Annotated in this window: 49 protein-coding genes, 8 tRNA genes, 1 pseudogene and 1 riboswitch (1 of these 59 cut by a window edge); of the genes and pseudogenes, 12 read left to right on the forward strand and 46 right to left on the reverse strand. The window is 41.4% G+C overall.

Annotation, left to right across the window (positions count from 1 at the left end; all coding sequences use genetic code 11):
* Nucleotides 1-823, reverse strand: the 5' portion of a protein-coding gene (locus tag HT725_RS05670) for a type II CAAX endopeptidase family protein (RefSeq protein WP_164226055.1). The gene continues 77 nt to the left of window position 1, outside the view; the window shows 823 of its 900 coding nt (coding positions 1-823); the start codon lies at nt 821-823; its stop codon lies off the left edge, out of view.
* A 219-nt stretch (nt 824-1,042) separates the two neighbouring features.
* Here HT725_RS05670 and HT725_RS05675 point away from each other — a divergent pair, with 219 nt between their 5' ends.
* The 4 genes from HT725_RS05675 (at nt 1,043) to HT725_RS05690 (ending at nt 4,766) form a co-directional block, all read left to right on the forward strand.
* Complete coding sequence (locus tag HT725_RS05675; protein WP_164226054.1) at nt 1,043-1,870, forward strand: exodeoxyribonuclease III; 828 nt, start codon at nt 1,043-1,045, stop codon at nt 1,868-1,870.
* A gap of 11 nt (nt 1,871-1,881) precedes the next feature.
* The gene (locus HT725_RS05680; RefSeq protein ID WP_000386216.1) at nt 1,882-2,268 is read left to right on the forward strand and encodes a VOC family protein; all 387 of its coding nucleotides are present in this window, start codon (nt 1,882-1,884) and stop codon (nt 2,266-2,268) included.
* A gap of 233 nt (nt 2,269-2,501) precedes the next feature.
* A riboswitch (purine riboswitch) is annotated at nt 2,502-2,597 on the forward strand.
* A 325-nt stretch (nt 2,598-2,922) separates the two neighbouring features.
* Nucleotides 2,923-3,504 (forward strand): xanthine phosphoribosyltransferase, encoded by a 582-nt coding sequence (locus HT725_RS05685; RefSeq protein ID WP_125419985.1) that lies wholly within the window; start codon nt 2,923-2,925, stop codon nt 3,502-3,504.
* Entirely contained in the window at nt 3,504-4,766 is a 1,263-nt protein-coding gene (locus HT725_RS05690) for a nucleobase:cation symporter-2 family protein (RefSeq protein ID WP_164226053.1), read from the forward strand. The genes HT725_RS05685 and HT725_RS05690 overlap by 1 nt, the downstream gene beginning before the upstream one ends.
* 32 nt (nt 4,767-4,798) lie before the next feature.
* Here the strand turns inward: HT725_RS05690 and HT725_RS05695 are convergent, their stop codons facing one another.
* The 3 genes from HT725_RS05695 to HT725_RS05705 all read right to left on the reverse strand — a co-directional run bounded on the left by HT725_RS05695 (nt 4,799) and on the right by HT725_RS05705 (nt 7,951).
* Nucleotides 4,799-5,203, reverse strand: coding sequence for a PaaI family thioesterase (locus HT725_RS05695; protein WP_164226052.1), 405 nt, complete (start codon nt 5,201-5,203; stop codon nt 4,799-4,801).
* A 69-nt stretch (nt 5,204-5,272) separates the two neighbouring features.
* Complete coding sequence (locus tag HT725_RS05700) at nt 5,273-6,754, reverse strand: UDP-glucose--hexose-1-phosphate uridylyltransferase (RefSeq protein WP_173253192.1); 1,482 nt, start codon at nt 6,752-6,754, stop codon at nt 5,273-5,275.
* An 18-nt stretch (nt 6,755-6,772) separates the two neighbouring features.
* Nucleotides 6,773-7,951, reverse strand: a complete 1,179-nt coding sequence (locus HT725_RS05705; RefSeq protein WP_164226050.1) for a galactokinase — start codon at nt 7,949-7,951, stop codon at nt 6,773-6,775.
* 164 nt (nt 7,952-8,115) lie between these two features.
* Between HT725_RS05705 and galR the strand changes: the two genes are divergently transcribed.
* Nucleotides 8,116-9,117, forward strand: coding sequence for a DNA-binding transcriptional regulator GalR (gene galR / locus HT725_RS05710; protein WP_164226049.1), 1,002 nt, complete (start codon nt 8,116-8,118; stop codon nt 9,115-9,117).
* A 67-nt stretch (nt 9,118-9,184) separates the two neighbouring features.
* Here galR and HT725_RS05715 read toward each other — a convergent pair whose 3' ends face one another.
* The 3 genes from HT725_RS05715 to czcD form a co-directional block, all read right to left on the reverse strand.
* Nucleotides 9,185-10,222 (reverse strand): zinc-binding dehydrogenase, encoded by a 1,038-nt coding sequence (locus HT725_RS05715; protein ID WP_164226048.1) that lies wholly within the window; start codon nt 10,220-10,222, stop codon nt 9,185-9,187.
* Entirely contained in the window at nt 10,223-10,576 is a 354-nt protein-coding gene (nmlR, locus tag HT725_RS05720) for a stress response transcriptional regulator NmlR (protein ID WP_001022629.1), read from the reverse strand.
* A 243-nt stretch (nt 10,577-10,819) separates the two neighbouring features.
* A complete protein-coding gene (gene czcD, locus HT725_RS05725) occupies nt 10,820-11,710 on the reverse strand; it encodes a cation diffusion facilitator family transporter CzcD (protein ID WP_173253193.1) in 891 nt (296 codons plus the stop codon).
* 132 nt (nt 11,711-11,842) lie between these two features.
* On the opposite strand from czcD, the gene HT725_RS05730 reads away from it, so the two are divergent.
* Nucleotides 11,843-12,379, forward strand: a complete 537-nt coding sequence (locus tag HT725_RS05730) for a TetR/AcrR family transcriptional regulator (protein WP_000181701.1) — start codon at nt 11,843-11,845, stop codon at nt 12,377-12,379.
* Nucleotides 12,380-12,544: 165 nt separating this feature from the next.
* Here HT725_RS05730 and pnuC read toward each other — a convergent pair whose 3' ends face one another.
* The 7 genes and pseudogenes from pnuC to pepA form a co-directional block, all read right to left on the reverse strand.
* Nucleotides 12,545-13,351, reverse strand: a complete 807-nt coding sequence (pnuC, locus tag HT725_RS05735; protein WP_000557779.1) for a nicotinamide riboside transporter PnuC — start codon at nt 13,349-13,351, stop codon at nt 12,545-12,547.
* Between the two features lie 331 nt (nt 13,352-13,682).
* On the reverse strand, nt 13,683-15,203 hold the full coding sequence (locus HT725_RS05740; RefSeq protein WP_164226045.1) for an ABC transporter permease/substrate-binding protein: 1,521 nt from the start codon (nt 15,201-15,203) through the stop codon (nt 13,683-13,685).
* Nucleotides 15,196-15,924: an ABC transporter ATP-binding protein gene (locus HT725_RS05745; RefSeq protein ID WP_164226044.1), complete on the reverse strand. Its 729-nt coding sequence runs from the start codon at nt 15,922-15,924 to the stop codon at nt 15,196-15,198. Before HT725_RS05745 ends, HT725_RS05740 begins: the two co-directional genes overlap by 8 nt.
* 14 nt (nt 15,925-15,938) lie before the next feature.
* Nucleotides 15,939-16,130 (reverse strand): annotated as a pseudogene (locus tag HT725_RS05750) (polyketide cyclase); the annotation flags it as partial.
* A gap of 34 nt (nt 16,131-16,164) precedes the next feature.
* On the reverse strand, nt 16,165-16,608 hold the full coding sequence (locus tag HT725_RS05755) for a MarR family transcriptional regulator (RefSeq protein ID WP_164226042.1): 444 nt from the start codon (nt 16,606-16,608) through the stop codon (nt 16,165-16,167).
* Between the two features lie 575 nt (nt 16,609-17,183).
* Nucleotides 17,184-17,480: a bacteriocin immunity protein gene (locus HT725_RS05760; RefSeq protein ID WP_173253194.1), complete on the reverse strand. Its 297-nt coding sequence runs from the start codon at nt 17,478-17,480 to the stop codon at nt 17,184-17,186.
* Between the two features lie 19 nt (nt 17,481-17,499).
* Nucleotides 17,500-18,564, reverse strand: coding sequence for a glutamyl aminopeptidase (gene pepA, locus HT725_RS05765; protein WP_173253195.1), 1,065 nt, complete (start codon nt 18,562-18,564; stop codon nt 17,500-17,502).
* Between the two features lie 236 nt (nt 18,565-18,800).
* Here pepA and HT725_RS05770 point away from each other — a divergent pair, with 236 nt between their 5' ends.
* The 4 genes from HT725_RS05770 to HT725_RS05785 all read left to right on the forward strand — a co-directional run bounded on the left by HT725_RS05770 (nt 18,801) and on the right by HT725_RS05785 (nt 22,516).
* Entirely contained in the window at nt 18,801-19,760 is a 960-nt protein-coding gene (locus tag HT725_RS05770; protein ID WP_173253211.1) for an ABC transporter permease, read from the forward strand.
* Nucleotides 19,750-20,706: an iron chelate uptake ABC transporter family permease subunit gene (locus HT725_RS05775; protein ID WP_173253196.1), complete on the forward strand. Its 957-nt coding sequence runs from the start codon at nt 19,750-19,752 to the stop codon at nt 20,704-20,706. Before HT725_RS05770 ends, HT725_RS05775 begins: the two co-directional genes overlap by 11 nt.
* Nucleotides 20,703-21,455: an ATP-binding cassette domain-containing protein gene (locus tag HT725_RS05780; protein ID WP_173253197.1), complete on the forward strand. Its 753-nt coding sequence runs from the start codon at nt 20,703-20,705 to the stop codon at nt 21,453-21,455. The genes HT725_RS05775 and HT725_RS05780 overlap by 4 nt, the downstream gene beginning before the upstream one ends.
* Before the next feature lie 95 nt (nt 21,456-21,550).
* Nucleotides 21,551-22,516 (forward strand): siderophore ABC transporter substrate-binding protein, encoded by a 966-nt coding sequence (locus tag HT725_RS05785; protein WP_173253198.1) that lies wholly within the window; start codon nt 21,551-21,553, stop codon nt 22,514-22,516.
* Between the two features lie 115 nt (nt 22,517-22,631).
* Here HT725_RS05785 and yidD read toward each other — a convergent pair whose 3' ends face one another.
* From yidD to HT725_RS05905, 24 genes are all read right to left on the reverse strand, one after another.
* Nucleotides 22,632-22,874 carry a membrane protein insertion efficiency factor YidD gene (gene yidD / locus HT725_RS05790; protein ID WP_173253199.1) on the reverse strand — a complete coding sequence of 81 codons (243 nt, stop codon included), beginning with the start codon at nt 22,872-22,874 and terminating at the stop codon, nt 22,632-22,634.
* The gene (locus HT725_RS05795; protein WP_166736824.1) at nt 22,874-23,596 is read right to left on the reverse strand and encodes a pseudouridine synthase; all 723 of its coding nucleotides are present in this window, start codon (nt 23,594-23,596) and stop codon (nt 22,874-22,876) included. The genes yidD and HT725_RS05795 overlap by 1 nt, the downstream gene beginning before the upstream one ends.
* Nucleotides 23,583-24,152 carry an SMC-Scp complex subunit ScpB gene (scpB, locus tag HT725_RS05800; RefSeq protein ID WP_173253200.1) on the reverse strand — a complete coding sequence of 190 codons (570 nt, stop codon included), beginning with the start codon at nt 24,150-24,152 and terminating at the stop codon, nt 23,583-23,585. The genes HT725_RS05795 and scpB overlap by 14 nt, the downstream gene beginning before the upstream one ends.
* Nucleotides 24,153-24,170: 18 nt before the next feature.
* Nucleotides 24,171-24,899, reverse strand: a complete 729-nt coding sequence (locus tag HT725_RS05805) for a segregation/condensation protein A (protein WP_173253201.1) — start codon at nt 24,897-24,899, stop codon at nt 24,171-24,173.
* Complete coding sequence (xerD, locus tag HT725_RS05810; RefSeq protein WP_316043873.1) at nt 24,899-25,633, reverse strand: site-specific tyrosine recombinase XerD; 735 nt, start codon at nt 25,631-25,633, stop codon at nt 24,899-24,901. Before xerD ends, HT725_RS05805 begins: the two co-directional genes overlap by 1 nt.
* Complete coding sequence (gene cbpB, locus HT725_RS05815; RefSeq protein ID WP_004260968.1) at nt 25,630-26,091, reverse strand: cyclic-di-AMP-binding protein CbpB; 462 nt, start codon at nt 26,089-26,091, stop codon at nt 25,630-25,632. The genes xerD and cbpB overlap by 4 nt, the downstream gene beginning before the upstream one ends.
* The gene (locus HT725_RS05820) at nt 26,088-26,609 is read right to left on the reverse strand and encodes a metallophosphoesterase (RefSeq protein ID WP_173253202.1); all 522 of its coding nucleotides are present in this window, start codon (nt 26,607-26,609) and stop codon (nt 26,088-26,090) included. The genes cbpB and HT725_RS05820 overlap by 4 nt, the downstream gene beginning before the upstream one ends.
* Nucleotides 26,585-27,556: a nucleoside-triphosphate diphosphatase gene (locus HT725_RS05825; protein WP_173253203.1), complete on the reverse strand. Its 972-nt coding sequence runs from the start codon at nt 27,554-27,556 to the stop codon at nt 26,585-26,587. The genes HT725_RS05820 and HT725_RS05825 overlap by 25 nt, the downstream gene beginning before the upstream one ends.
* Complete coding sequence (gene racE / locus HT725_RS05830) at nt 27,553-28,347, reverse strand: glutamate racemase (RefSeq protein ID WP_000370376.1); 795 nt, start codon at nt 28,345-28,347, stop codon at nt 27,553-27,555. Before racE ends, HT725_RS05825 begins: the two co-directional genes overlap by 4 nt.
* 200 nt (nt 28,348-28,547) lie before the next feature.
* A complete protein-coding gene (locus tag HT725_RS05835; RefSeq protein ID WP_000364990.1) occupies nt 28,548-28,796 on the reverse strand; it encodes a YneF family protein in 249 nt (82 codons plus the stop codon).
* Between the two features lie 325 nt (nt 28,797-29,121).
* Entirely contained in the window at nt 29,122-29,925 is an 804-nt protein-coding gene (locus HT725_RS05840) for an ATP-binding cassette domain-containing protein (RefSeq protein WP_000157661.1), read from the reverse strand.
* Nucleotides 29,926-29,937: 12 nt separating this feature from the next.
* The gene (locus HT725_RS05845; RefSeq protein ID WP_173253204.1) at nt 29,938-30,831 is read right to left on the reverse strand and encodes an ABC transporter permease; all 894 of its coding nucleotides are present in this window, start codon (nt 30,829-30,831) and stop codon (nt 29,938-29,940) included.
* A gap of 11 nt (nt 30,832-30,842) precedes the next feature.
* A complete protein-coding gene (locus HT725_RS05850) occupies nt 30,843-31,820 on the reverse strand; it encodes an ABC transporter substrate-binding protein (protein WP_173253205.1) in 978 nt (325 codons plus the stop codon).
* A 453-nt stretch (nt 31,821-32,273) separates the two neighbouring features.
* Nucleotides 32,274-33,200: an ATP-binding cassette domain-containing protein gene (locus tag HT725_RS05855; RefSeq protein WP_100104188.1), complete on the reverse strand. Its 927-nt coding sequence runs from the start codon at nt 33,198-33,200 to the stop codon at nt 32,274-32,276.
* A 10-nt stretch (nt 33,201-33,210) separates the two neighbouring features.
* Entirely contained in the window at nt 33,211-34,278 is a 1,068-nt protein-coding gene (locus HT725_RS05860; protein ID WP_023933096.1) for an ABC transporter ATP-binding protein, read from the reverse strand.
* 8 nt (nt 34,279-34,286) lie between these two features.
* Nucleotides 34,287-35,213: an oligopeptide ABC transporter permease OppC gene (oppC, locus tag HT725_RS05865; RefSeq protein ID WP_000103700.1), complete on the reverse strand. Its 927-nt coding sequence runs from the start codon at nt 35,211-35,213 to the stop codon at nt 34,287-34,289.
* Nucleotides 35,213-36,709, reverse strand: coding sequence for an ABC transporter permease (locus HT725_RS05870; RefSeq protein WP_000759901.1), 1,497 nt, complete (start codon nt 36,707-36,709; stop codon nt 35,213-35,215). The genes oppC and HT725_RS05870 overlap by 1 nt, the downstream gene beginning before the upstream one ends.
* Nucleotides 36,710-36,775: 66 nt before the next feature.
* Complete coding sequence (locus HT725_RS05875; protein ID WP_173253206.1) at nt 36,776-38,755, reverse strand: peptide ABC transporter substrate-binding protein; 1,980 nt, start codon at nt 38,753-38,755, stop codon at nt 36,776-36,778.
* A gap of 691 nt (nt 38,756-39,446) precedes the next feature.
* Nucleotides 39,447-40,640, reverse strand: coding sequence for an O-antigen ligase (locus tag HT725_RS05880; RefSeq protein ID WP_000835622.1), 1,194 nt, complete (start codon nt 40,638-40,640; stop codon nt 39,447-39,449).
* A gap of 137 nt (nt 40,641-40,777) precedes the next feature.
* Entirely contained in the window at nt 40,778-42,220 is a 1,443-nt protein-coding gene (gene gtfA / locus HT725_RS05885) for a sucrose phosphorylase (protein WP_173253207.1), read from the reverse strand.
* A gap of 316 nt (nt 42,221-42,536) precedes the next feature.
* Nucleotides 42,537-43,370, reverse strand: a complete 834-nt coding sequence (locus HT725_RS05890; protein WP_000806580.1) for a carbohydrate ABC transporter permease — start codon at nt 43,368-43,370, stop codon at nt 42,537-42,539.
* Nucleotides 43,371-43,383: 13 nt separating this feature from the next.
* Nucleotides 43,384-44,250 (reverse strand): sugar ABC transporter permease, encoded by an 867-nt coding sequence (locus HT725_RS05895; RefSeq protein ID WP_000757161.1) that lies wholly within the window; start codon nt 44,248-44,250, stop codon nt 43,384-43,386.
* 13 nt (nt 44,251-44,263) lie between these two features.
* On the reverse strand, nt 44,264-45,523 hold the full coding sequence (locus tag HT725_RS05900; RefSeq protein ID WP_173253208.1) for an extracellular solute-binding protein: 1,260 nt from the start codon (nt 45,521-45,523) through the stop codon (nt 44,264-44,266).
* Between the two features lie 34 nt (nt 45,524-45,557).
* Nucleotides 45,558-47,720 carry an alpha-galactosidase gene (locus tag HT725_RS05905; protein WP_173253209.1) on the reverse strand — a complete coding sequence of 721 codons (2,163 nt, stop codon included), beginning with the start codon at nt 47,718-47,720 and terminating at the stop codon, nt 45,558-45,560.
* Between the two features lie 107 nt (nt 47,721-47,827).
* Between HT725_RS05905 and HT725_RS05910 the strand changes: the two genes are divergently transcribed.
* Both HT725_RS05910 and birA read left to right on the forward strand, forming a co-directional pair.
* Nucleotides 47,828-48,688 (forward strand): AraC family transcriptional regulator, encoded by an 861-nt coding sequence (locus HT725_RS05910; RefSeq protein ID WP_112445783.1) that lies wholly within the window; start codon nt 47,828-47,830, stop codon nt 48,686-48,688.
* The gene (gene birA / locus HT725_RS05915) at nt 48,685-49,620 is read left to right on the forward strand and encodes a bifunctional biotin--[acetyl-CoA-carboxylase] ligase/biotin operon repressor BirA (protein WP_164227023.1); all 936 of its coding nucleotides are present in this window, start codon (nt 48,685-48,687) and stop codon (nt 49,618-49,620) included. Before HT725_RS05910 ends, birA begins: the two co-directional genes overlap by 4 nt.
* Nucleotides 49,621-49,745: 125 nt before the next feature.
* Here the strand turns inward: birA and HT725_RS05920 are convergent.
* From HT725_RS05920 to HT725_RS05955, 8 genes are all read right to left on the reverse strand, one after another.
* Nucleotides 49,746-49,833 (reverse strand) — tRNA-Ser (locus HT725_RS05920).
* Between the two features lie 6 nt (nt 49,834-49,839).
* Nucleotides 49,840-49,913, reverse strand: a tRNA-Ile gene (locus HT725_RS05925).
* A gap of 35 nt (nt 49,914-49,948) precedes the next feature.
* Nucleotides 49,949-50,019 (reverse strand) — tRNA-Gly (locus tag HT725_RS05930).
* Between the two features lie 19 nt (nt 50,020-50,038).
* Nucleotides 50,039-50,111, reverse strand: a tRNA-Phe gene (locus HT725_RS05935).
* Nucleotides 50,112-50,114: 3 nt separating this feature from the next.
* Nucleotides 50,115-50,188, reverse strand: a tRNA-Met gene (locus HT725_RS05940).
* A 10-nt stretch (nt 50,189-50,198) separates the two neighbouring features.
* Nucleotides 50,199-50,288 (reverse strand) — tRNA-Ser (locus HT725_RS05945).
* A gap of 10 nt (nt 50,289-50,298) precedes the next feature.
* Nucleotides 50,299-50,372: transfer RNA gene (locus HT725_RS05950), tRNA-Ile, on the reverse strand.
* A gap of 13 nt (nt 50,373-50,385) precedes the next feature.
* A tRNA-Met gene (locus tag HT725_RS05955) sits at nt 50,386-50,459 on the reverse strand.
* Between the last annotated feature and the right edge of the window lie 20 nt (nt 50,460-50,479).

A 50,479-nucleotide genomic window follows, 5' to 3' on the forward strand; every position in this document is an offset into this window, starting at 1 on the left:
GCATTCCGGTCGGTGATGGGCCTAAAATCAAGAGGCTTGAAACTTTTTCTCCTGGTAATTGGAAGAGTAACCCAATACCTGCAGTTGCATTGATTGCCCCATGAAATAGGGCAGAAGCCCAGATAGAACCTGTCTTTTCCAACAACCAGCTCAACAATATTCCTAGGCTAAAACAAGATAGAAACATAGCAACAACTCCCAAAACAGGATAAGCAAAATAAGATAGTCCATAATTATAGCCTTGCAAATTGATTGGTAGATGCCAAAGACTCCAAATGAGACCAAGCAAGACATGAGTCTGGACTAGTGAAAAGCGTCCTCTTAGAGCTGGGTAAAGATAGCCACGCCAACCAATTTCCTCTCCCAATGCAAAGAAACTATTAAGAAAAGGAGCGTAGGTCAAACTAGCTAGGATTTGAATCAAGACCAAGGAAGATAAGGGAATGGCTGATTGAGAGACACCTTTTTCTTGTAAGATGGCTTGAATAGATTCAAAATCAAGGCTGAAATTGCTAGGGAATACAAGAAAATAAAGTCCCGCTCCTAAAAAACTGATGACTGCTGGTAACCAGATAGCTAGTAAGTAAAAGCGCCAGTTTCTCTTGAGATTCACGACTAATTTAGATTTGATTCCACTAGGTTGATTCGTGATTTTCCCTAAGAGAAAGACTGCAAGCGCAGGCATCCACATGGCTACAATACTAGCAAGTTGACTCCATGGAGAATTTAGACCAACACCACTTAGCCATAGTGCCAACCATATTATCCAAGCAAGGGCATAAGCCAAGACCACAAAAAGAAGGATTGTTCTCTTATTTGACATATATGTAACTTCACTTTCTATTTAGATGTTTTTCTAAATAACATTATATACCTTTCTATTCTAAACACAAGAGCTATTTAGATTTTTTTCTAAATAGTTTAGGGAATTTTTATTTTCTCAGGATAAAGTCTAAAGAGTAATTTTTCAAACCATACGTTGGGGAAATAAACCTTTTTTTGGTATAATAAAATCTATAATCTGAATGAAAAAGGTAACTTTATGAAACTTATCTCATGGAATATTGATTCCCTCAACGCTGCCCTAACTAGTGACTCAGCTCGTGCCAAATTGTCCCAAGAAGTACTACAAACCTTGGTCGCTGAAAATGCTGATATCATTGCTATCCAAGAAACCAAGCTTTCTGCCAAGGGGCCTACAAAGAAACACTTGGAAATTTTAGAAGAACTCTTCCCAGGCTACGCAAACACGTGGCGCTCTTCTCAAGAGCCTGCCCGCAAAGGCTATGCTGGAACCATGTTCCTCTATAAGAAAGAACTTACACCCACTGTCACTTTCCCAGAAATCGGTGCCCCTTCTACCATGGACTTGGAAGGCCGCATCATCACTCTAGAATTTGATAAATTTTTCGTTACCCAAGTTTACACACCAAACGCTGGTGATGGCCTCAAACGCTTGGAAGAACGCCAAGTCTGGGATGTCAAATATGCGGAGTATTTGGCTGAACTAGACAAAGAAAAACCAGTCCTTGCAACCGGTGACTACAACGTGGCCCACAATGAGATCGACCTTGCAAATCCTGCTAGCAACCGCCATTCACCTGGATTTACCGACGAGGAACGTGCTGGATTTACCAACCTTTTAGCAACTGGATTTACGGATACCTTCCGCCACATTCACGGCAATGTTCCAGAACGCTACACTTGGTGGGCACAACGAAGCAAGACTTCTAAAATCAACAATACAGGCTGGAGAATCGACTACTGGCTGACAAGCAACCGCGTGGCTGACAAGGTGACCAAGTCTGATATGATTGACTCCGGTGCGCGCCAAGACCACACACCCATTGTCTTGGAGATTGAACTCTAAGGAGAAAACGAATGGACTATCAAGCTGTCATTCCTGAATTTGTAGTATCTGACATCGAAAAATCACGCCACTTCTACTGCGACCTGCTAGGATTCTCTGTCGAATACGAGCGTCCAGAGGAGAAATTTCTCTTCCTCTCGCTTGAAGACTGCCAACTTATGCTAGAAGAAGGCAGCGCAGAAGAATTAGCTCAGCTGACCTATCCTTTCGGGCGCGGTGTTAATATTTCCTTTGGCATTGCAGATGTCCCTCAGCTCCACCAAAAACTGTTGGAAGCTGACTATCCTATCCATCGTCCGCTGACCAAAAGAGAATTTCGAGTGGGAGATAGCTTTATTTACCCTCACGAATTTGCGATTTTGGATCCAGATGGTTATTTTTTAAGATTTAGCGAGTAGAATAATAAAGATTGGGAAAAAGTCTTTAAAGTTAGAAAAAGGCATATTGTCAAGTCTTGAAAAATCTTGATAATATGCCTTTTATGATGGAAAAACCTTCTAAATGTTAGCTAATAAGTTATTTTTTCCCCATTTTTATTATATTTGTTCGTTTTTAAAACCAAAACACTAACAAAACAGTTGATTTCTAAAGTTATTTAGTGTAAAATAAAAACATTGGCTCAAGCCTATTTTAAATTAAATATCGTTTTACTTGTTTATGTCGTGAATTGGCACGACGTTTCTACAAGGTGCCGGAACACCTAACAATAAGTAAGTCAGAGTGAGGTATGGTCGTTTTTTCCATGCCTATTTTGGGGACTTACTTAGAGATTAAGTAGGTCTTTTTTGAATATTTTTAATATTTCCCTTAATTAGTGCGGACGGGAGCAACTTCCTTCGGAATTTCATCCCTAATTTTTGAGCCAAAAGTCTCAAAAATCCCGTCATAGACAATAACAAGATTATTGTCTATGCTACCACTACGGCGGGAAATATTTGATAAAACTCGCTTCGCTCGTACTAGTTTTATCAAATACATAGTACTAGCAAACCGGATCACTATAGAAACATTTAACCAACAAGTAAACTGGCTTTTAGACTTTAGGAGGTCTTATGAAATTATTAGAAGAGCGCATCCTCAAGGATGGGCATATCTTGGGTGACAACATCCTCAAGGTGGATTCCTTTTTAACCCACCAAGTTGACTTTAGCTTGATGCGAGAAATCGGTAAGGTCTTTGCGGAAAAATTTGCTGCTACTGGAATTACCAAAGTCGTGACCATTGAAGCGTCAGGCATTGCCCCAGCCATTTTTACAGCTGAAGCCTTAAACGTTCCCATGATTTTCGCTAAAAAAGCTAAAAACATCACTATGAACGAAGGTATCTTAACTGCCGAAGTTTACTCCTTTACCAAGCAGGTGACCAGCACCGTTTCTATCGCTGGAAAATTCCTCTCACCAGAGGACAAGGTTTTGATTATCGACGACTTCCTTGCTAACGGCCAAGCTGCTAAAGGCTTGATTCAAATCATCGAACAAGCTGGTGCCACAGTCGAAGCTATCGGTATTGTGATTGAAAAATCCTTCCAAGATGGCCGTGATTTGCTTGAAAAAGCAGGCTATCCTGTCCTATCACTCGCTCGTTTGGATCGTTTTGAAAATGGTCAGGTCGTATTTAAGGAGGCAGATCTCTAATGCAAACTCAAGAAAAACATTCGCAAGCAGCCGTTCTTGGCTTGCAGCACTTACTAGCCATGTACTCAGGATCCATCCTGGTTCCCATCATGATTGCGACAGCCCTTGGCTATTCAGCTGAGCAGTTGACCTACCTGATTTCCACAGATATCTTCATGTGTGGGGTGGCAACCTTCCTCCAACTCCAACTCAACAAATACTTTGGTATTGGACTACCAGTCGTTCTCGGCGTTGCCTTCCAATCTGTCGCTCCCTTGATTATGATTGGGCAAAGCCATGGTAGTGGCGCTATGTTTGGTGCCCTTATCGCATCAGGGATTTACGTGGTTCTTGTTTCAGGTATCTTCTCAAAAGTGGCCAATCTCTTCCCATCTATCGTAACAGGATCTGTTATTACCACGATTGGTTTAACCTTGATTCCTGTCGCTATTGGAAATATGGGAAATAATGTTCCAGAGCCAACTGGTCAAAGTCTCTTGCTTGCAGCTATCACTGTTCTGATTATCCTCTTGATTAACATCTTTACCAAAGGATTTATCAAGTCTATCTCTATTTTGATTGGTTTGGTTGTTGGAACTGCCATTGCTGCTAGCATGGGTTTGGTTGACTTCTCTCCTGTTGCAGCAGCACCACTTGTCCATGTCCCAACTCCCCTCTACTTTGGGATGCCAACCTTTGAAATCTCATCCGTTGTCATGATGTGTATCATCGCAACGGTGTCTATGGTTGAGTCGACTGGTGTTTATCTAGCCTTGTCTGATATCACAAAAGATCCAATCGACAGCACGCGCCTGCGCAACGGTTACCGCGCAGAAGGTTTGGCCGTACTTCTCGGAGGAATCTTTAACACCTTCCCTTACACAGGATTTTCACAAAACGTTGGGTTGGTTAAATTATCAGGTATCAAGACTCGCCTGCCAATCTACTACGCAGCTGGTTTCCTGGTTCTCCTTGGACTCCTTCCTAAGTTTGGTGCCCTTGCTCAAATCATTCCGAGCCCTGTCCTCGGTGGTGCCATGCTGGTGATGTTTGGTTTTGTATCGATTCAAGGGATGCAAATCCTCGCTCGTGTTGACTTTGCTAACAATGAACATAACTTCCTTATCGCAGCTGTTTCAATCGCTGCAGGTGTCGGTCTAAATAACAGCAATCTCTTTGTCAGCATGCCGACAGCCTTCCAAATGTTCTTCTCAAACGGAATCGTCGTAGCCAGCCTACTCGCCATTGTACTCAATGCCGTATTAAATCATAAAAAGAAATAAGAAAAAGAGGTGCGAGCCTCTTTTTTAGTTATCTATATCCCCACCTGTCTATCTTCTGATCGTTGGCCTGTGACAAACATGGTGAAGGTTGCCTTGCAGACATTTCTGCCTTCTTGATTGGTAATATCCACATCCACGACACAGGTTGTGCGACCTTGATGGACGCATTCTCCTTTAATGGTCAACACGTCGTCGAGTTTTCCTGCCTTAAGGTAGTTGATGGAAGACTGGAGTGTCACTCCATCTAAGCCAAGTGAAATCACCACAAGACCACTGATTTGGTCACAAAGGGTAAAGAGATAGCCACCATGGGCATTGCCATAGTAGTTGAGCGACGAGTTCACTACTTTTGTCGTCACCACAACGTGACCATCTCTCATTTGTTCAATTTCGTAATTTTCAAAGGCAGATATAGCGTCAAAATGAAAATCTTTCATCGTTTCCTCCTGATATTTCAAACGACACTATGATACTACTTTTTATAGGACTGTGCAAGGAGAATGCTCCTAGTCTGGTAAAATTCCGACCTGCTCCACAAAGCGCATAAAGGCTGCCTGTCCTTGTTCTGTCTGCTTGTAGACTCCTGCATCCTCAAGGACACGCGCAAAGATAGCACCAACAGAGTCCTTGACGATTTCAAGGGCTTTTTCTTTTTCCGCTAGATCTGGATGTTGGACTTTGAGTTGGTCTGCCCATTCCTGATGATAATCGGCAACTGTAACAGCTTCTCCTACAAGATAGCTAGCAACTTGCTCCACTTCTTCTTTCAGACGTGGTGGCAGGATTGCCAAGCCCATGACCTCAATCAAGCCGATATTTTCCTTCTTGATATGTTGGACATCCTTGTGAGGATGATAGATGCCATCAGGATGTTCTGCAGAAGTCTGATTGTCCCTCAAGACCAAGTCCAACTCAAACTGACCGTCGCGCTTACGGGCTATAGGTGTGATGGTGTGATGCGGTGTCCCGTCTGTCTCTGCCAAAATCTGCACACTAGGATCTGAATACTGACGCCATTCCTGCAAAATCTTGTCAGCCAAGTTGATCAAATCCTCTTTGGAATCCGAAGTCAAACGCAACACTGACATGGGCCACTTGACAATCCCAGCCTTAACCTGCTCAAAACCAGCAAAATAGAAAGTCTTTTGCAAGGGAGCTAATTCCATAGGAAATACGTGACGGCCTCCCTGATAATGATCATGAGTTAGAATAGAGCCCCCCACAATCGGCAGGTCGGCATTAGAGCCAGCAAAATAGCCTGGAAACTGTTCTACGATAGCCAGCAGACGTTCAAAGCTCTGACGACTAATGGCCATGGGACGATGCTGACCGTCTAAGAAAATACAGTGCTCATTAAAGTAGGCATAAGGTGAATACTGGAAACCCCACTCCTGAGTAGCCATTTTAAAACGGATAATACGGTGGTTACTGCGAGCTGGGTGGTTAACTAGACCATGGTAGCCCTCATTCTCTAGACAAAGCTGACACTGGGGATAATTGCTAGCTTGCACCAACTTGGCTGCCGCAATCTCCTTAGGATCCTTTTCAGGCTTAGAGAGGTTGATGGTTATTTCTAGATCTCCGTAGTCAGATGGTACTCTGTAGGCGATATTTTTAGCAATGGCCTTGAGTTTGATGTAGTCATTCTTCTGACTGAGTTGGTAAAAATCCTCTATCGCTTGCTCAGGAGAGTGGGCATAGGTTGCCCAAAAGTCACGATTGACCTGACTCGGACAAGGAGTCACCAAATCCATCAGTTCAGCACCAAGGATTTCACGCGCAGTCTGACTATCCTCAATCGTCTCTAATCGAACGGCTTCCTCAACCAGCTGGTCCTTGAGGTCAATCACTTTATCCAGATTGGTCTCAACTTCCAAAACACCATCTCCCACTCGTGCCAAGACACGATTGGTCAGGTAGATTCGATCCATTTCCTCAAATGAACTTTCAGAAATAATATGTGTTACAAATTTATCTACTAAGGTCACTATAGAGCCTCCTTTTGACTAGTCAAGGACGCGAGTGCCACCTGCAACTTCAGCGATATAGAAGCTTGGAGCGTATCCAACTACTTCCTCGTAGTGTTTGCCTACAGCTTCCTTAAAGGTCTCAACAGCATCATTTTGCACTAAAGCAATGGCACATCCGCCAAAACCTGCCCCTGTCATACGAGCACCGAGAACACCTTCTTGTCCCCAAGCTGTGTGAACAAGAGTATCCAATTCCAAGCCAGTTACTTCATAGTCATGTTCTAGAGAAACGTGTGACGCATTCATCAAACGACCAAATGTTTCCAAATCTCCTGCTTGGAGGGCTGCTTGAGCTCTGAGGGTACGTTGATTTTCAAGCATTGCATGACGAGCACGTTTCAAACGATTTTCATCTTTAATCAGATAGCTGTATTGGTCAAAGGCCCACTCATCCAATTCACCCAAGGTATGAATATCTAAAGCAACTTGCAATTCTTCCACTGCTTTTTCACATTCAGCACGGCGTTCATTATATTTAGAATCCGCCAATTCACGACGTTTATTGGTGTTCATAATAACAACGACATTGTCCTTCAAATCAAGTGGCACCAAGTCGTATTCTAAAGTATTGGTATCTAGGTAAATTGCACGTTGATCAGCCCCCATACCGATAGCAAACTGGTCCATGATACCAGAGTTGACTCCGATAAAGTTATTTTCTGTTTGTTTTCCGATTTTAACCAAATCGAGACGCTCTAATTTTAAATCAAAGAGATGCTCTGCCACGACTCCTGTCAAGAGTTCAAGGGATGCTGAAGAAGACAAACCAGCACCATTTGGGATATTCCCATAAACATAAAAATCAAAACCTTTATCAATCACGTGCCCAGCTTCTTGCAAGAAATGAAGAACTCCTTTTGGATAATTGGTCCAGTTGTGCTCTTTTTCAAACTTGAGGTCAGCTAAAGGTACTTCGATAATGCCCTTGTCCTCAAAGTTAGCTGAGTAGAAACGCAAGACTTGATCATCACGTTTGCGAGCTGCCCCGTATGTTCCCAAGGAAATAGCAGCAGGAAAAACGTGCCCACCGTTGTAGTCTGTGTGCTCACCAATCAAGTTGATACGGCCTGGTGAAAAGAAGGTTTGGTCTGCTTCTTGACCAAAAACAGCAAGAAAGTCTTTTCGAAGGGCTTCTGCAGTAAGATGTTGTGTCATATGAATTCTCCTTTGACTGTCCGTTAAGTCACCTTAACGTGTAATCGTTTTCTTCTATTGTATCCAAGGGATTTCCCAAGGTCAATCCTTTTTACTAAAATTTTACTAAACTATCAGTAAAAAGCAGAAAAATATGATATACTAACCTTAAAGAAGGAGGATTTATGGCTACTTTAAAAGACATTGCACAGCTAGCCTCTGTCTCTATCGCAACCGTATCCCGCGTCCTCAACCGCGACCAGAGTCTATCTGTTACAGAAGAAACCAGACACCGTATTTTAACTGTTGCTGAAGAGTTGGGCTACACTAAGCACCTCAAGACAGGCGAGTCCCACAAGCCCAAGCAAAAGATTGCTATTATCCAATGGGTCAGCGAACAAGGAGAGCTGGACGACCTCTACTACTACCAGATTCGCCTAGGCATAGAAAAAAGAGCCCAAGAACTGGACTATGATATTTTGCGCTATTTTAATGACCATCCTTTTACCCTAAGCGAGGAAGTCATCGGGATTCTCTGCATCGGAAAGTTTAGCCGAGCTCAGATTTCTGCCTTTGAAGAATACCAAAAGCCTCTTGTCTTTCTAGACAGTGATACTCTTTCACTAGGACATACCTGCATTATTACGGACTTTTACACTGCCATGAAACAGGTTGTCGATTATTTCCTCAGTCAAGGGATAGACCGTATAGGAATTCTAACAGGTATTGAGGAAACAACTGACCAAGAAGAAATCATTGAGGATAAGCGACTGGAAAATTTCAGAAACTACAGTCAAGCGAAGGGAATTTATCATGATGAACTGGTCTTTCAAGGAAGCTTTACTGCCCAGTCTGGCTATGACTTGATGAAGGAGGCTATTCAGAGTTTGGGAGACCAACTGCCACCAGCATTTTTTGCAGCTAGCGATAGTTTAGCTATCGGTGCCCTCCGTGCCCTCCAAGAAGCTGGAATCAGCCTGCCAGACCGCGTCAGCCTTATTTCCTTTAACGATACTAGTCTGACCAAGCAAGTCTATCCTCCCCTCTCCAGCATCACCGTCTATACCGAAGAAATGGGCCGAGCAGGTATGGATATTCTTAACAAAGAAGTACTCCACGGTCGCAAAATCCCTAGCCTGACCATGCTGGGTACCAGACTGACTTTAAGAGAGAGTACTCTGCCATAACTCCACAAATTAAACATGACAAAAAATCCTAATAGAGAGTCTCACATCTCCATTAGGATTTTCTTTTTTAATCCATCACAATCATAGACTTAATGGTCTTACGTTCATCCATATCTTTGTAGGCTTGGTCGATATCTTCCAGTTTATAACTTGAAGTAAAGACGCGACCTGGATTGATATCACCATCAAGGACGGCTTTTAGTAAAAATTGCTTATCGTATGTTGTAGCAGAAGCTGCCCCACCTGCTACAGAGATATTTTGCATAAATGTCGAACCAAGAGCACGATTATTATAGTGTGGGACTCCTACAAATCCCATACGCCCTCCATTATGGAGAACACCTAGCGCCTGTTCTACAGCAGCCTCCGTACCAACACATTCAAGTGCTGCGTCCGCTCCGCCACCGAGGATTTCACGCACCTTGGTAATTCCTTCTTGACCGCGTTCAGCTACAACAGCTGTCGCACCTGACTCCAGAGCCATCTTTTGACGATCTTCATGACGGCTCATAAGAATAATTTGCGATGCTCCACGCATTTTAGCTGCGATGACAGCACATTGACCAACAGCCCCATCACCGATAACCACAACCTTATCCCCTTTTTGAACATTTGCAACACGCGCCGCATGATAGCCTGTTGGCATGACATCAGCAAGGGTCAAGAGGGACTTTAGCATACCTTCTGTGTAGTCAGAAGGTTGACCAGGGATTTTAACCAGCGCCCAGTTTGCATAGTGGAAACGGATATATTCCGCCTGAAAATCGCCCCCCAAGTTATTACCAATATGATTGTCGCAAGAACCGTCAAAGCCAGCAAGACAGGCATCACACTCACCACATCCATGGGTAAAAGGGACGATGACAAAGTCACCTGGTTTCACCGTCGTAATGGCTTCCCCAGTTTCTTCGACAATCCCAATCGCTTCGTGTCCACTATTTTTGTGTCCAGCTTTCGTTTCTGGATTACGGTACCTCCATAAATCTGAACCACAAACGCACGCACGAACCACACGAATAATCACATCATCCGCTTCTATTATTTGCGGACGTTCAATGCTAGCAAGTCCAACCTGACCTGCCTTTGTATATACTGCTGATTTCATTTAAAATTTTCCTTCCTTATAAAGTTTAATTTTGAGATTTAAACGATTTAAAGCTGTCTGTAGCTGAGACAAGCGCTCCTCTAATTTTTGCTTTTCCTCTTCTAAAATACCAAGCCTCTCCTCTCTCGTTTCATCTCCCTTTTGGTAGAGCGACATATAGTCAACTAAACTATCTACAGAGACACCCGCCGAACGAAAACACTTAATAAATTCCAGCGCTTCGATATCCTGATCTTGAAAATCACGAATCCCAGTAGCAGTACGAGTAATCGGTGGCACAAGACCAACCCGTTCATAATACCGAATCGTATCCGCTGAAATTCCCAACAAATCACTGGCAGATTTAATATTCACACGCTAACCTCCTCTCATTTCATTCACTGAGTTTAAGCTACTCTAACTCACTTATCTTATTATATAACTTTGAGTTGACTCCAAGTCAAGCATTTTGCACCTAATCGAAAAATTTTTATCATTAACAATCATATATCTGGAGTTTATACAATGCTCTTCTCTTACCAATTTTTGAAATATTTAAATAATAAAGAAATTACTCTATTCCAAATAAGATAGTACCCAAGTATTTTTCACTTTTTTCTAATGTTGATGCTCATAACTCCGTTCCAAGTCACACACCTTTCGCTTATGGGTTTGGTGAGTTTCTAGGTCAGCATCAATTTCAATGGTAATATTTTGAAAACCACAATCTTTTAGGAAAATTCGAATAGACTCTTTACAAGTTTCCATATGTTCCATTTCTTTTAGACAAACATGGACAATGGCATTTTTTTCCAAAGCATCCATAGTCCAGAGATTAAGCTGATTAAGGCTGGCCACATTGTCCAATCGCTCCAGGCCACTCTTTACTTGCTTGATATCAAGACCTTCTGGCACAGCATCCAAGAAAATCTTGAGTGTAGACCAAAAACGTGGAAGGGCTTTTGAAAGAATAAAGAAAGAAATGACAAGGGACAAAAGAGGATCTAGGATATACCAGTCCGTAAATCGAAGAACAATCGCCATCAGGATAACAGCTACCCACCCTAGCGTATCTTCCAGAAAATGCAGACTCAGAATAGACTCATTCTTTGTCCTTCCCTTACCAACCACCAGACTCGCTAACAGATTGATAGTAATCGCAATAATTCCTAACCAGAGAATCCCCTCATCATTGACTGGTTGCGGATGCAAAATCTTCGTGACATTTTCCAAAATGACTAGAACAGAGCCTGTTACGAGAATCACAGCTGTTACCAAGGCTCCTAGCAGGCTAAACCGCTTATAGCCCAAGGTGTACTGATTGTCTTCTTCACGATTGGAGATTGTTTCTAAAAAAGCTGATATTCCAATTGCAATCGCATCTACTAAGTCATGCACAGAGTCAGCAAGAACAGCGCTAGAACCAAATATTCCACCTGCAATAAACTCAACAATGGCATAAGTCAAATTTAAGAAAAAAGCCACCCAAACAGCATATTTTGCCTTCATATTTCTCATTCCTTTGTTATAATAGATTTATGAACACCTTGTTCATTATCATTATCCACTAAAACTCAAAGAAAGGATAGAAGCAAAACGTCAGCTTTATTCAGTTCTGAACAATTTGCCTTAAATGTCCATATGACTAACATTGACCGCCGTATCAGCAAAACCAAAAAAGCCATCTATCAAGCTTTTATACAACTTTTGAATGCTAAGGGCTACGAGGCCACTACTGTTCAGGATATCATTGATCTCGCAGATGTGGGAAGATCCACCTTTTACTGTCACTATGAAAGTAAGGAGCTTCTTCTGGACCAGCTCTGCCGCTACCTCTTCCATCATCTTTTTGAAAGAGAGCAAGCCATTTCAACCGAGGACTACCTCGCCCACCTCTTTCTGCATTTTCAGAAAAACCAAGACCATATCACCAGTCTACTATTCTCCAAAAATGACTATTTCCTCCGTCAACTACAGAGAGAGCTTGAGCACCACGTCTATCCCATGCTGGCTGCTGATTTGAAGCAAACTCACCCAAGTCTACCTACTTCTTACCTCCAACACTTGGTCGTGTCCAACTTTATCGAGACATTGACCTGGTGGCTCAAAAAAGGTCAAGATTTCACAGACCAGGAAGTTGTCCAATTTTATCTAGACCTTCTCATTCCTAAAAATTGAATATAGAGTAAAGCTCAGTTGTCTTATTTCTAGGTTACTGAGTTTTTTATCTTTTCAACAACAAAAGAGGACCCGCCGATCCTCTTTTTCATACTATAAATCCTTGATTATCAACTATATCTGTTTTAATCGAAATCTCAAAACAGCACTTTCAAACATCTTTTCCTAGTTAAGTAAATCAGTATTCTGCTTAGCTGCCTTGCTCCATTGATACCAACCAACTAGACTGTTAATGAGATAAATTAGATATTTCCCTTGAATTTGCAGGCTTTCTCCCCACCAGAGATAGATTGAAAAAACATTGGTAGCCGCCCAGAATATCCACTGTTCACGGTAAACAGCTGTCATGAGGATTTGCCCTACCCCATTGGTTGCATCTGTGATTGAATCACGATAGGGACGATTGGCACCAATAGACTGATAAATGAAGCCAAAGGCCAACCACCAAAGCACACTAATGGAAAGATACTTTGTCCAGCCCTTGCCGTCCAGTTTACGCGCGACAAACTCCTGCTTTTCCTTCTTAAACTGTGCCTGATAAATCCAAACTAGAAGTCCAATTGGCTGCATGACTGTGAAGTAAAGTGTCGTCAGCACCTCACCATAAAAGCCTTTCTGTAGGGCCAAAATAAGGTAAATAACAGAGTTAATCAAGCCAAAAAGATAATTACTTGCTCGACCTTCCGATACAAAGATTACACAGATAATCCCTGTCAAGCTACAAATCATCCCAATCCAGTCAACAATACGATGTTCGTAAACCAACTCCAGCCAGAGAGGAAAACTTCCTAAAACCAGCAAATAAATCCACTGGGCAAAACTACGATGGGCAAAGAGGTCATCCCAGATAGCCTTCATAGTTCCTGAAAATCCTAAATCAGCCATAGCCGCAACCATACGACGGTAACCACCTGACATTTCACCTAGGGTTGTTTTGATATTTTCAATTTTCTTTTGCAAATAAGTATGCATCATTTCTCCTTTTGTTTTTAAAGAGCCGTGTCTGGATAGACTTTCGGACGCAACGCTCTATTAGATAATGAACTGCCTATACACAAGATTTCTAACCTTAGTCGACATGAGCTGAAACCCCTTATTTGTTAAGTAGTTCACAAAATATTATACACCTATTTTATGAATAGTCAACTGTCTTTACAGTAAAATTTTAGAAAATCATGAAAATTTTCTCTTTCTTTCCATTTTAAGTGACATTCAGTCATTCTCACATCAAAAAAGCCCAGACGACATTGTCTGAGCGTTCTTCTATATAATCGTTTAACCAAGTTGAGTTTAGCTTTTCAAGCTATTTCTTCAACAAACCTTGTTCTTGTAGAAACTCCTTGGCTACTTGTTCTGCTGACTTGCCTTCAACACCGACTTGGTAGTTGAGCTGGCTCATCTGGCTTTCAGTAATTTTACCAGCCAATTTATTGAGAACTGTTTCCAACTCTGGATGTTTCTTGAGAAGAGCTTCTTTCATCAGTGGAGCCCCTTGATAAGGTGGGAAGAGTTGTTTGTCATCTTCCAATACCTGTAAATCATAACGTGCCAATTCCGCATCAGTCGAATAAGCGTCCGTGATTTGAATATCGCCTGACTGAATTGCCTGATAGCGAAGAGCTGGTTCCATGGTCGCCACATTGAGATTGAGACCATACATTGACTGCAAGCCCTTATTTCCATCCTCACGGTCATTAAACTCGAGAGTAAAGCCTGCCTTCAACTGTCCTTCTACTTTTTTCAAGTCCGAAATGGTCTTCAAGCCATATTCTTGAGCAATCTTTTTCGGAACAGCTACAGCGTAGGTATTTTGATAAGACATGGGTTTGAGATAGGCTAGATGATCCTGTTTGGCAATGCCATCACGCGCCACATTATAAACCTGCTCTGGCTCATGACTTACTTTCGGTGATGGTTGAAGTAAACTTTCAGTCACCGTTCCTGTAAATTCAGGATAGATGTCAATATCGCCTTTTTTCAGAGCCTCATAGAGGAAACTTGTTTTCCCAAAATTCGGTTTAACAGTCGCAGTCATACTGGTATTTTCTTCAATGAGGAGTTTATACATATTGGCCAAAATTTCTGGTTCTGGACCCAATTTCCCAGCAATGACCAAGTTTTCTTTCTCTTTTTGATCCAAAAGAGCTGGACTATAAGACAAACCAAGCAATATTGTCACCAAGGCAAAACCTGAGAAAATCGTCCGCAATTTTGCCTTTTCCATCACTTTTAGTAGGAAGTTAAAGGCAATGGCTAGCACTGCAGAAGAAAGGGCCCCAATCAAAATCAGACTGGCATTATTACGGTCAATTCCCAAAAGGATAAAGGAACCCAGTCCCCCTGCACCAATCAAGGCCGCCAAGGTTGCCGTACCGATAACCAATACTGCTGCTGTCCGAATCCCAGACATGATAACAGGCATGGCAAGTGGAATTTCAAACTTCTTGAGACGCTCCCACCTAGTCATCCCAAAGGCAATCCCAGCCTCTTGCAGACTTGGATCAATTCCCTTCAGCCCAGTGATGGTATTTTGCAAAATAGGGAAAATCGCATAAATCACTAGCGCTGTCAAAGCCGGCAAGGTTCCAATTCCCATCAAGGGGATAAAGAGTCCCAACAAGGCCAGTGACGGGATAGTCTGGAAAATCCCTGCAATCTGCAAGACCCAGTCGGCCAACTTCTCATGATAGCGAAGAGAAACAGCCAAGGGAATCGCGATAAAAATAGCTAGTAACAAGGTCAACAGTGACAACTGCAAATGTTGAGATAGGGCTGTCACCCAATCACTAAAACGATCCTGAAAAGTTGCAATTAAATTAGTCATGAACACTACCTCCAAACAAGTCTGCTACAAATTCTGTGGCAGGAGCTTTTAAAATGGTCTCGGGATTCGCTACCTGGCGAATCTCTCCATCCTGCAAGACAGCAATACGGTCCGCCAATTTCAAAGCTTCATCCGTATCATGGGTCACAAAAATAGTTGTCATTCCAAACTCTTTATGCAATTCTTTAGTCAGAACCTGCAACTGTTTTCTCGAAATAGCATCCAAGGCTGAAAAAGGTTCATCCATGAGGAGAATCTTAGGCTGACCAATCATGGCACGGACAATACCAACCCGTTGCTGTTCTCCACCAGATAGTTCACTAGGTAAACGATGCCCATACTCAGCTACTGGTAAACCAACCTTGGCCAAAAGCTCTTCTGTTTTCTGAGCAATTTCTTCCTTAGTCCAGCCCTTCATCTCAGGAATCAGGGCAATATTTTCCGCGACCGTTAGATTTGGAAAGAGAGCAATGGCCTGTAAAACATATCCAGTAGAAAGACGAAGTTCACGCTCATCATAGTCTTTGATACGCTTGCCATCCATAAAAATATTTCCATCAGTCGGTTCCAAGAGACGGTTAATCATCTTAATCATGGTCGTCTTACCTGAGCCAGATGGCCCAACTAAAACCATAAACTCGCCATTCTCAATCCGTAAATTGACATCTCTCAAGATATCTTTTTCTGTGTAGCGCAAGGCTACATTTTTGTATTCAATCATTCTTTGTCCTCATTTTAAAACTTTCCTCGATTAGTCAAGTCCTCTACCTTAGGCATGACTTCCTTATTGTCCCAATGCTCCACAATTTTTCCATTTTCTAAACGGAAGATATTGTACTGGGCATAAGCAAGGCCATCAATCTGAGTCTGACCATAGCTAACCACATAGTTTCCTTGTCCTAAGAGTTGGAAAACAAAGTCAAAAGTGGCCTTTACTTATAAACAGCTAATTTGATCTATTTTACTCCTCATTTTCCTTCTCTTTCAGATTAGCCAAAATTCTTTCTTGAAAAACTTCAAATTGGTGAATTTCTTCCTCTGAAAATCCTTTGTAAAAGATCGTATCCAATTTCTGACTGACACGATGCCCCACTTCTTTCTGGGACTTGCCCAACTCTGTTAAAACCAAATACTTTTTACGCTTATCTTTTCCACATGGACTAACAGTTACAAGCTTTTGTTCCTCTAGCTTTTTTATCATAGTCGTCAGCGTATTATTCGCAAGCCCAGTCGCAAGCGCAATATCTGTCGCAGTTGCGCAGCCAGTTTTACTATTCCATAAAACCGCTAAAATCTTGCCCTGTTCACCCCTATAAAGAGCCTCAGGATCTTGGCTCAGTAACTTCTGAAACATCCGCCCATTCAACAAACGAATATGATGGGCTAGCAAATGACTATCTTTCATAACACCTCCAATTATTTCGATATCGAAATGAATAGAATAATTGTAACACTTGTCCTTTCAACTGTCAACTATTTCGATTTAGAAATAATTTTTGATAATGATTTACATCACCATACTCCGGTTCAACTAACTTTTAACGAGAGTTTCTAAACTCCTTCGTCCTCCAGTCTACAAAAGCCTTCCATCTGTACTATACTATATTTTATGAGGGGACACGTTTTCCTATCAGATCATTTATTTTAAAGATAGAAGTAAATCATAATTGCTTCCATCTGCTCTTTTATCGTATATTGAAGTTGGACTAGGGCACTGTATCTTCTAAAACATTGATAGAAAGCGATTTGAATTTCCCAATCAATTTGTTCGTATTTAATTTCACCTTACCCTATCTTTCCCATAGCACCCTTCAAACAGCCTATCCCCTACCGTTTGACGATTCCCCCCTTCTCTCCACTTCCATTACAGAAGTTTCTTCACTACTATGGTCTCGGCTAACTTCTCATGATTCCTTGTTACTACTATTTGAACGCTCACGAGATAGGTCTTACAAAAAAATGCTTTGATCCACAATGGAATCAAAGCATTTTAAAAATCTCCCCATACATAAGCGCAGAAGCTGCGGTTCCTCTGTACTTGGCTTCTTCTCTTTTGATAAAGCGAGCCAAGTTGAGCAACTCAGGTGCCGGATGTCTAGGATTCTTGAGCAATTCACGATTGACCAGTCCTGAGAGACGAACTACCAGCAATTGCTCATTTGTAGTAGGCAGTTTTTTTGCAGTCTCTAGGAGAGCAGCAACTAAATCTTCACTCAAATCATGGCGAGCATGATTGTAAAGATCTTTTATAAGGCTTTCTAGGTTTGGTTCTACCATCCCTACCACCTCCTTAAGTTTAATAATTTTTAATCAAGTCAACTGTTGAACGATCCAATTTTTTCACCAAGGCTTGCAAGAAAGCTTGAGCTTCTAAGAAGTCATCCATAGCGTAGAGGGTTTGGTGAGAATGGATATAACGAGCGCAAACACCGATTGTTGTAGATGGAACACCGCCATTTTTCAGATGAGCTGCGCCAGCGTCTGTTCCGCCTTTACCACAGTAGTATTGGTACTTGATACCAGATTCTTCAGCCGTTGTCAAAAGGAAATCCTTCATCCCTGGGAGAAGCAAGTGACCTGGATCGTAGAAACGAATCAAGGTTCCATCTCCAATCTTACCTTGACCACCGTAGACATCACCTGCTGGTGAACAGTCAACTGCGAGGAATACTTCTGGGTCAAACTTGGTTGTAGAAGTATGAGCACCACGGAGACCAACTTCTTCTTGGACGTTAGAGCCAAGATAGAGTTCATTGCCAAGTTTTTGACCTGACAGAGCTTCCGCCAACTCGCTAACCATGAGAACCCCGTAGCGATTGTCCCAAGCTTTTGAGATGATATTTTTTTCATTGGCTGTCAAGATTGCAGAACTATCTGGTACGATGGTGTCGCCAGGACGGATGCCAAAGCTTTCTGCCTCAGCCTTGTCCGCAAAACCACCATCAAAGACGATATCTGCAATAGCAGGTATGGTTGGTCCACCCTTTCCACGAGTCAAATGTGGAGGAACAGAGCCTGAAATCACTGGAATTTCACGACCATCACGAGTCAGGAGTTTGAAACGTTGGCTGCTAACCACCATAGGATTCCAACCACCAATTTCAACCACACGGAAGGTACCGTCTAGCTTGATTTCGCTGACCATAAAACCAACTTCATCCATGTGAGAAGCGACCAAGACACGTGGTGCATCCGCAGCTTCTGAATGTTTAATCCCGAAAATACCACCCAAGCCATCTGTCACCACTTCATCCACGTGCGGTGTTAACTTTTCACGAAGATAAGCACGGACAGGTGCTTCATGACCTGAGATCGCAGCAAGTTCTGTTACTTCTTTGATTTTTGAAAATAATGTTGTCATTTCAATTCCTTCTTTCTTTCATCCATTTTACCACTTTTTATAGGAGAAGGATAGCGGGAAGGTGGATAGTTTTTTACTCAGTTTTCCTATAACAAAGAGAGACAGATGTTCTTTCAGGAATTTTTCTTTCTTTTTACATTAAATTGTCAGAAAATTTATTGACAGATTAAAGAAATCGTGTTACAGTAATATCCGCAGGTATCTTTCGGTACCAAATCAACATGAAAGGATGGGGTATGAAACTTTCTCATTATTTAATTGGCTTACTTCTACTCCTGGTCTTTCTATCTATTAGCATTGGGACCAGTGATTTTTCATGGGGAAAACTCTTTGCACTGGATCATGAAACTTGGCTTCTCTTTCAAGAGTCCCGTCTTCCAAGAACCATTAGCATTCTCCTGACTGCCTCTAGTATGAGTATGGCAGGGCTCCTCATGCAGACTATCACTCAAAATCAGTTTGCTGCTCCGAGTACAGTTGGAACCACTGAAGCCGCCAAACTGGGAATGGTATTGAGCCTCTTTGTCTTTCCGTCGGCTAGTCTGACCCAAAAGATGCTCTTTGCTTTTGTTTCATCCATCGTATTCACCCTCTTCTTCCTAGCCTTTATGACTATTTTTACTGTAAAGGAAAGGTGGATGTTGCCTCTGATTGGAATCATCTATAGCGGGATTATCGGTTCTGTGACAGAAGTTATCGCCTATCGTTTCAATCTGGTTCAGAGTATGACTGCCTGGACCCAGGGCTCCTTCTCCATGATTCAGACCCATCAGTATGAATGGCTCTTTTTAGGCCTCATTATCCTGATAGCCGTTTGGAAATTATCCCAAACCTTTACCATCATGAATCTAGGAAAAGAAACTAGCGAAAGTTTGGGGATTTCTTACTCCCTGCTTGAAAAACTGGCCCTCTTTCTGGTAGCCCTAACGACTAGTGTCACCATGATTACCGTGGGTGGCTTACCTTTCCTCGGAGTTATTGTTCCCAATCTTGTTCGCAAGCGCTATGGAGATAATCTAAGTCAGACCAAACTCATCGTCGCACTAGTCGGTGCCAATCTAGTTCTGGCCTGCGATATCCTATCCCGAGTTCTGATTCGGCCCTATGAGTTGTCTGTCAGTCTTCTACTAGGAATCATTGGTAGCATCATCTTTATCCTACTTCTATGGAGAGGGGGACGAAAAGATGCAGTTTAAAAGCAAACATACCAAGCTCTTCTGCCTTCTCATTATTCTGGCCATCGGAGCTTGTCTCCTCTATTTTTGGCCCATCACTCACTTGTCTGCCTTTGCCTGGAAGCTACGTTCCCAAAAAATTGTCGTTTATCTCTTGGTAGCTATCGCGACTGGGATTTCGACCATTAGTTTTCAAACTCTGACGGAAAATCGCTTCCTGACACCTAGTATTTTGGGAATCGAATCCTTCTACGTCCTGCTACAAACCCTACTACTGGTTTTTGAAAACAAATTTCTACAGCTTGGAAAGTCTCCTGTCTTAGAATTCCTGGTTTTACTTCTTGTCCAATCCCTCTTCTTTCTCGTCCTACAAGGCTACTTGAAGACACTGATGAAGCAAGATCTGGTCTTCATTCTGCTGATCTGCCTAGCCCTCGGAGGTCTCTTTCGAAATATCAGTACCTTCCTTCAGGTCCTGATGGACCCAAATGAATACGATAAACTGCAAAACAGTCTCTTTGCTTCCTTTCAACATCTCAACACTTCCATCCTAGCCATCGGTTCTCTGATCATCCTCGCTTTGACCATCTTTTTCTTTCGAAAAGCAGTCATTCTGGATGTCTTGCACCTGCAAAGAGAAACGGCTCAGATACTGGGACTAGATGTCGAAAAAGAACAGAGAGAACTCCTCTGGGGCATCGTGCTTTTGACCTCAACGGCCACTGCCTTGGTAGGGCCTATGGCCTTCTTCGGCTTTATGCTGGCCAACCTCACCTACCTAATCGTCAAAGACTATCGACATAAGTTACTCTTTATAGTGGCCATTCTGGTTGGATTTATTAGTTTGACCTTGGGACAAGCCCTGATTGAACGAGTCTTTGCGCTGGAAATTCGCATCAGTATGATTATCGAGAGCGTAGGTGGTCTCTTATTCTTTATCTTACTCTACAGGAGGGCGCGTCAGTGAAACTGGAAAACATTGACAAATCCATTCAAAAACAGGATATTTTGCAAGGCATTTCGCTTGAAGTCAGTCCTCAGAAACTGACAGCCTTCATTGGTCCAAATGGTGCTGGAAAATCGACTCTCCTCTCCATCATGAGCAGACTGACCAAGAAAGATCAGGGAATTCTCAGTATCAAAGGTCGTGAAATCGAGAGTTGGAATTCGCAAGAACTAGCCCAAGAACTGACCATCCTAAAGCAGAAGATCAATTACCAGGCAAAATTAACCGTTGAAGAACTGGTCAGCTTTGGACGTTTTCCCTACAGCCGAGGACGCCTGAGAGAAGAAGACTGGGAAAAAATTCGAGAAACTCTGAACTATCTGGAACTGATAAACTTAAAAGACCGCTACATCGATAGCCTGTCTGGAGGCCAGCTCCAGCGGGTCTTTATCGCCATGGTACTAGCCCAAGATACAGACTTTATCTTGCTAGACGAACCGCTCAACAATCTCGATATCAAGCAAAGCGTCAGCATGATGCAGATTCTCAAGCGACTGGTGGAGGAACTCGGAAAGACCATTATCATCGTCCTCCACGATATCAACATGGCCAGTCAGTATGCGGATGAAATTGTTGCCTTCAAGGACGGTCAAGTCTTTAGCAAGGGAACCACAAATCAGATCATGCAGGCTGACCTGCTCAGTCAACTTTATGAGATTCCTATCACGCTGGCTGATATCAATGGCAAAAAGATCTGTATCTATAGCTAGTAACATAGAAACTCGAGTTAGAAGAAATTTTGTCTCTTAGTCAAAAAAACCTAGAGACTCCATAAATCGTTATCACATTTTAAAAAGGAGAAATCATGAAAACATCCCTTAAACTTTATCTCGCTGCCCTAGTGGCCAGCTTCTTGCTCCTACTTGGTGCATGTAGTACAAACTCAAGCACAAGCCAGACGGAGACAAGCAGCTCTGCTCCAACAGAGGTAACCATTAAAAGTTCACTAGGTGTAGTCACACTTTCAAAAGTCCCTGAAAAGATTGTGACCTTTGACCTCGGTGCTGCGGATACTATTCGCGCTTTAGGTTTTGAAAAGAATATCGTCGGAATGCCTACAAAAACTGTTCCGACTTATCTTAAAGACCTAGCTGGAAAAGTTAAAAATGTTGGTTCTATGGTTGAGCCAGACCTAGAAGCCCTTGCTGCTCTTGAACCAGACCTAATTATCGCTTCACCACGTACCCAAAAATTCGTAGATAAGTTCAACGAAATCGCTCCGACTGTTCTCTTCCAAGCAAGCAAAGATGACTACTGGACTTCTACCAAGACTAATATCGAATCCCTAGCAAGCGCCTTCAGCGAAACAGGTACACAGAAAGCCAAGGAAGAATTGGCCAAGCTAGACAAGAGCATCCAAGAAGTCGCTACTAAAAATGAAAGCTCTGACAAAAAAGCCCTTGCTATCCTCCTCAACGAAGGAAAAATGGCTGCCTTTGGTGCCCAATCTCGTTTCTCTTTCTTGTACCAAACCTTGAAATTCAAGCCAACTGATACTCAATTTGAAGATTCTCGCCACGGACAAGAAGTCAGCTTTGAAAGTGTCAAAGAAATCAACCCTGACATCCTCTTTGTCATCAACCGTACCCTTGCCATCGGTGGGGACAACTCTAGCAACGACGGTGTCCTAGAAAATGCCCTTATCGCTGAAACACCTGCTGCTAAAAATGGTAAGATTATCCAACTAACACCAGACCTCTGGTATCTAAGCGGAGGCGGTCTTGAATCAACAAAACTCATGATTGAAGACGCACAAAAAGCCTTGAAATAAGCAACTTCAAACTCAATCTAAGTAAAATTTTGACATTATAAAACGCATCCTATCAGTACACTCAAACCTGATAGGATGCGTTTTTATCATTTCACTAAAATATTTTTACCCAGCCTCATTTTTCTTCTTGATTCCGTTTGAGGGAAAAATGGTCTGGGACTGGGTCCTTACCTGTTTTCGACCAGGGATGGCAACATAAAATCCGAGACAAGCCCATCAAAACACCCTTGAAGCCATGTTTTTCAATAGCCTCAATCATATAGTTTGAACAGGTAGGCTCAAAGCGACAAGAGGGTGGAAAGGCTGGTGAGATAAAACGTTGGTAAAAGCGCACAGGCGCGATTAAAATTCGTTTCATTATTTCTTGGTTACAGCCATGGTGTGTAGTTGGCTGATTTCTTTTTTATTAAGACGACGGGATTCTCCTGGACGGAGTCCTGTCAAATCTAAGTGTCCAAAACGTGTCCGAGACAACTTATCCACTTGGAGACCGACAACTTCAAACATCTTTTTAACCTGATGGTTACGCCCTTCATGGATGGTCAACTGCACCACAGAGCGGTTTTTGGCTGGATCCACTTTGAGAATCTCATAGACAGCCGGCTTGGTTTTCTTACCATCAATCTCAAGTCCACGGGTCAAGGGGCGGAGATTATCCTTATTGGCCACACCTTTAACACGCGCGACATAAACCTTGTCAATCTCATTACGAGGGTGAATCATCTCATCTGTAAAATCCCCATCATTGGTCAAAATCAAGACACCTGATGTATCCCAGTCCAAACGACCTACAGGGTAGATGCGCTCTTTCACATTTGGCAAGAGGTCGACAACCGTCTTGCGACCCTTGTCATCTGTCACACTGGAAATGACACCGCGTGGTTTGTTAAGCAGATAATAGACCTTTTCTTCGTTGTAGATAGGTTGGCCTTCAACTTCGACCTTGTCGCCTGACTTGATGGTGGTTGCTAGTTCACGTACCACTTGGCCGTTAACCGTCACCAAGCCTTGCTTGATTAGCTCTTCTGCTTTTCTCCTACTGGCCACACCTGCGTGGGCAATATACTTATTGATTCTCATCTTCTTCTATCCTTTCACCAAATAATTGGCTTTCTTGGGCTTGAATCTCAAGCTCATCAATCACTGGTAATTCTTCTAAATGGTTTATCCCCATGTAATCTAGGAAATAATCCGTAGTCACATAGAGGTTGGGGCGCCCCAACACTTCTTTTTTCCCGTCTTCTCGTATCAAGTCAAAGGCCTGCAACTTTGCCAAGGCCCCACTCGAGTTGACCCCACGAATGGCATCAATCTCTATCCGTGTGATGGGTTGCTTATAGGCAATGATGGACAAGGTCTCAAGGGCAGCCCGAGATAAACTCTGGTTGATAGGTGCCTTAGAGTATTCCTTCAAAATCTCTGCAAATTGAGGCTTGGTCACCAATCTATAAGCGCCCCCTGTCTCAATTAGAGCCAAACTGGAATCTAGGTCCTTTTCATACTTCTGGGCTAATTTTTCTAAACTCTGTTGGATGCCTGTCGGTGGCAGAGAGAGGAGTTCAGCTAACTGGCGGACCCTAATCCCATCTTCACCCGCTACAAACAAGAGCGCTTCTATTTTTGCTAAAGTACTCATCTTTCCTCTCTATCAAGTCTAGCTTTGGGCCACTTGACTTTCTTCCTTCTTTTCCATGAGATAGATATCTCCGAAACTCTCCTCTTGCATGAGGATCAGCTCCTGGGTTTTGATTAACTCTAGGGTTGCCAAAAAGAGGGTGATGACCTCTTGGAGATTCTGGGCCTCCTTAAACAAATCCTGCAAGCACAATTGATCTCGTCCAGTCAAGGACTCTTTCACGATAACCATCATGTCCTCAATCTTATACTCATCCCGCAAGATAGTCGTGTGATTCTGTGCAAACTCCTCTTTTTTCTTGGCTAGGATATTTGAAAAAGCCAAAAAGAGGTCAATGGTCGTCTTGTCATGAACAAGCTCCGCATCTTCGTAAATCAACTCTGTCGGCGCTTTGGAATAGTGTTGGGCCCGTTCTTGGTGCTTAGCTTCCAAGTGTTCACCCAAGAGCTTGAACTTGCGGTATTCTTCGATTTGAGAGAGAAGGTCCTGCTCCAGGTCATCTTCCAAATCTGTCACCTCCGCTACCTTTGGCAAGAGCTTGCGGCTCTTAATCAACATGAGCTGACTGGCCATGACCATATACTCACCCGTCACTTCCAGACGCATGGCCTGCAGGGTCGAGACATAAACTAGGTATTGTTCGATGACTTCTGTAATGGGCACATCGTAGATATCCATCTGGTACTTCGAAACCAGGTGCAAGAGCAAGTCCAGAGGCCCTTCAAAATCTTTTAGTTTAATATCCATTATCTATATTTTTCTAAAGTCAGGACTGTTTTTAATCCTAATTTTTTTGCAATTTCGTACAAATCGACCTTGTTTTCTATTTGTCGTAGAATGAACTGTTCCCGCAAGGCTTGGGCTGATAAGGCCGGAAAACCTTTCTCCTTGACAAAGGATTCTAGCTGACGAAAGGCCCACTGACGAGAATAGGCTTTCCCTCCCCTTTCAAAGAGATAAGTCTGCCCCATCAAGGGTTCTAATTCTGAAAGCAAGGTCGTGGGAATGGTGACAATCCTCTGTTGGGAAGCCTTCTTGATTCGCAACACCTGAAAATCCAGATTGATATCTGCAACCTTGATGGCTAAAATCTCACTGGGCAAGAGCCCCATTTCCAAAATCAGGAGAGCCAGTAAGCGGCCCTCTGGATAGTCGCTTTCCTGCCAAAAAGAGTCTAAGTCTAACAGTTCTGGCTTTTCGGTCTTCTTTTCAGCTTGTTTAGCTAATTCCAAGCGGTAAAAGCTATCCACTTCTCCTTTTTGATAGAGAAAGTAGAGAAATTGGTTACAGGTCGAAGTCTTTCGCTTCTGAGCGCTGATTTTTAGATTGACTAGCTGGGCTTGGTAAATCTTGAGACTGGTCTCAGAAATCCGCTCGCCTACAATGTCTAAAAATTGCTCCAAATCATACCTATAGGACTGCTTGGAATTGGCAGACAGACCCTGCTTTTCCTCTAAAAAGTCTGAAATCCTGTCTTTTATTTGCATCGAATCTCATATTCCTTACTAAAGTCATGCAAGAGGGCATTGACTGCCTTGAGGATAGACTTGCGCGTGATAATTCCTTGGAAAATACCAGACGCATCCACAACCGGCAAGAAGGACTCATCTACCAGCTTGTGCAAGACCTCCGTAATGGTAAAATCAGGCGAGACGACCGCTACGTCCGTTCTCGTCATATGAACGATATCCGTATCTGCCATGATTTCTTGACTCAAATCATGCTCCATCTGATAAGCCATAATATCTCTGAGCCCAATCGTCCCAACAAACTGTTTTTCATCTGTCACAACGGGAACACGGGTATAGGTCATCTGACTGAGCAAGAGGGTTGCATGATCCGCATTGTGAGTATCAATCAACACGGCTAGATTTTCAGCAGGGGTCAAAAAAGTTTCCTCCTGCCCCAACAAGAAAGTCTCAAACTCCTTGGCAATCATCGGCTAAACTCCTTGGACAAGCCCGGATACACCTCATGGACTCGTGTCAAAAAGTCCACTTTAAAATAACTGTCATCAATCTCCACACGAGCATAGAGACACTCTCTGATGGTCCCACGTGGTTGACTGATGGAACCTGGATTTAGAAAGAGGGTCTTTCCTTCCGTCCAAGCGCTTGGCACATGCAAGTGACCATAAAGGCAGATATCAGCATTTTCTTCCTGAGCCCAGTAGTCCAACTTTTGAAAGTTGAAATTGATGTCAAACAAGTGACCATGGGTTTGGATAATCTTGGTCGAACCAAGCTCAGTCACCAAACGTTCTGGGTAGCCGGCGTAAAAGTCCATGTTCCCTTTAACAACGCGGATGCCCTCCCAAAGGGGAGAATCTGGACGCAGTTCAGAATCGCCATTATGAAAAACGGCATCAACTTTGCCCACATAGCGATCACGGATTTCTTCCACAATCAAGCTATCGCCATGGGAATCGCTCATTACAATGATGGTTTGCTTTGCCATGATGGAAATACCTCCAAAAGTTTCTTAACGGCTAAGGCACGGTGAGATTGGCTATTTTTTTCTTCAAGGGTTAATTCAGCTGAGGATTTGCCTGTCTCTCCCACAAGGAAGAGAGGATCATAGCCAAAGCCATTTTCACCCTTGGGTTCAAAGTTAATGTAGCCAGGCCAGTCTGCTTCAACAACCAAGCTTTCCTTGTTTGGACTGGCTACGACTAGGGTTGTATGGAACTGAGCCGAACGATCCTTGAGTTCAAAGACCATGGCCAATTCGTGCAAGAGTTTGGCATTGTTTTCACGATCAGTTGCTCCCACACCTGCGAAACGAGCTGACCAGACACCTGGCAAGCCACCAAGGACATCAACTTTAAGTCCAGAATCATCTGCCAGAACCATCTTGCCCGTTAATTGAGAAATGGTTTCTGCCTTGAGGCGGGCATTTTCTTCGAAGGTCATGCCTGTTTCTGCTACTTCAGGTAGGTCAGGATAGTCATTGAGATTTTCCACATCGTAGCCTAGCTTGTCAAAGATAGCTCGGAATTCCTTGGTCTTGCCCTCGTTACGAGTCGCAATCAATAAGGTTTCTCTGACCTTGTTTGTCTCAAAGAAATCATGAACATTGACCCCTTCTTTAGGCAATTCTACATGCAGGAGTTGCCCATTTTCAACCAAGAGCAGAGCACCCTGACGTTGGATGACTTCCACATTTCGTCCCATTTCTTGGTTGAGGATATCTACCACAAAAGACAATAAACGGTAGAGAGAACCATAGCGTAAAACAGTAACAGAAACAGGAAAACCTCGATCCTCATCTCGAAATCTTTGGGCAAACTCCAATAGAGGAAAATTCAAGTCATCATCCGTCAACGTCCGGACGCCACCAAAAATACCATAGGACCCGACATACCAGTCCTGTTCATCCTTATATTCATAAATTTTATTTGTCATAATTCTACATGCTCCACATGAATCTCTTTTTCCAGCCATTCTTCACCAATTTGTGCAAAACTTTGGCTGCTGGCTGTTGTGTAAAAACGGTGATGGAGTGGTCCGGCATCGCGACCACGATTGATTTCAAAATAATTAAGTAAGACTGAAATGTCCCGTACACACTCTGCCCCACTATCGATAAGTTGAACCTTGGGCCCCATGACATTTTGGATGATGGGGCGAAGGAGTGGATAATGGGTACAGCCCAAAATCAGGCTATCTACCTTTCCAACCAAGGGACGCAGGGTTTCATAGACCACTTTCTTGGTAACACTGGTTGACAGGGCACCAGACTCCACCAAGGGAGCAAACTTGGGACAGGCCAAACTCTCCACCTGTAAGTCCGGATCCAAATCATGGATTTTCTGACGGTAGATATCTGATTGTACCGTCATGGGTGTTCCAATCACTCCGATTTTCCCACCTTGACTGGACTTGATAGCTGCCGAAGCTCCTGGCAAAATAACACCTAGGACAGGAATATCTAGTTGAGCCTTGATTTCTTCCCAGACGACCGCAGTCGCAGTATTACAAGCAATGACAATCATTTTGACATCCTTGGTCAAAAGAAAGTTGACCAACTGCCAAGTATATTCACGAATTTGCTCAGCAGGACGGGGACCATAAGGCGCCCGTGCCGAATCTCCAATATAGACGATTTCTTCATGGGGAAGTTGGCGCATAAGCTCGCGCACAACGGTCAAGCCCCCGACACCCGAATCCAAAAAACCAATTGGTCGATTATCCATACAGTCTTCTTTCTAGTCTTTTTTCTGATTGATAGTTCATTATGATTATTGAGCCTTATGAACCGAATGATAGCCTACTCAACAACTATCTCTCTTAATCATAATCAAATATCAATAGAATGCAAGGAAAAAGTCTCATCCCTAAACCCTTAGCCGACATAGTGAGAAGTCTGGAACTTTCATCCCAGACTTTTCCTTATTTATTTTTTCTTTTTATTGTTAGCAAGGGCTGCCTTTTGTTGGCGGATGATTTGGTGGTAAACTTGTTGTACCTTAGCTTCGCTTGGTTTTTGACCATTTGCACTCAAAAGAGTACGAACTGCTTCAGCATTCAAACGTGGGTTGTCAGCAAATTCTTTTTCAATTTGCTTACGAACCAAGTACATTCCTCCAAGAGCTCCTCCTAGAAAAGCTAGCACAATCAATACAATTGCTAATAGTAAATCCATCATATTTCTCCTGTTTCTTTTTAAGTCTCTTTCATTATACCACAAACTAGCCACCCTGACTAGTTTGTTTTACGCTTTCAGGGATGGAATAGACAGCAAAAAGAACCCTACTTTTCTGCAAAAGAGGGTTCCTTACTGAGTTTATACTCAATGAAAATCAAAGAGCAAGCTAGGAAGCTAGCCACAGGTTGCTCAAAACACCGCTTTGAGGTTGCAGATAGAGCTGACACGGTTTGAAGAGATTTTCGAAAAGTATCAATTTCATATTTCTGCCTATCCATTTGTGCTAATAAAAGACTGAGACACTGGATCTCAGCCTTTTTCTTTATCCCAAAACCAATTCATCACTGACTAGACTTTGGCCACTATTTTTCTGGAAGAGATGCATGAGGTCTTCAACTGTCAGATGCTTTTTCTCCTCTCCCTTGACATCCACCACTATCTTACCCTGATAGAGCATAATGAGACGATTTCCGTACTCAATCGCATGGTTCATATCGTGGGTAATCATCAAAGTCGTCAACTGATGGTGTTCCACAATCTTTTGCGTCAAGTCCATCACCATTTGACTGGTTTTTGGATCAAGGGCCGCAGTATGTTCATCCAAAAGCAAAAGTTTGGGTTTCACCAGAGCTGCCATGACTAGGGTCAAGGCCTGTCTTTGTCCTCCTGAGAGATATTGAGTATCTACTTTTAAGCGGTTTTCAAGACCAATATTCAACTCCTTCAAGGCCTCTTGGAACTGGATTCTATCCTTCTCCTTCACGCCCCAACCAAGCCCTCTCTTCTGCCCGCGTCTCAAGGCAATAGCCATATTCTCCTCAATCGTCAAACGAGAGGCTGTTCCCATCTTAGGATCTTGAAAAACACGGGCGATATCCTTGGCTCTCTTTCTTACACTCAGATTTTTAATGGATTTGCCTGCCAATAAAAGGTCCCCTTCATCCACCGATAGATTGCCAGCCAAGATATTCATCAAAGTGGATTTCCCTGCTCCATTTCCACCAATCACAGAGATAAAATCTCCCTCTTCAACTTCTAAATCTAATCCTTTGAGGACATGGTTCTCATTGACCGTCCCCGCTTCAAAGGTTTTGTGAATATTTTCAAGTGTTAACAAACTTGCCATAACTTTCTCCTCCTATTCATTTCTCAATTTCAGACCACGAATCTTTAATCTCTTTTGCAATTCTGGTGCAAATAAAACTAAGGCTAACAAGATTGCATTAAAGAGACGTACCAAGTTTTGATCTAGATTTGGAATTTCATAGATATTTAAAATAATCAAACGGTAAACAATTGCACCAATTCCGATAGATAACAAGCGGCCTCCAATGGTCAAGTCGTGAATCAAGACTTCCGCAATAATGACTGCACTCAAACCAACAACGATGGTTCCTGTCCCAGAAGTCACATCTGAAAATCCATCATTTTGAGCAAATAAGGAACCACATAGGGCAATCAAACCGTTTGAAATCATGTAACCAACAATCTTCATGGTGTCTACATTGACCCCATTTGCCTCACTCATCGGAATATTATCCCCAGTCGAACGCAAGACCAAGCCAATCTCTGTTTTCATCAAAAGAGTCAAGACCAAACAAACAAGTAAGAGACAGGCCAAACTGAATGAGAAAACAGCTTCTTCATTTGACAGTCCCAAGCTAGCCAACTGTTTAAATACAGTTGAAGAATCTCCCAAGGAAAGATTGGGCACACTTCCCATGATTTTAATATTGATGGAATAAAGCCCTGTCAAGGTCACAATCCCTGTCAAGAGAGCTGGGATTTTCATCTTGGTGTGGAGCATTCCTGATACAAGACCTGCTACCATACCTGCAAACAAAGCAAGTAAAGTCGAAATCCAAGGATTTGTCCCTGCCTGTATCTGTGATACAACGACTGCTGCCCCCAGAGGAAAGGCTCCCTCAGCAGTCATATCCGCAATATCCAAAATACGGAAAGTCAAGTAGACCCCAATAGCCATAATCGACCATAGCAAACCTTCTGATAAACTAGATAATACAAAATTCATCTTAAACCTCCTTATTCCTTGCCTTCTAACTTGCTAATATCAATTCCCAATGCATCTGCCATTTCTTGATTGGTATGCAATTCCAGTTTTTCAGGCAACTCAACTGCTATATTTTCTGGCTTCTCACCTTTTAAAACACGAATCAGCATGCGAGCTGTCTGCCGTCCCAGTTCTTCATAATTGGTTCCGTAGTTATACAAGCCACCAACAGCAGTCATTTCTGTTGAGCCACCAAATACTGGAACCTTGTGTTTAATAGAAACCTGCTTGACTGTTTCCATGGTTGACGAAATGATATTATCCGTTGGGACAAAAACCATATCCACCTCTGCCATCAAGCTTTCTGCTGCCGCCTTGACGTTGTTACTGTCCAAGATTGTTTTTTCAACAACGGTAAAGCCTTTTTCTTCCAAAAGGCGCTTAGCTTCATCCTTTTGGACAACTGAGTTTGGCTCGCTCTGAGTATAGAGGATTCCAATTGTTTTAGCTTTTGGCAACACTTTCTTTATCAAATTGATTTGGGTTGAAATGGCATCTGATGACTGATCGCTTGTCCCAGTCACATTGCCCCCAGGGTGTTCTCTTGACTCAACCAACTTGGCACTGACAGGATCTGTTACCGCTGAAAAGATAACCGGTGTCGTTTGTGTTGTATTGGCCAAGCTCTGGGAAGAAGGTGTTGCGATGGCTAGAACGACATCACTAGATTCTGCTAGTTGCTGGGAAATGGTTTTTAGATTTCTTTGCTCACCCTGTGCATTTTGCAAATCAATCTCAATATTTTCCCCCTCAACATAGCCTTGTTTGGCCAGCTCATCCACAAAGCCTTCTCTGGTAGCGTCCAAAGATTGATGAGTAATAAACTGCGAAATACCGATAAGAAAAACATCTTTTTTCTTATCTGCCTTCAACTGATGCAAACTAATCAGAGAGATCAAGAGGATCCCCACTACCAAGAGGGGTGCTAGTAATTTTCGAACAACTTTCATAATGAAACTCCTTCTCAGAAAAGATAAAACAAAAAAACCGCCTAGATACTATCTAAACGGATGCTTGAAATAATCTAACAAGTTATAACTTTGCTAGTCCATTTAGATATTCATCTATATGGACTACAATCAAAAATCTTAGCCACATAGATACAAACAAATTGCTTGAACTGTTTGCATCCATGGTGACATGTCTACAAACACTATCTAAAGTAGCTAAAGTAAAAGTTTTGATTCATCGTTACAGCTTGTCTCTTATTCATTTCTTTTTCTGCTTTCTTTTTTGATGTTTCCTATCTTACCACCTTTTTCATTAGCTGTCAAGAATATTTCAGAATATTTTAAAATTTTTCGAAAATTCTTTCAGTACGCTTTCAAAGATTTTCAAATCAGTCCAACAAAAAAAGGTTTATAATTTCCATAAAAATTGACATGGAAATTATAAAACCATTATTAGTTTAACCCTTGTTGGTAACGTGCCAATTCGGCTTGGTTCGCCCAAACATAGTGACCTGGACGGATTTCTACCATAGATGGCTTATCAGTCTCATAATCGTGTTGACTTGGGTCGTAAACCTTCAAGACCTTCTTACGTTCCAAGATTGGATCTGGGATTGGTACCGCTGAAAGCAAGGCTTGAGTATATGGGTGAATTGGATTGTTAAACAATTCTTCTGTCTCTGCAACCTCTACAATAACACCCTTGTAAATAACTGCGATACGATCTGAAATAAAACGAACAACCGACAAGTCATGGGCGATAAAGAGATAGGTCAAGCCAAGTTCTTTTTGGAATTTTTTGAGCAAGTTCAAGACTTGGGCACGCACAGAAACGTCCAAGGCTGAAATTGGTTCATCCGCAATAACAAAGTCTGGTTGCATGACCAAGGCACGGGCAATACCGATACGTTGACGTTGACCACCTGAAAACTCATGAGGGTAACGAGTCAAATGCTCAGCAAGCAGACCCACTTCACGGATAATATTTTGAACTTTCTCTTCACGCTCTGCTTCATCCTTAAACAAATGGTGATTGTAAAGACCTTCAGAAATAATATAATCAACAGTCGCACGTTCATTCAAACTTGCCGCAGGGTCTTGGAAAATCATCTGGATACGACGAATCAATTCCGCAGCTTGTTCACGCGATTTCTTACCATTAATCTTTTGACCCTCAAAAATGATATCTCCATTACTTGTATCATTGAGACCGATGATAGCACGACCAATAGTTGTTTTCCCACTACCTGACTCACCAACAAGCGAGAACGTTTCTCCCTTGTTGATAAAGAAGTTAGCATTTTTAACCGCGACAAACTTCTTACTTCCTTCACCGAAGGAAATTTCTAAATCTTTAATTTCTACTAATTTTTCAGACATTTCCTTCCTCCTAGTCAGCCAGATGAGCAAATCCCATTTTTTCACGGATCTTATCATGGAGATTTGCAATCACAGCTGGTTTTTCTACTTTTGGAGCATCCTCATGAAGTAGCCAAGTTTTAGCCCAATGTGTCTCTGATACTGAGAATTGAGGAGCTTTTTGTTCGAAGTCAATCTGCATTGCATAGTCAGAACGCAAGGCAAAGGCATCCCCTTTCAGGTCAGTATAAAGTGACGGAGGTGTTCCTGGGATTGAGTAAAGATCCCCTTTATCATCAGCAAGCTGAGGCAAGCTAGACAAGAGACTCCATGTATATGGATGGCAAGCGTCATAGAAGACTTCCTCAACAGTTCCATACTCAACGATTTCTCCTGCATACATAACCGCTACCTTATCCGCAATACTTGCCACCACACCAAGGTCGTGGGTAATAAAGATTGTTGTGAAATGATACTCGTTTTGTAAAGATTTTAGCAAATCAATAATCTGAGCTTGAATAGTTACATCCAAGGCAGTTGTTGGCTCATCACAGATCAAGACATCAGGTCGGCAGGCAAGGGCAATCGCAATAACGATACGTTGACGCATTCCTCCAGAATATTGGAATGGGTATTCATTAAAACGTCTATCTGCGTCTGGAATGCCAACCTTATTCATGTAGTCAATGGCCAATTCTTTCGCTTCTTTAGCTGTTTTTCCTTGGTGTTTTACAATAACTTCTGTAATCTGACTACCAATTGTTTTAATGGGGTCCAAACTAGTCATTGGGTCCTGGAAGATAGTCGCAATCTTAGCACCACGAATTTGTTCCCAATCCTTGTGAGAAGATAAAGCTGTCAAGTCCTGACCACGGTAGTCAATACTACCTTGGGCAATGCGACCATTTTCTTCGAGCATACCTGTGAAGGTCTTTGTCAAAACAGATTTACCTGATCCTGACTCACCTACCAAGGCTAATACTTCTCCTTCGACTAGTTCAAGGGAAACGCCGCGAATGGCTGTCAATACTTTGTCACGAACGTCAAATTCCACGACAATATCGCGAGCAGTCAAAATTACATTTTTTTCTTTTGTCATTTCTACTCCTATCTATGTGTACGTGGATCACTAGCATCCGCTAAGTTTTGACCAACTACGAAAAGGGACAAGGATACCAAGACAAGGGTTGTCAATGGAATCCAGAACAAGTAAGCATTGGTTGTTACGTTTTGTGAATAATCCGAAATCAAACGACCCAAACTTGGCACTGTAATCGGTAATCCAAGACCGAAGAAAGACAAGAAGGCTTCGTATGAGATAAAGCTTGGAAGCATTTGAGTCATGGTTGTCACAATAACAGATACCAATTGAGGCATGATATTTTTGGCAACAATCTTCAAGGTTGGTGTTCCCAAAGTACGTGACGCCAAGTTGTATTCCAAGTCACGATAGCGCAAGATTTGCACACGGATCATGAAGGCAATACCAATCCATGTTGTTACGCTCATGGCAAAAATCAGATTCCAGAATCCAGCTCCGATTGAGTAAGTCAAGACAATAACAATCAAAAGAGGTGGGATGTTTGAGATGACGTTGTAAACTTCCATCATGACACGGTCAACTGATTTTGAAATACCCCAAATACCACCGACAAAAACACCGATAACCAAGTTAATCACTGTCGCAATCACAGAAATGAGGATGGAGTTACGAGCTCCGAACCAGACACCGTCAAAGAGCGATTTACCGTTACTGTCAGTACCGAACCAATGCTCCGCATTTGGCTTGATATAACGAACACTAAAGTCGTTTACCTTGCTGACATCATTGAAATCAAACTTAGAAAACATTGGGTAGATGAAACTTATCAAAATGATGGCTACCAAGATTCCCAACATGACTACAGTTGATTTTTTCTTCATAAATTGTTTAAACACTGATTTCCAGTAAGAATATGCTGGCGCATCAATAGTTTCAGAGGCAAAATCGTCACGTTTTACAAACTGAAATTTTTCTTTATCGATTGTAGACATTATTTGCCTCCTTTCTCAGTCAATTTAATACGTGGGTCAATAATAGTCATCCAAATATCTCCCAAAAGACGTGAGAAGATAGAAATACATGTAAAGATGAAGACAAGACCAACGACCATAGAGTTATTAGATGCTTTTACAGAGTCAATCAACATTTTACCCATACCTGGGAAGGCGAAGACTGTTTCAGTAAGGGTTGCACCACCGATAACCCCAATAATGGCAGCAGGAATTCCTGAAACCAGCGGAACCATGGCATTTTTAAAGATGTGTTTGTTTGAAATTTCTTTTTCAGACAAACCTTTTGCACGAGCGAAACGAACAAAGTCTTGAGATTGCAAGTCAATCATGTAACGACGAATCCAAATGGCTGTACCAGGAGCACCCAACAAACCAAGGATGACTGCTGGTAAAACGTAAGAACGCCAATCTCCAGCTCCCAAGATAGGGAATGAATCTGGAAGGGCAATAGATGATCCAATCAATCGAACGATGTAAACCAAGGCAATCGTTGGAAGAGCAAGCAAGAAGGTCAAAGCCCCTGTTGAGAGGCTATCAATCCAAGTGTTCTTGAAACGAGCCATGGCTGAACCAAGTGGCACGGCAAGAGCATAGGCAAGAACCAAACCAATCAAACCAGTAATAGCAGAGCTGACAATCATAGATGGATATTGGTAATTACTTTCAGTCGCTGTATAAGGATCATCTTTCCCATAGCTAGCTACTTCACGAGAGTCAGCCTGACTAGGTGACTTGTAGGTTCTTGAGTAAATATTTACAGAAGACGTTTTCTTACCTGTTGGGAACTGAACTTGGGCAGTTTTGGTTTGTCCTTGACCTTGAGTAATAACCTGAAGAACTGGTGTATTAGCATAGGTTGGGTAAGAGTCACCTAAATTCAAGTTCACAAAGTTTTGATGAACAAATGGGAACTGACTGTTAAAGTACAAGAGATATTTATGTTTAGTTCCTGAACCGACCAATGACCATCCGATAGCTGGATCATTTTCAAAACGAAGGTAGCGTTTCAAGTCTGGATTTTCAGGGTCTTGGATTTTATTTGTATGGTCAATGTCAATCAAGTTAGCATAGAAGTGAAAAACACGTTCAAAAATTGGAATTTCACGAGTAGCATAGAATTGACCACTTTCAGTAAATTCTCCCAAAGTCCAACCATGACCTAATTGATTGATGTACTTTTCATAAATAGCTTTATTGGTCGCATTTGCTTCTACTGTTACAGAAGAATCCATGCTACTTGCCTTTTCTTGCAACTCTTTAGTATCGTAATACTCAATGTAGCCCATACGCTCAAACACAGTATTTTCATAGTTATCACGTTTATCAGCCGTTGTCGCAATTTTATTATAGTTAGGATCCTGCTTGAAAATCAATTTTCGAGGAACCAAGGTATAGATAATCGTGTAGGTCAAAGTCGTTACTAAGAAAATCGAAACCAATGACCGCAAAACACGCATAAAAATATATTTTTTCATATTATTTCCTTTAAAAATCCCAAAAGAACCTTCTCCTCATGGAGAGAAAGTTCTATTAGAAATTATTTACTTCACATGACTTGCCAATTCTTTTTGAGCTTTCTCATTTGATTCAGCTTTTTCTTTCAACCATTTTTCACGAGCTTTTTCATACTCTTCCTTAGTCACCGCTTTATCTTGTAATTTCAAATATTTGAAGTAAACATCTGACCCCTTAGAGCCTGTTTGCGCAGAAGCTCCAGTAAATGGAACAATTCGTGAAAGCACTGGTGCTGCACCAGAAGAAGCCATAGCAGGAATAAAGAGTGAACTATCTGTCAACCATGCTTGAGCCGCTGCATATTTTTCATAACGGACATTCAAGTCGCTTGTCTCTTTGGCAGCTTCATCAACTAATTTATCGTATTCTTTCAAACCAACTTGAACTACTGAAGGGCTATTTGGATTATCAAATCCTAAATATATTTTTGTAGTTTCACTGCTAGTTGTTTTTAAAATATCCAGGTAAGTAGATGGGTCTTGATAGTCTGGCCCCCATGAAACTCCTCCTGATACATCCCAATCCTCAGATGAAGCATTGGCAGCATAGTAAGTAATATTAAGGAATTCATCACTTGTCATTTGTTGAATATCAACAACGACATTTTCAACACCAAGAACTGTTTCTACAGATTGTTTAAAGGACTGAATACGAGATATATAGTTTTTTGATGCTTGGTCTACTGGAACGTCCAGATGAATAGGAAACTGAACGCCGTCTGCTTCTAAAGCTTTCTTAGCTTTCGCAAACTCTGCCTTGGCCTTGTCAGCATTGAATAAACCATCCTGCCCATCAGCTAAATTCACACCTTTCCACTCATCACCATAAGCAGGAAGTTGAGCAGCGACTAAATCACCAAAGGTCTTCTCACCAGCTGAAACAAAGTCTGGTTTTACAAATAAATTACGAACTGCTAAAGCTGCTCCATCTTTACCATTGATTTGAGCTGAGTAAGCTGAGCGATCAAGAGCAAAATTCAAGGCTTGACGGAAATCTTTGTTAAGCAATGCCTTCTTAGTAGCTACTTTCTCTGAATCTGTAGTTTTAGAAGTATAGTTGTAACTTTGGCGATCAATATTCACACCCAGACCAGCAATCCCAGAGCCTGATTGTGTGTAATAGATATTGTCCTTGTATTCTTCTGCAACCTTAGAATAGTTGGAGCTGGTAGGGTAAAGACGGGCATAACTATAAGCTCCACTAGTGAAGTTACGCTCTAGCGACTCCTGATCTGATCCATCATAGTAAGCTAGATTGATAGTATCTAGGTGGACATTTTCTTTATCCCAATATTGCTCATTTTTTACAAACTCTACAGAAGATTTTGCAGTCAACCCTTTCAACAAGAATGGACCATTATAAAGCAAGGATGTCGGATCTGTTGGTTTAGCAAAATCGCTTCCTTTTGATGTTTCGAATTCTTCATTCAGAGGCCAGAAAATAGAATAGGTCAACTTAGAGTTCCAGAACGGTTCAGGCTGGTTCAAAGTGTATTGTAACGTATAATCATCAACCGCCTTGACACCAACTGTTGAAAAATCTGTTGAAGTTCCTGATAGATAATCTGCCAAGCCTTTAACCGAATTTTCAGCTAAATACATAGCTTCTGATTTTTTATCTGCTGCGTGTTTTAAACCGTTCACGAAATCTTTAGCCGTCACCTCTGCATATTCTTCTCCATCAGAGGTAAACCATTTAACCCCTTTACGAATCTTATAAGTGTAGGTCAAACCATCCTTAGAGACTTCCCAATCCTCTGCAACTGCAGGAGCAAGATTACCGTAATTATCGTTAGTGAATAAACCATCAATCCCATTTGAAGTCACTACTGTTGTACTATTTTTACTTGAAATCAGGTAGTCCAAGGTTTCTGGGTCTGCTGTATAAACATAGCCATAAGCTTTAGGGGCTGATGAATCAGATGATTTTGAAGAACTGCATGCTGCAAGTACACCTGCTGCTAATAAAACAAGACCTGCTGTAGCAAATACACGATTTTTTTTCATTTTCTACTCCTCTGTTTATGTGAATTATAGATTGACAACCATTATATCACATTATCCATTAAAAATCAAACAAATTTTCAGAATATTTAGGCTTGTTGGCACAAATTTTTCATTTTTTTTTGAATATATGATTCAAATTGTCGTTCGAAGTGTCAAAGACTACAGTGAAAATAGGAAATTTGACGCAGAAACTTTGGAGTTTAGGAAGACATACAGTAAAATGAAATACGGACGGAACAATGTGATTTTGGAATTCAAATTAAATTATAACAATATTGTAGAAGTATCATTCTAGTATTCAAGATTCAGTTTACTATGTCTTTTCACACCAACCTTATTCCGAATTCAATTACTTTTGTGATTTACATATATAGATTAAGACTATCTTTTATACTTTAAAATTTCTCGCTACCTTATCCACTATATGCTCCTCGCTATCACGTTTCTATTCATATCATAGCCTACGATTTCACTATTGCTTTCTCTGACAATTCTTATTTCCTGCGTCAGACTTAAAACGATCTATCCCCAGACCATTTTAATCCGCTACCTCACGATAGTCAGGCTTGGGGAGCGCTATTGTATTCACCGGTAGTGGATCCCTACAGAGGACTTACACCTCAGATGCACGACATGCCCATCGTATAAAAAAATCTCCTACCCAAGGTAGAAGATTTCAAACTTATAAAACTTAATCCGTCATGTCCGATACCAACATTCGATGCTCCAATGGAATACTGCACATAACTAGCAAGAAAATAAAGCCTGACTGAATCCAGAAGAGAGCCAAGTCAAAAATTCCGTGCACAGCAACCACTGTAAGGAAAGATAGATAAAGGCCGATAATCGGACGTTTCCCCGACTCCTGACTCATATCCATCATCAAGCGAACAGGAGCAACAGAAGACAGAACTAATAAAATGGTACCCACAATTCCGTAACTCAGAATCGTATCAATATAAAGACTGTGGGCATGTTCATGGTAAGGAGCATGTATCCGAGGATAAGAGTGCATATAGGTCAATGGCCCTTCACCCCAAAAAGGATTTTGCTTAAACAAGGCCATCCCAGCATCCCAGATAGAAATGCGTTCTTCCATAGAAGAGTCTAAAGTACCCATTCGAACTCCTAAATCACTAGAAAAGAGGAAACTCAAACCAATCGCAAAGACCCCAATACTAAGCCAAAAGGCCTTCCAGTTTTTAATAGTCGTAAAGAGATAGATAATTGCTCCAGCGATAATAGCAGGAAAGGCAGTTCGATTTTGAGTAAAGTTCAAACCAAAGAGATTAACAAAGCCTGCAATCACACAGAATACTTTCAACCAATTCAACTTGGTCGTTGTAAACAGATAGAAAGCAATCATAATACAGAAACAACAAATAATTCCATAATAATTAGGATTAAAGAAGGTCACTTCTGCCCGGTTCTGATGCCACACCTGCATATTGGGTGAAAGAAAAGCATAGTTAAATTTCTTCACAATTTGGAAATGTTCTAAACTGGCAAAAGCAGCTGACAAGACACTACCAAACAAGACGAACTGCAAAATCAATCGAAAGAATTTATGGGATAAAATCGACTGATAGTGCAAAAAGAAAATAGTAAATAGAAACATTCCTACTGAAGCCACAAGACCCATCCAATTTTGTGCAAGAATGGATATAACAGTACTATAGCTAAGAAAAAGAAGCAGCATCGGATGCTCCCCCATTTTCTGAAGAATACTTTTCATGTCTCCTGTAAAAATCAAACTGATAATATATAAACAGAGTACAACTACAAAAAGATAAAAGGGTAAAAAGATACTTAGGATAATTCCCAATAAAATCAGCTCTTTACTAGACAACCCCTTCAGCTTTTCAATAAAGCCTATTGATTTCAAAATGAATCCTTTCTCTCCAAATCAGCTGATTCAGATAATAGTAAGCTATCCTATATTGTACCACTTTTTTAGCAATTTGAAAACAAAGGAAACGTTTTCCAAAATAAAAACCCTATTTTATCCACCATATCAAGGCTTCAAAATGTTACTTCAACTCCATTCTCAATTACCCGATAAGTCTGATTTTGCAAATCAATTTCTGCTACTGCTGTTACGGACTTATCTTTATTTTGACGTTTGATTACAATGCTGTGAGCTGTTGGTGTCTCTATCTCAGTAGTCCCTTCTAGATCAAAGGCTTCTGAACGGTTACGGAAAGAAAATAGATTGAGAAGGGCCTTCACAACAGGTCGTTGCACCTCTTTTGCTATTTCCTCGTTGCTATAGTAATGACGATTAATATTTCGACCTTCTTTAGTTTCTTCTAATAATTTCAAGTCATTCTTGCCTGCTAATAGACCCACATAGTAAACCTGAGGAATACCTGGGGCAAAAGCTTGAATTAGACGAGCGAGAAAATACTTGACATCATCATCTCCAAGCGCTGAATAGTAGGTTGAATTGATTTGGTAGATATCTAAGTTGTTATACTCGGCACTAGAGTACTTACGTTTGACATTGGCTCCAACCTTATAGAGTTCATTTGAAGCATAGTCAATCTCCTCATCGGTCAGGATATCCTTGACATCTACTACTCCAATCCCATCATGGGTATCTAGCGTCGTAAATTGCTTCATCGGGCTCATCTTTAACCACTTAGCCAAACGCTCTGTTCTGGAACTGTAAAGAGTATAAAGTGTCACCATTGGAAGAGCAAAATCATAAACATAGTAATCATGGTCTGCTATTTTAAACTGAATCGAATAGTGTTCATGAATCTCAGGTAAAAGCTCTGTCCCATACTCAGCAGCGATATCTCGAACTTTGTCCAATAAATCCCAAATATCTGGTTCCACAAAGAAATCATTAGTATCCAATTTCTTCACTGCATAAGCAAAGGCATCTAGACGAATCAAATCACACCCATTACTTGCCAAGTGCTGAATGGTCTTACGGATAAATTCCATAGTTACTTCTTTGGTCACATCAAGATCAATCTGCTCCTCACCAAAGGTATTCCACAAATGTTCCACTGAACCATCTTCAAACACAATCTCTTGCTTTAGTGCACGATCCTTACGCTTGTAAATTAAATCTACATCAGACTGTGTCGGACGGTTTTCTGGCCAAAACTTATCCCAGTTTAAAAAGAGAGCTTTAAATTCACTGGCTTCATGTTTTTCTTGATAGTCCTTATAATACTTGGATTGACGAGAAATATGATTAATCATAAAATCAAACATAAGATAATATCTCTCACCTAAACGCTTAACATCCTCCCAATCACCAAAAGCTGAGTCCACTTCGTCGTAGTCAACTGGCGCAAATCCACGATCACCTGTTGATGGGAAAAATGGTAAAAGGTGAACTCCTCCAATAGCATCTCCAAAATGCTCTTCCAAATTATCATATAAGTCTTTAAGATTATTTCCAAGGCTATCAGAATAGGTAATCAACATGGTTTTATTTTGAATTGGCATCATTACTCTCCTTTTTCTAATTGAAGCCAAGTCTCATATGATCTGGCTTCATAAATAAAATTCATTTTAAATCTCTATTTATCATCAAACTCGTACTAATATAGACTGTGATAAACAAAGTACTACTTTCTTGTTTTCTACATAGAATTATCAACAAGCTGAACTCTTCCTCTGTGTCAAAGACTATAGATTCCATGAGCTCTTCTTATACTCTTCGAAAATCTCTTCAAACCACGTCAGCTTCACCTTGCCGTAGGTATGGTTACTGACTTCGTCAGTTTCATCCACAACCTCAAAACNNGATTTTCATTGAGTATTACTTCACTGCCCCGTTGCTCATTCCTGAAATGATATGGCGTTGGAAGAAGAGATAGACAATGGTGATACTGATAATGCCGACCACGTAAGAGGCAAAGCTTGGTCCGTAGTCGTTGAAATATTGGCCTGCGTAGTTGTATTGGAACAAAGGCAGAGTCCACATTTTGGAATCCCGGTTCAAGACAAGGAGTGGCAACATGAAGTCATTCCAGAACCAAAGGGCATTGATGATCATGGTTGTCGCATGCATCGGTTTCATCATTGGGAAGATGATGCGGAAATAGGTTGTAAATTGATTAGCCCCATCGATCTCTGCTGCTTCATCCAGACTTTCTGGGATCGAGATTTTGATATAGCCAACATAGAGAAAGAGGGTCTGTGGAATCGCATAGGTCAAGTAGAGCAAGATCAAACCAAAGGTATTAGCCAAACCGAGTTTACTCATCATAACCGTAATCGGAATCATGATGACTTGGAAAGGTACGAAGATTCCGAGGATTAAGAGGGTATACATGATGGTAAAGGCTTTTCTTTTACTCATATTGCGAGCGATGGAGTAGGCTGCCATAGGAATAAAGATCATTACTGCAAGTAAAGACAAGACAGTGATGACGACAGAGTTCCAATAATAGCCTCCAATCCCATCAGCTAAGAGACGGCTAAAGTTGTCCCATGTGAAGTTGGTTGGAAATCCAAAGAAATTATCTACAATATCCTTAGTGGGTTTGAAGGAACTAAAGAGGGTAGCAAGGAGCGGCACTAAAATCAGAACCGTTCCTAGAATCAATAGAGTGTATTTGCCAATCAGGGCTTTTCTTTCATCTTGTTTCATCATGCTTCTCCTCTTAAATTTCAAATTTCTTAGATACTCTCAATTGGATGATCGAAATCACTACAATTAAGAAGAACAAGATTACGGCAATGGCATTGGCATAACCGAATTGGTTGTTTTTAAAGGCATAGTTATAAACCAAGAGCCCAAGTGAGGTTGTGGCATTGTTTGGACCACCACCGGTCATGGCAAAGACTTGGTCAAAGGCAGTCAGCCCACCTTTTAGGGCTAGGATAAAGACCATAGAGACACTTGGTAGCAAGTAAGGCAATTCAATGTTCCAGAAAACTTGCTTGCTAGTCGCACCATCAATCCTTGCTGCCTCTGTAATCTCAGTTGGAATAGATTGCAAACCAGCTAGGAAGATGATGATGGGCATAGCCACCCCTTGCCAAAGAAGGACAAAGACAGCCGCAAAGATTGCTCCCCACTTAGTCCCTAAAAGACTGGTTTGGAGAAATTCAATATGAAGGGCATTCCCAATCGCTGGAAGACCGTAGTTGAAGACTTGCTTGAAGATCAAAGCCACTGTCAAACCAGATAAAACAGCTGGGAAGAAGAACCAAGCACGGAAGAAGGTTTGGCCTTTGATTTTAGAATTCAAGACACGCGCAATGAAGATCCCGAGTGCAATCTCACCAACCACCATGGCAATCGTAATGATTGCGGTAAAGCCAATCGCATTCATGAATTTTGGATCCATGAAGAGGAGCTTAAAGTTGTTTAAGCCGACAAATTTGTAGTTGTAAGTCAATCCTGTCCAGTTGGTAAAACTGTAAAAGGCTCCTTGAAACATCGGCACATAGAAGAAAATTGCTTGTAACAAGAGGGGGATGACCACAAAAGCCCATGCCCAATATTTTTGTAATACTTTTTTCATAGTCTCTCTACTCCTAATCCACATCCGCTTTCATCGGGTTAAAGAAGGCATTCAAATCATTGACCATGCCTTGTTTATCACCGGTCAAGACATAGTTCATGGTCAAGGTATGGAAGTCTGCTTCACTGGTCCAGTATTGTTGCAACCAGACCAAGTGACGATCCGTAAAGGCATATTCGGTCATACCAGCAAGCGGTGAATCTTCTCCTGCTTGTTTGACCCCTTCGATCGCTGTTGGAGATCCGTCCACATCGTAGTATTTTTGCATGACTTCTGGACGGGTCATATATTCCACAAAGGCATTGGCTTCTTTTGGATGTTCGGTGGTGGCTGAGATAGACCATGCCAAGTCTCCCGCACCAACGGTTAAGCTTTGTCCTTTTTCTTTTCCTGGAATCATGAAGGTCCCAATCTTAAAGTTCGGTTTTTGTTCATTAATCGCTGTGATCGCCCAAGACCCATTTGGTGTCATGAGGACATCCCCACGTGCGAAGGCTCCGATAACATCGGTATAGCCAGCACCTTCCCAGTTCTTTTGCTTAGAGCCATTGATGCGAAGGATGTCCATGACCTTGATATCATCTTTCATAATCGGATCCGACAATTTAATGGCATTTGGTTGAGAATAACGAAGGTATTGATTTGCTTCTTTTCCTCCACCTGTTGCTGTCGCAAAGGCTAATTGATTGTAACCATTGAGTGTCCAAGCATCTGCACCTGCAATTCCAAATGGTGTTTGTCCTTTAGCAACGATATCTTTGACTAACTGTTCAAATTCATCCCAGGTTTCAGGAACCTTCAAGCCCAGTTCTTCGAATTTATCTTTGTTGTAGTAAATTCCATAAGCATTAGCTGTAAAAGGAACGTTGTAAACTTTTTCGTTTACAGCATATTTTTCAGCGTAGCCATTTTTCACGCGTTTCAGGTAGTCTTTGTTGCTCAAATCTTCAAAGACACCTGCTTTTGCCCATTCTTGCAGTTCGATGGACTGTGGGTAAATATTGACCACATCAGGCACATCTCCTGCGAGAACGCGTGTCTTCAATACTTCACCAGCATTTGGTACATTGACGACTTTGACCTTGATCTTAGGGTTTTCCTTCTCAAAATCACGAGTGATTTCTTCCAAGGTTTTGGTCATTTCTTTTTTCTGGTTGAAATACTCGATGGTCACTGTGCCATCCGCAGATTTACCATAGTTGGAGCAAGCGCCGAGCCCAAACAAAGCTAAACCTGTAATTGCAAGAAGTCCGATTTTTTTATACCATTTCATTGGAAAGCCTCCTTTATAAATTTATACACCTTTATTATAGTCTTCTAAAAATATACTGTCTACTCAAAAAATCTCCTTGGGATAAGATAACAGTTAAGCCTGCATACATGAGTTCTGCACCTGAGTAAACTTCGCCATTTTCCTGTAATTCATATAGTCCCTCTTCATCCAAATCTTTTAATTTTAAAGTTGTTTCCATGGCCTCTACAACTGACAAAACGCGAACGTAGGTTACAATCGTTTGATTGCCGTAATTAAATTGTACAGCTGCTTCATTGGATTCAGTATCAGGGTTAATGAGTCTATACTGTTGTCCTAACTGAACTACTGGTCGTAATTCTTTATACAAGTTCACCTGATTAGCAATCTCAGCTTTCTCTTCATCTGATAAACTTGTCAAATCAAGCTCATATCCCAAATTTCCCATCATTGCTACATGACCGCGTGTTTCTAATGGTGTCATTCGTCCCATCTGATGATTCGGTACTGCTGACACATGAGCCCCCATAGAAATGGTTGGATAGAGATAGGATGAGCCGTATTGAATTGGTAAACGTGCAATCGCATCAGTATTATCACTTGCCCAGACTTGTGGGAAATAGCGTATCATACCCAGATCATTTCGTCCACCACCACCAGAGCAGGACTCAAAGAGAATATGGCTGTGCTTCTCTGTCAGATAAGAAACGAGTTCATAAAGCCCCAGCATGTACTGATGAGATTGCATCTGTGTCTCTAGATAAGTTAATCCATTCCCTAGCTTAGTGATATTGCGGTTCATATCCCATTTAATGTAATCAATATCATGATAAAATAGGAGTTGATCTAAGACACTTTTCAAGTATTCTACTACCTGAGGATTGGCAAGATTAAGTACTAATTGATTCCGAGAATAAGTATGCTCATAGCCAGGAACCTGAATAGCCCAGTCAGGATGTTGACGATACAAATCACTATCTACAGAAATCATTTCGGGTTCTAACCAAAGTCCAAACTGCAAACCTCTTTCATGGATAGCTGAAATCAGACTTTCTAGACTTCCACCCAGTTTTTCCTCATTAACAACCCAATCACCTAAAGCACGATTATCATCAAAACGATTGCCAAACCAACCATCATCTAATACAAAAAGTTCAATGCCAACTTTCTTAGCTTCATCTGCTAACTCTAACAGTTTTTCTCTCTGAAAGTCAAAGTAAGTAGCTTCCCAGTTATTGATTAGAATTGGACGTTCTTTTTTAGAAAATTCACTTAGCATAATGTGCTTCAGTACAAAATTCTGACTTTCATGACTAATACCAGTTAATCCCTGATCTGAATGAGTCACTAAAGCTACCGGTGTTTCAAAGTATTCCTCAGGAGCTAACTTCCAAGAAAAGTTTTCTGGATTAATGCCAATAGCCACCCGAACTTCATTCAATTGATTTTTTTGAACAAAAGCTTCAAAGTTGCCACTATACATTAGTTGAATAGCAAACACATTCCCAGCATCCTCTGTGACTCCTTGTTCGCATAGTAGAAGAGCTGGTGTTTGAGCATGACCAGAAGCACCTCGGTTTGAACTAATCGAAAAGATTCCTTGTTCTACCTGTTGACGTCTAACAGTCTTTTCACGAGCATAAGCACCCTGCAGAGTTACTATTTCGTAATCTGCAGCTGGAAAATCAGCCATAAAAGAAAAATCTTTATGGATGACAACTTCCTGATTACTATTATTATCTAATTTACTGTAGCTAGCAATAGTCGCATCATTATTAAAAGTAGTATAATACAAAGTCAGACTAAGTTGAGCCTTAGAATCTTCTAACATTAAGACAAGAGTCTCTGTATCGTCCATGCTATGTGGGGAAGGTAAACCCTGTGGACCATTTTGACCTTTTAAAATCTTTGCTTCTATAAAACGAAAATCTGTTACCTCAGTTGCATCGTGCTGAACCTGTATAGTTGGTTTCCTAAAATCTCCTAAGCCATGTTGCCCAAAAATCTGTCGCTGAGTATCTAAACTAAAGGTTCGATTATGAGCCGTTGGATTTCCTGAAAAGGCATGGTCTCGTTCATAAACACTATTGGAACCTTTATAGTTCTTAATAGTCTTTCCTAAATGTTTCAAAAGTAAGTACCCATTTCGATTTTCAATAATCAAACTTAAATTTTTACTCTCAACATAAAATAGATTATTCTCTATCCTAACTCCCATTTACTTCACCTCATCACTTTAATGATTCTATTTTATCATCTGAAATCGCTTTCCAAAATAGAAAAATGTCTCAAGAATATGGTAAAATGTTAGGTAGGAGGTAGCACATGTTAGTTTTTTCAGAATACCAGACTGGAACAATCGACCTTTCCCTAAGCTTTTATGGATATGAGGAATGCACACCTAATTACTCTTTTGGTCCAGCCATTCGTGATACATACGTTCTACATTACATTAGTAAAGGACAAGGAAAATTTCATTACAATGGTAAAATTGTTGATTTAAAAGAAGGAGATTTCTTTCTATTAAAACCAGATGAATTAACCTTTTATCAAGCAGATAGTAAAGAGCCTTGGGCCTACTACTGGTTAGGAATCACTGGAGGGAAAGCTCCTGATTATTTTGCTCTTTCTCAAATTTCTAATCAATCCTATCTCATCCAATCTGAAACTTGTCATACCCAGACTACTGCAAGACTCATCTCAGACATTGTCCGCTTCGCTCAGATTACCAAATCAAATGAATTAGCTCAACTCCATATCATGGGACAACTCCATGAACTGATGTTTCATCTGGGAACTATTGCTCCCAATCAGAAAAAAAAGAATATTTCATCAACCCACCAACTCTATCTTGAATGCAAACGATTAATTGATAGCCACTATCCTCAATCACTTACAATTCAAGATTTAGCAAAAGAACTATCCGTTCACAGAAGCTACTTATCAAGTGTATTCAAAGAATTTAACACCTTATCACCCAAAGAATACCTACTTTACGTTCGAATGCACCGAGCTAAACAACTTCTCGAAAATACCCAAGAGTCTATCAAGGTAATTGCATACTCGGTAGGTTTTTCAGATCCACTACATTTTTCGAAAGCTTATAAACAATACTTTAATCAGACTCCAAGTCAAACAAGAAAAGAATATTCTCAACACCAACTAGTGAGAAAGGAAACACTATGAAATCCTACCAAGCCGTCTACCAAATTCTAGCTAAAGAAACCGATTATATCAGCGGAGAAAAAATTGCAGAAGAACTATCACTGACCCGAACATCAATTTGGAAAGCCATCAAGCGGCTAGAACAAGAAGGCATTGAAATTGATAGTATCAAAAACAAAGGCTATAAATTGATGAATGGAGACCTTATTCTTCCAGAACTTCTAGAAGAAAATCTTCCAATTAAAGTCAGCTTTAAACCCGAAACAAAATCAACACAACTAGATGCAAAAGAAGCAATTGATTTAGGCCATGAAGCAAATACCCTATATCTAGCTTCCTATCAAACAGCAGGCCGAGGCCGTTTTCAACGTTCCTTCTACTCACCACAAGGTGGCATTTATATGACACTCCATCTCAAACCAAATCTCCCCTATGACAAATTACCATCCTACACACTACTTGTAGCTGGAGCTATCTACAAAGCCATTAAGAACCTAACTTTAATAGATATCGACATAAAATGGGTCAATGATATCTATCTAAACAATCATAAAATTGGAGGAATTCTCACTGAAGCAATGACATCTGTAGAAACAGGCTTAGTCACAGATATCATTATTGGAGTAGGAATCAACTTTACTATTAAAGACTTCCCACAAGAATTAAAAGAAAAAGCTTCTAGCTTATTTAAAACTACAGCTCTAATAACAAGAAATGAATTAATTATCGAAATATGGCGTGCTTTCTTCGAAACACCAGCAGAAGAGCTATTATACCTATATAAAAAACAGTCATTCGTTCTTGGAAAAGAAGTCACTTTCACACTAGAGCAAAAAGACTACAAGGGACTTGCTAAAGACATCTCTGAAAGTGGAAAACTTTTGGTGCAATGTGATAACGGAAAAGAAATCTGGCTCAATAGCGGAGAAATTTCACTCAAGAGTTGGAAGTGAAATAACACAATTATAATATAAACGATATAAAAATAACTTCAGATTAGTAATTCAATTAAGTTTTACAGATCTGAAGTTTTATTGTCTCTAAAAATAAAAAAGAGAGTTACAAACTCTCATTAAAACGGAGAATAAGGGATTCGAACCCTTGCGCCAGTTACCCGACCTAACGATTTAGCAAACCGTCCTCTTCAGCCTCTTGAGTAATTCTCCAATTAATGGGCACGAGTGGACTCGAACCACCGACCTCACGCTTATCAGGCGTGCGCTCTAACCACCTGAGCTACGCGCCCAAGTTAAAAAACTTGGTAATTTGAACAAAGTTCAAAGCGGGTGACGAGAATCGAACTCGCGACAACAGCTTGGAAGGCTGTAGTTTTACCACTAAACTACACCCGCATAAATACTATCAATTAAATGGCGCGAGACGGAATCGAACCGCCGACACATGGAGCTTCAATCCATTGCTCTACCAACTGAGCTACCGAGCCTTATTGCGGGAGCAGGATTTGAACCTACGACCTTCGGGTTATGAGCCCGACGAGCTACCGAGCTGCTCCATCCCGCGTTAATATAAAAGGAGGATGTGGGATTCGAACCCACGCACGCTTTTACACGCCTGACGGTTTTCAAGACCGTTCCCTTCAGCCGGACTTGGGTAATCCTCCAATATTCAAATGGACCTTGTAGGACTTGAACCTACGACCACTCGGTTATGAGCCGAGAGCTCTAACCAGCTGAGCTAAAGGTCCGACAAGATCATTATAGCGGCGAAGGGGATCGAACCCCCGACCTCCCGGGTATGAACCGGACGCTCTAGCCAGCTGAGCTACACCGCCATGTATCGGGAAGACAGGAT

The sequence above is a fragment of the Streptococcus sp. 2579 genome, from assembly GCF_013277195.1.
Lineage (GTDB): Bacteria > Bacillota > Bacilli > Lactobacillales > Streptococcaceae > Streptococcus.

Bases quoted from the DNA above. Each gene is read 5' to 3' on its own strand.
- HT725_RS05675 (WP_164226054.1), top strand. From the start codon at position 1,043: ATGAAACTTATCTCATGGAATATTGATTCCCTCAACGCTGCCCTAACT.
- HT725_RS05680 (WP_000386216.1), top strand. From the start codon at position 1,882: ATGGACTATCAAGCTGTCATTCCTGAATTTGTAGTATCTGACATCGAA.
- HT725_RS05685 (WP_125419985.1), top strand. From the start codon at position 2,923: ATGAAATTATTAGAAGAGCGCATCCTCAAGGATGGGCATATCTTGGGT.
- HT725_RS05690 (WP_164226053.1), top strand. From the start codon at position 3,504: ATGCAAACTCAAGAAAAACATTCGCAAGCAGCCGTTCTTGGCTTGCAG.
- HT725_RS05695 (WP_164226052.1), bottom strand. From the start codon at position 5,203: ATGAAAGATTTTCATTTTGACGCTATATCTGCCTTTGAAAATTACGAA.
- HT725_RS05705 (WP_164226050.1), bottom strand. From the start codon at position 7,951: ATGACACAACATCTTACTGCAGAAGCCCTTCGAAAAGACTTTCTTGCT.
- galR (WP_164226049.1), top strand. From the start codon at position 8,116: ATGGCTACTTTAAAAGACATTGCACAGCTAGCCTCTGTCTCTATCGCA.
- HT725_RS05715 (WP_164226048.1), bottom strand. From the start codon at position 10,222: ATGAAATCAGCAGTATATACAAAGGCAGGTCAGGTTGGACTTGCTAGC.
- czcD (WP_173253193.1), bottom strand. From the start codon at position 11,710: ATGAAGGCAAAATATGCTGTTTGGGTGGCTTTTTTCTTAAATTTGACT.
- HT725_RS05730 (WP_000181701.1), top strand. From the start codon at position 11,843: ATGACTAACATTGACCGCCGTATCAGCAAAACCAAAAAAGCCATCTAT.
- pnuC (WP_000557779.1), bottom strand. From the start codon at position 13,351: ATGCATACTTATTTGCAAAAGAAAATTGAAAATATCAAAACAACCCTA.
- HT725_RS05740 (WP_164226045.1), bottom strand. From the start codon at position 15,203: ATGACTAATTTAATTGCAACTTTTCAGGATCGTTTTAGTGATTGGGTG.
- HT725_RS05745 (WP_164226044.1), bottom strand. From the start codon at position 15,924: ATGATTGAATACAAAAATGTAGCCTTGCGCTACACAGAAAAAGATATC.
- HT725_RS05755 (WP_164226042.1), bottom strand. From the start codon at position 16,608: ATGAAAGATAGTCATTTGCTAGCCCATCATATTCGTTTGTTGAATGGG.
- HT725_RS05760 (WP_173253194.1), bottom strand. From the start codon at position 17,480: ATGGTAGAACCAAACCTAGAAAGCCTTATAAAAGATCTTTACAATCAT.
- pepA (WP_173253195.1), bottom strand. From the start codon at position 18,564: ATGACAACATTATTTTCAAAAATCAAAGAAGTAACAGAACTTGCTGCG.
- HT725_RS05770 (WP_173253211.1), top strand. From the start codon at position 18,801: ATGAAACTTTCTCATTATTTAATTGGCTTACTTCTACTCCTGGTCTTT.
- HT725_RS05775 (WP_173253196.1), top strand. From the start codon at position 19,750: ATGCAGTTTAAAAGCAAACATACCAAGCTCTTCTGCCTTCTCATTATT.
- HT725_RS05785 (WP_173253198.1), top strand. From the start codon at position 21,551: ATGAAAACATCCCTTAAACTTTATCTCGCTGCCCTAGTGGCCAGCTTC.
- yidD (WP_173253199.1), bottom strand. From the start codon at position 22,874: ATGAAACGAATTTTAATCGCGCCTGTGCGCTTTTACCAACGTTTTATC.
- HT725_RS05795 (WP_166736824.1), bottom strand. From the start codon at position 23,596: ATGAGAATCAATAAGTATATTGCCCACGCAGGTGTGGCCAGTAGGAGA.
- scpB (WP_173253200.1), bottom strand. From the start codon at position 24,152: ATGAGTACTTTAGCAAAAATAGAAGCGCTCTTGTTTGTAGCGGGTGAA.
- HT725_RS05805 (WP_173253201.1), bottom strand. From the start codon at position 24,899: ATGGATATTAAACTAAAAGATTTTGAAGGGCCTCTGGACTTGCTCTTG.
- cbpB (WP_004260968.1), bottom strand. From the start codon at position 26,091: ATGATTGCCAAGGAGTTTGAGACTTTCTTGTTGGGGCAGGAGGAAACT.
- HT725_RS05820 (WP_173253202.1), bottom strand. From the start codon at position 26,609: ATGGCAAAGCAAACCATCATTGTAATGAGCGATTCCCATGGCGATAGC.
- HT725_RS05825 (WP_173253203.1), bottom strand. From the start codon at position 27,556: ATGACAAATAAAATTTATGAATATAAGGATGAACAGGACTGGTATGTC.
- racE (WP_000370376.1), bottom strand. From the start codon at position 28,347: ATGGATAATCGACCAATTGGTTTTTTGGATTCGGGTGTCGGGGGCTTG.
- HT725_RS05835 (WP_000364990.1), bottom strand. From the start codon at position 28,796: ATGGATTTACTATTAGCAATTGTATTGATTGTGCTAGCTTTTCTAGGA.
- HT725_RS05840 (WP_000157661.1), bottom strand. From the start codon at position 29,925: ATGGCAAGTTTGTTAACACTTGAAAATATTCACAAAACCTTTGAAGCG.
- HT725_RS05845 (WP_173253204.1), bottom strand. From the start codon at position 30,831: ATGAATTTTGTATTATCTAGTTTATCAGAAGGTTTGCTATGGTCGATT.
- HT725_RS05850 (WP_173253205.1), bottom strand. From the start codon at position 31,820: ATGAAAGTTGTTCGAAAATTACTAGCACCCCTCTTGGTAGTGGGGATC.
- HT725_RS05855 (WP_100104188.1), bottom strand. From the start codon at position 33,200: ATGTCTGAAAAATTAGTAGAAATTAAAGATTTAGAAATTTCCTTCGGT.
- HT725_RS05860 (WP_023933096.1), bottom strand. From the start codon at position 34,278: ATGACAAAAGAAAAAAATGTAATTTTGACTGCTCGCGATATTGTCGTG.
- oppC (WP_000103700.1), bottom strand. From the start codon at position 35,213: ATGTCTACAATCGATAAAGAAAAATTTCAGTTTGTAAAACGTGACGAT.
- HT725_RS05870 (WP_000759901.1), bottom strand. From the start codon at position 36,709: ATGAAAAAATATATTTTTATGCGTGTTTTGCGGTCATTGGTTTCGATT.
- HT725_RS05875 (WP_173253206.1), bottom strand. From the start codon at position 38,755: ATGAAAAAAAATCGTGTATTTGCTACAGCAGGTCTTGTTTTATTAGCA.
- gtfA (WP_173253207.1), bottom strand. From the start codon at position 42,220: ATGCCAATTCAAAATAAAACCATGTTGATTACCTATTCTGATAGCCTT.
- HT725_RS05890 (WP_000806580.1), bottom strand. From the start codon at position 43,370: ATGAAACAAGATGAAAGAAAAGCCCTGATTGGCAAATACACTCTATTG.
- HT725_RS05895 (WP_000757161.1), bottom strand. From the start codon at position 44,250: ATGAAAAAAGTATTACAAAAATATTGGGCATGGGCTTTTGTGGTCATC.
- HT725_RS05900 (WP_173253208.1), bottom strand. From the start codon at position 45,523: ATGAAATGGTATAAAAAAATCGGACTTCTTGCAATTACAGGTTTAGCT.
- HT725_RS05905 (WP_173253209.1), bottom strand. From the start codon at position 47,720: ATGGGAGTTAGGATAGAGAATAATCTATTTTATGTTGAGAGTAAAAAT.
- HT725_RS05910 (WP_112445783.1), top strand. From the start codon at position 47,828: ATGTTAGTTTTTTCAGAATACCAGACTGGAACAATCGACCTTTCCCTA.
- birA (WP_164227023.1), top strand. From the start codon at position 48,685: ATGAAATCCTACCAAGCCGTCTACCAAATTCTAGCTAAAGAAACCGAT.